Consider the following 57671-nt stretch of genomic DNA (forward strand, 5'->3'; position numbering starts at 1 on the left):
ACCCCCGAGGAAGCAATGGCCAAGGAATTGGAAACCGCTGGGTTAGCTCAACGTTGCACTTGACTCTTGAGACCGCCATCCATTCAATATGTGTGTTGCTCCGCGCCCGCCGCCATCTGCTATCCCCCGACGGCGCACACCACGGTCATAGAGCTCCTGCAGAGCATCGACAGCACGCCCGTGTCGAATCTTCTGCCCAAATCTATAGTGAGCGGCGATTGAGTCCCACCAAGAAAGGCAGGCATCTCTAAGAAGCGCTCGGCGTCGCGCCAACTCTTCGCCATACGTGCGTAGAAAATCGGAATCTCTAATCCCGAGACCAATAACCAATTTCGCGTCCATCTTTGAGCTTGTTGGTACGGCCTTTGGCTCCAGCTCCAGAAGTGTCTCCACTCGTCGCTCTTCGGTCCCCATGAGCGAACTCGGGATGCGAGGAAGGTGTACATCATGCGAAAAAGTAGCAAGCCTCTGACGAAGAAAGAGCAGAAACGGTTCGATCACTTTGTTCCAGCTCGTCACCCTGGTTCTTAGCGTGGCATCTGTGCGCCTCGTTGTCATTAGGTACCGATAGCTGTCCCTTATCGCACGATCCCATAAGCGATCCCCCCCAAGCAGCTCTTTGTATCCAGACTCGATTAGTGCCCTACCGAACTTGCACAATGTCGCGTAAATCCGTTGTTGCGACAACATTGCCTGTCCCTCTACAAATGCCGGAATATGCTCGTAGAGCAGTCGCCCACCGGCGACTGGGATAGCTAGACTCGTCACGTTGATCCGCACAGTTCGACCCAAGGCATCTGGCCCAATTCTCACCCAAGTCTGGGTATCACTCACGGCCCCTCCTCATGCCTCGCGACTGGCAAATGGAAACCTCGACGCAAAGAAATTTATACCAAATGCGAATTAATACAACTAAATAATTAAATCAAAAATAAATGCAAAAAAAGTTATTTTTTTGACACAACTGTAATGACCCAGCGGATCCTGCTCAGATTAAGCGGCTAACGCGAATGCCTCAGCCGGGGTCTTCATCCTGAGCGCTTGGTGTTGGCGTCGGTGGTTGTAGAAACGTCTCCAGTCACCGATCACGCGAGCGGCATGCTGGATCGTCTCGAACCGTTGCCGATGCACGCATTGCTCTTTCAAGGTACGGATCATGCGATCAAGCCGAGAGGGACAGCTGACACGTTGGGGCGCCTGAACCAGCGTCCTCAAGATACCCGTAGGGCGGGGACGCCCATATCACCGCGGGCGAACGACTCCGCCCCCCCCCATTATTCCCTCTCCTTCTGGATGCGTCACGGCGCAGCCGTCGAACTCGAGGCGTCGGATCGCAAAATCAACGCCCCGAGCCCCAAACGTCCTCCAGAGCCACGCCGCAGTACGGTTCTAACGAACTAGGGAGAGGATCATGCCATGTTCAGACAACCGGTTCACGAGCCGACCGCGGCGCTCACGATAATCTCCACCAGAACGTCCGGTGCTCCCATCTCGCATTGCGCAGTCGCGCGAGTCGATGCAGCGCCAGGTGTCAACCATGCATCCCAGATTTCATTCATGGCCGCGAAGTCTGCCTTGATGTCCTTGAGCCAGATTTGAGCGGTCAGAAGGCGGCTTTTGTCAGTGCCAACTTCGGCGAGAAACTTGTCGATACGCGCCAGCGTCTGACGCGTCTGACCGCGAATGTCCTGACTGCGGTCTTCGGCAGTCTGGCCGCCCAGGAATGCGATTCCGTTGTACACCACGGCACTGCTGCGTCGGGCGTTCGTGTTGATGCGAACGATGTCGCTCATACTTCTGTTCCTCTCAAAAGGGGTGAAACGGCGTTGAAACTGCAAAGATGTGTGGCTATTTAAGATCGCCGAGATGACTCGCTCCGGTTTCACGCCGTTGCATGCGATACGCTCGACCGACTTGTCGTTTCATCGACCAGCGGATAGAAGCAGGCCACCGACCGTGATGTGCCCGTCTGCGTTAACGGAGGCAACTGCGACGAGCATTCGGGCTTCGCCCTGGCGCATCGCGGATGAAAAGTACATCCGGACGGCAGATTTGTCGGCGCCGGAATCTCTCCTTGAATTTTGGTCAGAGTAATCCGGGCTTGCGGATCGGGCACTGGCGAGGAGTCTCGTAGAATGCGGCTATAGGGATGCAGCGGTTGCTCCAATACTTCACCCGCCGGCCCCTGCTCGATGATGCGTCCAAGGTACATCACGCATACCGTGTCGCAGAAGTGGCGAACGACCGCGAGGTCGTGAGAAACGAACACAAACGACAGCCCACGATCCCGCTTCAGCCTTTCGAGTAGCTGCAGTATCTGAGCCTGCACTGACACATCAAGCGCGGATACCGGTTCGTCCGCGACGATGATTTCCGGGTCCAGCACCAGCGCACGTGCAATACCAATGCGCTGACGTTGGCCACCCGAGAACTCGTGAGGGAAGCGATCGAGCGCGGATTGAGGAAGGCCAACCTCTTCTATGGCCTGCTCGACCTTTCTTGCGATCGTTTTGCCGTCGCCAGCCTTATGCACGACGAGCGGCTCCGTGAGCGCCTGGCGAACCGTTCGTCGCGGATTCAACGATGCATAAGGGTCCTGGAAGACAATCTGCATGCGCCTACGCAAAGCTCGCAGCCGCGATCCCGTCGCTTTCCGGATATCTTCGCCATCGAAAAGCAGACTGCCCTCGTTCGGTTCGATGAGCCGCAAAAGCATCCGTGCGACAGTCGATTTCCCGCATCCCGATTCGCCGACCAGCCCGATCGACTGTCCGCGTCCCACGCTGAAAGAGACGTCGTTCACGGCCCGAACGATCTGAGCCGGGCCACCCAACCAGCCGTCACCGCTTTCGAAGCGCTTGACCAGGTTCTTGACTTCCAGAAGCGTACTCATACGTTCTCCGTCATTTGTTCGACCCGCACGAGGCATCGGACCTGATGTCCGGCGCCGATGTCGGCAAGCGACGGCCGCTCGACTTCACAGCGCGGCTCCTTCAGCCGGCAACGTGGCGCGAACGCGCAACCGGCAGGCCGTGCCGTGATGGCTGGCACGCCACCCGGAATCGCCTCTAGGCTCTGATGGTCCACATCGACGCGCGGCATCGCGCGCAGAAGGGCCTCTGTGTAAGGGTGCGTCGGTGAGGCAAACAGCGTCTGCACGTCCGCTGCCTCCACGACTTCGCCGGCGTACATGACCGCGACCTTGTCGGCAATCTGTGCGACGACGCCCAGATTGTGCGTGATGAACACGACCGCCATGCCATACGCCGTCTTGAGATCGCTCAAGAGACTGAGAATCTGCGCCTGGATGGTCACATCGAGCGCGGTCGTCGGCTCATCGGCCAGCAGGACACGAGGCTTGCACACAAGCGCCATCGCGATCATGACGCGCTGGCGCATGCCGCCAGAAAATTGATGCGGATAGTGGCCGAAGCGCTCGTCGGCTGCCGGAATCCTCACCTCGTTGAGCACTTCGAGGGCGAGACGGCGTGCTTCCGTTTTGGAGACGCTCCGGTGCTGCCGGATCGCTTCGGCGATCTGCTCGCCCACGGTCATCGTGGGATTGAGCGAGGTCATGGGCTCCTGAAATATCATCGCGATCGAATTGCCGCGAAGCTTATTCATCTGCTTCTCGGGAAGCGATTCGAGATTCTGACCTTCGAACAGAATCTGCCCGCCACCGTGACGCGTCAAACCCTGCGGCAAGAGGCGCAGAACCGAGAGCGCCGTGACGCTCTTTCCGCTACCGGATTCACCGACGACCGCCAGCGTTTCGTTGCGCATGACTTTGAGCGAAACGTCATTGACCGCTGCGTGCCATGCCCCGCCTACTCGAAACTCCGTGCGCAGGTTGCGCAGCTCGAGCATGGGAACTTGAGGAGTGAATTCTGGTTTCATGACCGCTCCGAGCGCATTTTCGGATCAATTGCGTCGCGCAACGCGTCGCCGAGTAAGTTGAGCGCCAGGACCGTGAGCAGGATCGCAACGCTGGGAAAGACCGTGAGCCACCAGGCATCGAGAATATTCTCGAAGCCGTCACGAATCATGCTGCCCCACGTGGCCGTCGGCGGAGGCACGCCCATGCCGATGAAGCTCAGCGATGCTTCCGTGCGGATGGCGGTCGCCATCCACAGCGATCCGAGAACGACCACGTCGGAAATCATGTTCGGCAGGATATGAACCCACATCAGCCTGATATGTCCGAAGCCCAGCGCCCGCCCCGCTTCGACGAAATCCCGCTGCTTCAGCGCGATGGTCGGCGCACGCGCGACGCGAATGAACGGCGCGACTTCGGTGATCGCGATCGCGATGATCAGGTTTTCGAGGCTGGCCCCCAGCATCGCGGCCACCATGAGACCGAGCAACAGAGCCGGGAACGAGAGCAGCACATCGACCAAACCCGTGACGAACTGATCGACGATCCCGCCGAAATAGCCGGCGAGAATGCCGAGCGCCGAACCGACGGACATCGCGATCAGAATGGCGACGAAGCTGACCAGCAGCGAGATTCGCGCGCCGAAAATCAAACGCGAGAGCACGTCGCGGCCAAAGCTGTCCGTGCCGAGCCAGAATCGCGCCGACGGCGGATCGAGTCGGAAATTGATGTGCTGCTGCAAAGGATCGTATGGCGCGATCCAGGGCGCGAACACGGCGATGAAGACGATCAGCGCGAGGAGACCAATTCCGATCCACGACAGGCGATTCTTCCTGAGTGCCTGCCATACGGGGTTGGATTTGGCGGACAGCTTCGTCGCCATGGATGCCGCAACGTTATTCATTTGTATTTCACCCGAGGATCGATCAATCCATAGACAAGGTCGGTCAGCAGATTGACGACGACCACACAGGCCGCGAAGACGACCATCAAACCCTGAAGTAGCGTGTAATCGCGCGTATTCAGGGCGCTCAGAATGAGCTTGCCGAGTCCGGGCCGGTTGAAGATGATTTCAGTCAGCACCGAGTTTCCGATGAGCGTGCCGAAGTACAAGCCGACCACGGTCACGATGGGAATCAAGGCGTTGTGCAATCCGTGTCGCAAGACCAACCGCACCGTGCCCACACCCTTCGCACGCGCCGTGCGGATGAAGTCCTCGCTCATCACATTCAGCATTGAGGAGCGCGTGACACGCATAACATAGGCCGCCATGATGAGGCCAAGATTGAACGCGGGTAACGCGAGGTTGCGCAATTGGACGCCGACGCCCTGATCCATGCTCGTGATGACCGGCAGCCAGCGCAGATGAACCGCAAAGACGAGCAGGAGCAGGATCGCGGAAACGAACGAGGGGAACGACAGGCCGACGAGCGAGAGCAAGCGGCCGAGATAGTCCGGCCACGCATTGCGTCGCAGTGCCGCCCATATGCCGAGCGGAAGCCCGATGACGAGTCCGATGGCAATGGATGCAAGCGATAGCTGAAGTGTCCACGGCAAGACGAGCGCGACCTCTTGCAAGACGGTTCTGCCGCTCGCCATTGACGCGCCGAAGTTTCCGGACATCATGTCGCGCATGAAGTGCAGGTATTGCACGTAGACAGGCAAGTCGAGGCCCATCTGCTTGCGCAGCGCGTTGAGCGCCTGCGCGCTCGCCTGGTCGCCCAGCATCGCCGCGGCGGGGTCGCCGGGAACGAGCCGGACGAGTACGAATACCGCGGTTAGCATCGCCAGCAGCGTGGGAACTGCCAGCAAGAGGCGCTTGATCGCATAGCGGATCATTGGTGATGCTCCTTAAAATGCGCCGTTTTCAACGGACGTCGAGAAAGAGACGCCGTCGCCAAATATCGCGAGGTGCCGTGAAGCGTCTTCATTCGCCGCTCTCCGTTTCGAGCGAGGCGAGCTCTCCAAGCGTCACTGGCTTCAGCGGCGGTCTGATGCGGTAGAAGCCGACTTCCGTCACCGGACGCCCTTGCGCCGACGCGACGATGTGAGCCACCGTGTACCCGCATTGCCTGCCCTGACACGGCCCCATTCCTGCCCGCGTAAACGCCTTGAGCTGATTCGGCCCGGGCTGGCCGAGCGCGGCGGCTTTGCGAATGTCGCCAGCCGTGAGTTCTTCACAGCGACAGACGATAGTCTCGTCGCCCGGGACGAGGATGCTCGCGCGCGGCGGATACAGGGCATCGAGCATGGGCCGCAACTGGAGCAGGCTGTGAAGCTGCTTTCTCAACGGCGCAGCCTGAGACGATGCGGACGTTTCGGACAAGCGTGCTGCACGGAGCGCGACGCCAATCGCGGCCAACTCTCCACGAACGGCTGCCGCCTTCGCGCCTCCAATGCCCGCGCCATCGCCGGCAACGAAAATTCCCTTCTGGCTCGTCTCGCCCCATTCGTCGAGGTCTGGGACGAGGCACGACTGCTGAGAGCTCCACGTGTGGCGACAGTCAAGTGCACGCGTCATGTGGATGGAAGGCACCACGCCTTCATGCGAAAGAAGAACATGGGCTGATTCGCGTCGCGTTGTTCCGTCGCTCAGCGTGTACTCCACTTCCTCCAAGCGCCCATCGCCAAGCGCACGGATGTTCACCACGCCCCGCACATGCCTAACGCCGGCCTTCCTGAGTTCGCGCATCCACTGCAAGCCCTTGCGGATATCGCTCCAGCCCGCGAGCACGGCGCCAGTCCACGGCAGCGCGCGGCGGATTGCGCCCGGCGGCGCCGTATCCAGCCAGCCGGCGATCTTTCCGCCCGCTCGAATCAACTGAGCCATGTAAAGCAACGGCAATGGCCCGGCCCCTGCGACCCATACGGGATCCGAAGGGATCTGTCGCGAAGTCTTAAGCAGAATCTGTCCAGCACCGACAGTGAGTACGCCAGGCAGCGTCCAACCCGGGAAAGGCGTGGGACGTTCCTGGGCGCCCAGCGCGAGCACGACCTGCTTCGCACGCACCATCTCCGCGCGCCCTCCGCGCGTCATGTACACGCGCCAGCCGGCCTCGATCTGCCAGACCTGCGTCATCGGCTCATAGACCGCTCCGCTACGGCGGAAGGATTCAGCCAGACTCGCGCCCGCGCGGTATTCATCGCCCAGAATCTCGCCTACCGGGGTCAGCGCAACGGCTTCAACCGCGCGGTAGATCTGACCGCCGGGAGCCGGCTGCTCATCGACCACCAGGACCGAAACAGCGTTGCTTCGCAGGCGCACGGCCGCGCTCATGCCCGCCGGTCCCGCGCCTACGACTACTACATCGAAATCGCGAATCATTGCGTCACCTTCTTTCGGCCGAGTTGTCGCTCGACACGCATTCCTTCTTCCACTGTTACCAGACACGATTGCGTCGACGCTACTCCGTCGACGACGGCCAGACACTCGAAGCACACACCCATCATGCAGTACGGTGCGCGCGACGAGCCATGCACCGGCGTCGTCCGGCTCGCGGTCTTGCCTTCTCGCAGCAAGACCGCCGCAACGGTTTCCCCGCGCTCAGCTGCGACAGCGTGGCCGTCGATGTATATCGTTAGCGTAGGTGCGACGAGATCAGGCAACTTTTTGAATATCGAAACGGCCATGATGGAAAGCATCGAGAGTGTTTGATGACGTGCCCTTAGCGAGCGCACGCGCATAAGCGCCCGCGTGGAACGAAGCTAGCGTGACGCCCGAATGGCAGATCGCGATATCCGCGCCGAGATGTACCTGTGAGCTCGCATAGATCGGCGCGCCATCGGGCGTCATGATTCGCAGGCAGGACCACTGGCGCACTAGGCGCGCTTTCGCGAGGTCAGGAAGGATCTGCACGGCCTTGCGAGCCATGCGAACCGCCGCATCGGACGTGGTGTGAAGATCGAATCCGACTTCTTCCTGCGTCACGCCGATCATCACCGTGCCTTCGCCTGTTTGGCGAAGACCGCTTGCGGGCAATGGCAGCAATGGCGCGAGTCTTTCAGTGACGAGCAACTGTCCGCGCTGCGGACGGATAGGAACGTCGAGGCCAACCATCGGACCCAAAGTCTTCGAACCGAGACCGGCTGAAATAAGGACTCGCTCCGCTCGCGTCTTGTGTGCGCCGGCCGTTACCTCGAAGCCGCCGCCCGCCAGAGGTTTGATCGCTCTCACTGCCTGCCCGCTTCGCAACGTGCCGCCGCGTCGGACGAATGCGGCTTGCAGCGCGGCAAGCAGGCGCAAGGGGTTGACGTGTCCATCGAACGGTCCAAGGCTCGCACCGTACACATCCCTGCCAAGACGCACAGCTGGAAGCAGACGCTCGAGCTCGCTCCGATCGACCATGCGCGTAGACGGAGCGACGTCGCGAAGCTGGGCGCGCCACGCGTTCATACGCGCGGCACGCTCGGAGAACTCCTTTTCGCTCAGGCAAAAATGCAGTCCACCGTTCTGCTCGTAGACGACCGACATACCGCTCTCGTCTTCCAACTGCGAGGCGAAACCTGGCCAATCCGCGACCGCCTCCAAGGTCAGACGCTGGTATTGCGGCTGGCCTTGTCCCTTGCCGTGCGCCCACACCAGACCGAAGTTGGCCTTTGCCGCTCGATAGTCGGTGTCTTCTCCATCGAGCATCAACACGCGAAGACCTTCGCGCACCAGTCCATACCCGGCGGCGGCACCGACCATGCCGGCCCCGACTACGACGAAATCAAACGCTTGATCCATAACGGACATCCTTGCGAAAACACGTGAACGCATCGCGCTCTTCGATCGCTGGTCGCCGTCCAATTGAGCGCGCACCAGCGAGACAGGGCATCGGAAAAGGCGTTCCTCAGGGCTTGTCTCGCGACACGGTCGTAAGCTCGGTCACGGGCGGTTGCAGACTCAAGGCCCCCTTGAGCTGATAACCGAGATTGACATTTTTGCTGTGCACCCACACTTGCTTCAGACCGAAAAGAGGAACGGCGCATACATCGTCGTGAATTTTTTGTTGCGCCTGTTTCCAGAGGTCGATTTGCCGCTGCGCGTCGGGCTCAACGGCTGCAGCCCGAATCTCCTCGTCAGCGACAGAGCAATGCCCAAAATTCGACATAGCCCCCGGCGCACCGATCGATGCCGCCGAATCGTAGAATTCTCTCAGCCAGTTCCCCGCGGTCGGAAAACGGGCCGCTCCATAGAAGACGATCGCGCTCTGGTCCTTGCGGCTTTTCGCCTGATACGTGGCGTGATCCACCACTTCCATGTCGAGCGTGATGCCCACGTGCGCGAGCTGCGCCTGGATGATCTCCATGATTGGCTGCTGCGATGAGACGTTCGAAACGACCGAGTGGAGCGTCAGGCCGTTGGGAAATCCGGCCTCAGCCAAAAGCTGTCGGGCGCGGGCCGGATCGTAGGCATAAGCGCCGCTGCTGCAGTCCTCTCCGAGATAGCCATTCGGGACGACGGAACACCCCTTGTCCGCGACGTCCTTGCCGGCATAGCGAACGATTTCATCGACATTGATTGCTGCGGCAATCGCCTGGCGAACCTTCAGGTTATCCAGTGGTTTGATGTTGCGATTGATGAAGATGGTGCGAAACTCCGCGGGATCCATGATGTCCACGTTCATGCCGCGACTTCTCGCCCTTTCAACCCAGCGTTGTTCACGCTTTGCGGCCATCAGGTCGATCTCGTTCGTTGTGACGGCCAGTTCCCGTGCACTGTCCGACAGGATCATGCGATACATGATTCCGGAGAGCCTGGGCTTGCCCCTGAAATACGCATCATTGGCGACGAGCTTCACGTATTGTTGCGTCACGAGTTGCGTGAATACGAACGGGCCCGTTCCGATCGGCGCCTGACCGAATTTCTTGCCGAGCGCCTCAGCAGCGGCTTTGCTGAGGACGCTCCCACCATGGTAGTTGGCCACTAGTCCCAGAAACGCAGCGGACGGATGCTTGAGGGTGAAGCGCACCGTGTAGTCATCGAGCGCCTCGACCTTGTCGATGACCGCGAAGTCCGCGGCGAAGCTCGAGTGCTTTGGATCGGCCGCGCGCCGTACCGAATAGACGACGTCGTCCGCTTTCATTTCTCCATAGCCACCGTGGAACTGCACGCCCTTGCGCAGGTGAAAAATCCACACCGTCTTGTCGGCGGACGCTTGCCAGTCGGTGGCCAGATCGGGCTCGATCGCCTGCGGATCGGCGCTGCCGGGTGCGAATCGGACCAGTCCGTTGAAGATTTCCGACACGATGCCAAGATCGCCGAAGTTGGTGGCCCGGTCCGGGTCCAGCGTGGCTACGTCGGCGGAGCTTGCGCTAATCACGATCGTCGGACGCGCGTCGGCGGACGATGCCGCGGAGTGAGAGACACGATGCGCCCCCATAAGAAGCGCAAGAGCGACTGCTTTCACGGCAAGTTTCGAATGCTTCATTGGCCCTAATAACTCAGAAAAAATCGGATTCGCCCGGATCGAAGCATCCGGACTGTTTATAGGTCATATGCTAATCGCAAAAAATCCCGTATCTAACTGGGAAAAACCCGATTCAATGTTGTTTTACAATATACCAATGTAAATATCATAACATGCTGATTTTTATGACTTTTCTTTTAAAGAAATACGACGTATAATAGCCAAATACAATAGATCAATGTCTTTTTGCTATGGATAAAAAAATAACACTGCGACACCTGGAAGCATTCCGAGCAATCATGGTGAGAAAGTCCGTAACGGGCGCGGCCGAAATGCTCGAAGTCACGCAGCCGGTCGTGACCCGTCTCGTGGCCGATCTCGAAGAGCGCATCGGTCTTACGCTGTTCTCGCGCGAGAAAGGACGCCTGGTGCCCACGGCGGAAGCGGCGCTTCTGTTCACTGATGTGCATCAGTCTCTGGTCGGCATCGAACGCATCGCGAACGCCGCGAGCAACATCAAGACGCTAAAGCTCGGACACATCGAGATCGCCACCGCGCCTAACATGGCGCATTCGTTTCTGCCGCGAGCGATAGCGAGTTTCACGAAAGCCCATCCGGACGTGCTGATCACCATGCATATGCATAGCTCGGCGACGGTTCTCGACATGGTCGCGAGCGATCGTTGTGACCTCGGCTTCGCGATGGTGCCTCTGAAAGCGACGCGACATGGGAACAGCGAGATTCTGGTCTCGGCGAAGATGGTCGGCGTCGTGCCTGCGGCGCATCGTCTAGCGAACCGTCAGACGCTTCAGCCAGAGGATTTCGAAGGAGAGCGCTTCGTCTCTTTCTCGCCGCTGATGGAAGCGCGAACGCGGATCGATTCCATCATGATCTCTCATGGCGTGAGTCGACGAATCAACGTTGAAACGCAGGTTTCCTCGGTGATCATCAAACTGGTCGAGTCGGGTGCGGGACTCTCGATCATCGACCCCCTGACGGCCGCGGGATACACGGGGGGGCACTTAAGGTTCATTCCATTCGAACCCAAAGTCATAAGCGATTATTCGATCGTCATTTCACAGCGTAACTCGTCAACCCTTATCCTGAAGCCCTTCATTGATAACGCGCGCCGTGAGATCCGAGCAATGTTGTCACCGCACCTGATAGTCAAAAATTGAGCTCTAGGAGGCGACCGGAAACGACTTTTGCTACAACCGCCTCCTTGAAGCACTCGGCATCAGCCACTCTGCCTTTGATCCGACGCTTTGCGTCGCGCACTGCTAGGGAGCTGGCCGAGCGGCTAGATCGTCTTTTAGGAAATAAAGCAAGGAGGTAGCCGTACGGTTGCCACCGTCCGTCTCGGGCATGATGGCAGCAACCTCGACGCCTTCAATTGACTCGATATCGATAATCGTGAGAGCGTCTTCGTACATCCCAATTTGTGATGCGGCACTGATGCGAGAGACCACAGTTACGCCGAGTCCCGCACGCACAAGCTCGATCGCGGCCCATGCATCGCGCACTTCATAGTCGAAGACCCGGTGAAGACCGGCGGCAGTGAACCAACGCTCGAGAATGGGACGAATGACGCCGCCTGGCTTCATCGCGATCAGCGGTAGCGAGGCAAGGTCATCGGGTGTCACCGCAGCCCTATCGGCGAGCGGATGAGTGCGAGGCAAGACGCAGACCAACTCACTCGTGAAAAGCGGCTCGACGACGATTCGACTGACATTTACCGGAAGGGAGACAATCCCGACGTCTGCGAGGCCGTTGGCGACGTTGCGAACCACGGCAGGACGATGAGCCGCATCCAAATCAATACGGAGACCTGGATGGCTGGCTGCAAACCGCCCAATGGCTCCGACAATCAGGGTGTTTGAAAACGCCGATGTCAGCAGGACTCGCAAAATGGCGCGGTGATGTCCTGCAATTTCGACGGCGGCTGCTTCGATACCAGAGATCCCGTCGTACAGTCGGTCCACCTCAGCGAGCAACTGATACGCGTCTGCCGTCGGGGTAAGCTTCCCTTTCGCCCGATTGAAGAGCGCAAAGCCCACCGCAGTCTCAAGCGTCGAAATCTGATAGCTGACGGCTGGCTGACCGATGGAAAGAATCTCCGCGGCTGCAGTCATTGAGCCAGCACGCATCACTGCTCGAAACGCCTCAATCTGCCTAAGTTTGAGTCCCATGATGGACGCACCTTCGCCGTTGTTACGGTCATTCCCGGAACCATCAAACGAGAACGGGAAAGCAAATCGGGATTTGCCTTCCCGTAAGAACGTCTTTCTCAACGACCGCGCACGACTAGACTGCCCGAGCTTACGCGGCGACCGGACGTTCTCCTTCCACCGTCGTGCGATGCATCAGACGCGTCGTCGCCGGGTCGAACGAGTCACGATAGTGCATCAGGCAACGATTGTCCCACATCATCATGTCGCCCGGCTGCCACTGCTGAATCCAGACGTGATGCTTGTCCGTCGCGCGTTCCCAAAGGTCGGCGAGCAGCTCCTTCGCTTCGGCTTGCGGCATTCCCACAATCGCTTGGCGGTGCGGTTCACCGCCGAGATAGATACACGGCTTCTTCGAATCACCGTGCAGACGAACGATAGGATGGTCGACACCCGACCACGTCGCATAGTCTTCATTGTCCGGCTTCGTCTTATTCAGACGCACCTCACCACGACCATCGATGACGTTCTGGTGATGAATTTCCAGTCCCTTCAGGCGTTGCTTCAACGCTTCCGGCAGTGCAGCGTACGCCGAGTACATGTTCGCAAAATACGTATTACCCCCTTCCGGAGGAATCTCGATCGAACGCAGGATGGCAGCCGAAGGCGGACGCTCAACAAACCACGTATCGGTGTGCCAGTTCACTTCACCGTCGCCCAAGTCGCCTGCTGCCGTACCGTCTACCTTCTTCTTGTTGCTGATGACCAGGATTTCGGGAAACTCCGCGTTCTTACCCTGTTGCAGCTGGCGCGGATGAATGACCGGCGGGCCGAGACGCTTGCTGAACGCCACCTGCGTTGCATCGTCAATTTTCACGTTACGGAAGCGGATGAGCGGATACTGTTTCCAGACGGAACGAAACTGCTCGATGGTCTCGTCATCGAGGGACTCGAAAGGAAAGTCGGGAATCTCGGCGACGAAGTCTTCCACGAGCGGCGTGACGGTGAATTTCATGTCGGGGCCTCTTCAATGTTTGATATGGACAACGCAGGCTTCGTTAGCGCTGCATCGTAAAACTATTGTGTCGCGGCAAAACGCTCTTGCCCAATAGAGCTTGAGGCATGCCCTATCGAAAAATTTGATACCCAGCCCTCCGTGCGCGTTCGAAAAGCCGAATAGCTCGATAGGGTGAACTGAAATTCGACAAGCCGGATGGACTCTTGGCTCGTCTGTAATGCGTGCATCAAAAGTCGGTTACTCCGACGCCAATTTGTCCACCATGATCCGCTGTGACAACCTCCTTGATGACAAGTTAGTCGCGGACGATGTCGGCGAGGACCGCATTTCCGAGCTGCGAGCCGAGACCGGCAAGCTCGAACATGTCGATGCTCAATCCCGCGAGCGCATTGACAAGAGACGACCTACGGACCGTCCGGTATCAGCACTCGATAATGTTGACCGCTAAACCTCCGCGCGAAGTCTCCTTGTACTTCGTCTTCATATCCGCGCCCGTCTGCATCATTGTCTTGATGACAGAGTCAAGCGACACGTAGTGGCTGCCGTCTCCGTTCAGCGCCATGCGTGCTGCATTGACTGCTTTGACTGCACCCATTGCGTTTCTCTCGATGCATGGGATTTGCACCATCCCCCCGACGGGGTCGCACGTCAGACCGAGGTTGTGCTCCATGCCAATCTCAGCTGCGTGTTCAACTTGTTCCGGCGTCCCTCCCATCGCAGCACACAATCCACCAGCTGCCATCGAGCAAGCCACTCCGACTTCGCCCTGGCATCCGACCTCTGCGCCAGAGATCGATGCGTTCAACTTGTACAGAGTGCCGATGGCTGCAGAGGTCAGCAGGAAGGCGAAAATGCCTTTCTCGTCAGCCTCGTAGATAAACTTCATGTAGTAATGCATTACTGCCGGGATGATGCCGGCCGCACCGTTGGTCGGTGCCGTCACCACTCGTCCGCCGCTGGCATTCTCCTCGTTCACTGCAAGCGCAAAGAGGTTGAGCCAATCCATCGCCGCCAAAGACCAGTCGCCTCGACCATCCTTGCGCAACAGCTGTTGATGCAGCGCCTTTGCTCGTCGCTTGACCCGCAATGGACCCGCGAGGTTTCCTTCAGTCCTGCAGCCGCGGTCCACACATGCTTGCATGACCGCCCAAATGCGGCGAAGTCCCTCGACTATCTCAGCGTCGGCCCGCCACACGAGTTCGTTCTGCATCATGAGTTCAGCAATCGACAGCTCGTTCTCGCTGCACAGCTGCAGAAGCTCCTTGCCGCTCGAGAATCGGTAAGGCAACTGGAGTGGCGCATCGAGCATCCGCGAATTGTCTGCGCCAGCGGTCACCACGAAGCCTCCACCGACGGATAAGTACGTAGACTCACGAACAATGCTTCCGTCCTCTCGGTACGCCAAAAGCTTTAACCCGTTGGGGTGTTCCGGAAGTGCTTGCCGATAGAAGGCCACATCGCGACCGGCACTAAACGGGACGTGGTGACTACCGGCAAGAGTGAGTTGACCGGAAGTAATCACTTCCAGAAGACGTGACTCAATAGTGTCTGCGTCGATGGTGTCGGGTGCCTCTCCGAGCAGCCCGAGGATCACACCTTTGTCGGTCCCGTGCCCCTTTCCGGTGGCCCCCAAAGACCCGTAAAGCTCGGCACGGACTCGCGCTACAAATGTCAACATCTCGGAACTTTCCAAGCCTCGCACAAACATCAGTGCTGCGCGCATTGGGCCAACTGTGTGTGAGCTTGACGGGCCGATGCCAATCTTAAAGAGGTCAAACACGCTCACTGCCATTGGATTTTCCTCTTTCACATTAGGAAAAAGCGGGCACCTAACGGTGCCCGCGCAAGACCTACCCCACTCATGGAGAACCTAAATTAGTGGGCGTTGGATTGAATTGCACTGCGGCGCCAAACTGGCAGCGTGCAAATCACAAGACCGGAGATGACTGCTGCCGGAACAATCAACAGCGACGGTGCCGCAGACATATGCAGAGTTGAAATGAGCCACGTCGACACGAGCGGCGAGAATCCGCCGAAAATCGATACAGAGAGGGTGAAGCCCACGCTCATCCACGTCGTACGAAGCTTCGTTGGGAAAATTTCGCAAATCGCAGCAGGCGCCGGCCCCGAGAACAGAGCGAACAGTGCACCGAAGCAGCACTGCAACAGCAGCACCTGCTGGAAGCTAGCGCCGCTCGACATCGCGCGCAGAATCGGATACGCGACGATTGCCGTGAGAATGCAGCTCGACAAAAGCAGCGGCTTACGGCCAACGCGATCCGAGATAGCACCTGCAACGGGAAGCAGCAATGTCTGAACAAGCAGCGCGATATTGCTCGCCAGAAGCGCCTGTTCTCGCGCCAAGCCAGCCTCGCGCTGGGTGTAGGTCACCATGTACGCGTTCACGAGATACGACAGCACGGTCCAGAAAATCGTGAAGCCAAACGCCTTCAGGCCAAGCTTGAACGCAGCGCTGCCTGCAACGGGAATCGTCAGCACTTCCTTCTTGCTTTTCTCGTACTCCGGCGTCTCTTCAGTCTTGGCTCGCAGGAAAATGCTGAACAGCGAAATGGCAATGCCGCCAGCTACGAACGGCACGCGCCATGCCCATGCATGCACGACGTCTGCGGGCACAAGCGACAGCAACGAAGCAACAATCGAAGCCAGCAGCGCGGCACACGAAGCACTTACAGTCTGGAAACTACCGAAAAATCCACGGTGTTCCGGCGGAGAGGACTCGACGATGAAGGCGGTCGACGTACCATATTCGCCCCCCGCTGCGAAGCCTTGTAGTGCGCGCAATGAAACCAAGAGAATCGGAGCCGCAACACCAATCGACTCATAGCTCGGCACCACACCGACCCCGATGCTGCCAATTGCCATACACGTCACGGTCAAAAGCATCGCCGGCTTGCGACCTTTGATGTCGCCAATGCGGCCGATAACAAGGCTTCCGACGGGGCGCGCAACGAAGCCAATTCCGTAGGCTGCGAAGGTTTCCATCAGCGACACTACCGGGTCCTGATTCGGAAAAAACAGCTTTGCGATTGTCGCGACAAAGTACGCGTATACCGCAAAGTCGTAGAATTCGAGGAGGTTTCCGCTTGCGGCTGCAATCACGGCAATCCACGTCTTCCGATTTGAATTATAAGTTTTCATACTTAGTCTCCGTATGTCTCTCTACCGAAGCCGTCGCGTCAAGCGGCGACTATCGCACCTGCTTCGGTCTTGTTGAGTTCTGGCGCAGCGAAGCGCCGGTTTGCGAGAACCGGCAGGACCGTCCGAGCGTGGTCGATGCGAGCAGGGTCGATCTCAGCGTAGAGAAGCGTCTCCGCTTCTCCCGCGCGGGCGATTGCCACGCCGAGTGGGTCGACAACGACGCTTGCTCCGATGTTGCGCGGGCCGCATTCGCCACTTGCAATCACATAGCAAGTGTTGTCTAGAGCGCGTGCCGTCGTGAGAACTTCCCAGTGCCATTCTTTCATCGGTCCCCTGACCCAGGCTGCTGGGAGCACAAGAGCGTCGGCGCCATCGAGTGCCAATCGGCGTGCAAGTTCCGGGAAGCGAACGTCGTAACAAGTCATCATGCCAAAACGCAGTCCGTCCACCTCGACAAGCGGGGGGACTTCATTACCGGGTGCGACGCGGACCGACTCCTGCATCGAGAATGCGTCGTAAAGATGCAGCTTTTCGTATTTGGCAATCACCTCGCCATTACGAATAGCCACGAAGACGTTTTTGACTCGTTCAGCGCCAGTGTTGACGTGTATGGTCAGCATCGTGGTCATGTCGTTGCCCTTGCTCTTTTCGAGCAAAGCCGTCATGAACGGACCGTCGAGCGGCTGGGCAGCACTCAAAACAAGGTCCGGGTCGGCGATGTCGCGCGCCAGAATGCCCTCAGGAAGGACGAAGAGCCGAACGCCGGCATTGGCGGCGGTGTGCATCAGCTCGACGCATTTCTGCTGATTTCTTTCGAATTCACGGTCTACAGCGATTTGTCCGATTGCGATTTTCATTGAAGCTCCTGGCATCACCCAGAGATGATTCAGATCCGAAAGAGCGTCTTCGCGTCGAGGCGCGTCTCAATAATGCGCTGCTCGTAAAGCTCGACTGCGAAGTCGTCAATCATCTTTTCATTGCTTGCGAAGCCGTTGGAGTTCCAAGTCGCCGGCAGGTCGCGGGTGGCTCGCGCAATGTCGTCGAGCAACCAGGGGGTTGTGTCTTGATACTTGGCTCGCTTTTCCGACCAGACACGCGACGATTCGTCGATAATTCCGCCAATTTCGCCCGCTAGCCAGGGATATTGTTTGCAGAGGTCAGGCTTGACACCGAGGATGTGAATTCCGGGGACGTATCCAACCTCCCTGAAATACCGCACCTCTTCGGCTCGAAAATCCGAAAGTAAGAACCGAAGTCCGGAGTGGTCGCTAAAGAACGCAGGCGGAAGAAACGGCGAGAACAACGCATCGAGCTCGCCGCCTTTGACCATATCGACAAGCGGCTTCTCGTTCGGCGTCGCGTCAATGCGACCGGGTCGTGCAAATCGGCCTAGGCGGTCAATGATTGGATCAGATTCCGTTAAACGCCCGGCGTACCACCGCACGTCCTCAATTCCGATTCCCGCTCGGCGCAGCAGAGTCCGAGTCCACGTGTTGCCTGAGTCGGACCAGCCGGTTACGCCGATACGCTTTCCGGCAAGGTCTTCGACTCGGGTAATGTCGCTGCCGGTGCTCGTGAGGATGCACCGCTGGCGAAAGCCTCTCATCAGGAAATGGGGCAGGCACCAAAGCGGATAGTCTCCACCAGTCGCCATACCCTGCACGTACTTACTGAAGGACACTTCTCCCGCGTCGTAGTCGTTTTCCTGAGTCCAGTCCTGGACGGCTTGGACGCGATGCACGTCAATGTCCAACTTACTCGACTTGACGTCGCCCAATGCCAGCGGGGTCAGATAGTCCCAGTCCCGCACTGCCAACTTCACCTTCAACTTCATGTCGTTCCTCACTTTGTAGCGCTGTCGTGAGCGCGTCGGCTCAGCGACAAATTCAGTGTATGAATACGTCAAAAAATGTACAATGTGTTTTTTGTACTTGCACAAAAATTACTTATATGCATGACGACGACCGCATCGCTGAGCTTGTCTGTCTTATCCAGAACCGCAGTCCGGCCGGTATTGCGGTCGAAATCGCCAACCTCATCCGCAGCGGCAAGTTGCCCATTGGCACGCAACTGCCCCCCGTCCGCGACCTCGCCGCCGCACTTGGTGTTAGTCCTTCGACGGTCTCAAGCGCATGGCGACAGTTGCGTTTGCACCGAATGGTTTCCGGCTCACGTCGCAATGGCGTCTGGGTTCAAGGAGACCAAACATCGCTTCGCCCTGTTCGTTATGAGGGACGAGGTAACTTTGGTCCCTTCGCTGTCACCGACTTGCGCCTCGCGACCCCCGACGCCGCACTGCTTCCCGACTTGTCACAGGCTCTGGCGCACGCGACCAACGCAAAAAACCTAAACAGCTACATGAGAGAGGTCATCACCCTCTCATTGCGCGAGGCCGTTATGCCTGCATGGCCCTACGAAGCGCCAGCCTTCATCGCGACAAATGGCGGATACGATGCTCTTTACTTAGCCTTGGTCTCGTCCGTCCTTCCGGGTGCGTATGTCGCCGTCGAGACTCCCGCAACGATTCGGATTCTCGACATCGTCGACAAGGTTGGGGCTTGCTCACTCCCCATCGAATGCGACGACGAAGGCCCACTACCTGAATCGCTTGCCACTGCTTTGAAACGGAAGCCCTCCGCGTTTCTCTTCCAGCCCGGCTCGCACGCAGCTACGGGGCGTGTACTGAGTAAAAAGCGCATTGCCGCGCTCACCAGCCTGCTCAAGAAGAGCGACACGCTCATCATTGAAGACGACGGACTTGGCTTTATCTCTCCGGAGCCAGCGGCAAGCTTTGGCAAGTCGTTCCCGGAGCGCACTGTCCACATCAAATCCTTCTCCAAATCACATGGTCCGGACTTACGCCTTGCCGTTATGTCTGGCTCTGCAAATTTCATTGACCAGGTTCGTGGGTATCGAAACTTCCGCGAAGGCTGGACCACGCGAATCCTTCAAGAGGCCGTCGCATGGCTCCTGAAAGACAAAGAGTCCATCGCTTGCGTCGAGCGTGCGCGAGCGATATATGCGGAGAGAAACGCCGCCTTCTCCCGTGCCCTCACTGAGCGCAACATTCCCCACAGCGCCGGCGGACTCGTGGCCTGGGTTGCCGTTCCATCGGAGCAACATGCCTTGGTCACGCTAGCCTCTCGTGGCATCGCGGTGAATCCTGGTAGCTCGTCTGGACTGACCAAAACGTCACACTTGCGCATCGCGACTGGTCAACTGGCCGACGACTATGAACGAGTCGCCGACGCGGTTCTTGCCGGCCTTCACGACCCCGGCCTCCAAGGACCCGCTGAAGCCTACTACTGAAAGCGGCGGTGCTCGCGGCACCGCTTGCATCAGAATTTGTGGTTGATACCCAACGTCGCCACGAGCTGATGATTCGTCGAAGACGGCGTTGCTAGATTGATGGCCGCGACCGCTTTGTTGCCGAGCGAGTTGGTACCGCTGGCTGTTTGATACAGGCCAACCAAGTAGAGAGTCGTGCGTTTGGAGAGCGAGTAAAGCGCACCTAAGTCGTATTGGTTGTAGTGCGCGCCGGAGTCGCTTGTTGCACCGCTATCGCGCGTGTAGCTGTAGGCGAGGCCCAGCAATAGAGAAGGTGTTACGTTGTACTTAACGCTCACTTCACCAATGTTGAAAGTCGCGGAGCCACGATATGCACTCGTTACTGGGCTCAGCCCGGCAACCGGCGTCGCACCAAGGCCGAAAAACTTCACGTTGCTGTAAACCACGCCCAGCGTTGCCGCGCCAAGTTTGTATGCAGCGCCTGCAGTCACGATCTGTTGCGAGCCCGCCGAGGCGTATCCAGCAACAGCCGGGCTGGTGATGTTAACGCCGGTCGTGCTGTCGTCGGCTCGGTTGCCGTAGAACGAGAAGTTCGGATTCTTCGCATACAGGTAGGCGACCGCTGCCGAGAACGGGCCGTTCGCGTATGCGACATCGAGATCGTAGATGTTGTTCTGCGCAAAATTGCCGGCCCGGCCGCCGAAGCTATAAAGGCCGCCGAAGGTCACGCCGTGATAGTCGACGCTCTGGAACTTCACAGCGTTGTTGATGCGCCAAGAACTATCGAGGTTATCAACGTCACCAACGTGAGCGCCGTATGCCGCACCGCCAGCTGCCCAGCTCGCTGCCTGGAACGGTCCAACTTTCACCGACACATCCGAATACTGGCGGCCCAGCGTAAAAGTGCCATATTGATTTGCTAGACCGACGTAGGCTTGACGGCCAAACTCAGTGCCGTTCTGGCCTATCGTGCCGTTTGTCACGCTGTATCCGGCCTCCAACTGGAAGATCGCCTTCAATCCTCCGCCAAGATCCTCAGCACCTGTCAGGCCCCAACGAGCGCCATTCATGTTGCCCGAAGTCATCGCAGTCTGATGTTTGCCGCCCGCATTCGAGTTGAAGCTCATGCCTGCATCCACGAGGCCGTAGAGCGTCACGCTGCTTTGAGCACTTGCCGCGCTGGAGAAGACCATAAGCGCTGCGGCGGTAGTGACCGTCAAGGTGAGAGAAAGGCCCCGGCCTTTGTCCGCACGAGTTCTCGAATTCATCGTTTACGCCTTTATCTAGTTTGAAATGGGCAATAGCGCACACGTGGTCCTTGATGGCCGTGGTGCATCGGTTGAAGGTTTGCAGCGGGGTTTGCCGACCGCCTTCAATCCAATGAAACGGAGAATAATGAAGAACAAAAAGTTGCACAACAATGTTTATGTACTTGCACAAAAATTTTTTGCTTTCTAGGGTTTGCCCTAAGCCATTGGTTCCAATGGGTTTTTCAATGCCTGCTGGTCAATGCACTCGGACTAGCATGGAGTGGGTCGAGCGACAGAGCGGCCCGCTCGCCGACCGGGTTGAGGTCATTTTGGCGCGACGGCACTCCAACGTCGTGGTCTGTTTTCTCGCGAACAAGTTGGCTCGCACCGCTTGGGCACTGGCAACTCGCAACAGCACCTTCGATTAGGGATCGGCCGCCATGCCTGTTTAACCAGTCGATCCCATTTAGCGCTTCATCGAAGTCAGGTGGCGCGCCCGAGCATGTCAAGACGCAGCAATCCCATTACTGGATATTGGGGTTCGGTGGCAGGGCGGATTTCCGCATTGGCACGACCGCTTCGTGTAGCGTCATACCGTCCGTATTTTCGCGTCCGCGAAAGCACACCCTCGCCCAGCAGAGCATCGCCCCGCGCCCCACCGGGTCCGCACCGGCCGACCGGGACCGCTGCGCGCCCTTGGCATTGGGAGGAGCTGATTTCGCTCCGGACCTAGCAGACGAGCCTTTGCAGCAATCGGCGTCGCACCTACGTGAGCGAGATTCTACGGTGCATATTTCGGACGCTAATGGTAGCCGTACACAGTGGCAACGGACCGCTCGTTTCTAGTCCAGCTGACCGTCAGGATCTGCGGCTAGGGACGCACGCCCTCATGCGCACCTCAATCGCCCGGTAGAAAGATCTTGTTTGGACATTTCATCCCAAACAGTTTCGAATCGCGCTTGTTCTTCCATTTGCGAATCCGATTGCGGATCGGATCGTTAAGCGTAGTACCGAAGCGCTTAATGAGTGGACTGGGCGTGTCGCCTTCCACTGCGGACCACTTAAAGCGACCATCGACGATTTTCGAAAGGAGAACTGCGTAGCGCCACAAGTCCACGGGATTGGTCGCCGTGCACACCTGGGCAGCCCAGTGGCGAGACCACTGATGCCGTTCCATTGCATATTTGGCACCCCCATACGCCCGCAGCAGAAACCCATGCTCATCCTTCAGCATTTCGGCAGTCTCGATCGCACAGGTCTCATCGGGTGACAGACCGGCCACCATGGCGGCGCGGGCGCGATGCACGGGATCGGTCCGGCGTCGACGATCGACGACATAGTCGCGCAAGACATTGAGGCGCTCTGCCCTGATGGCTGCCAGAATCTCCATGGCGAGTTCATAATCGTTGCCGATTCGGTCGAGGCGCGCGAGGTGGAGTTCTTTCATTTCGTTGCCGTCGGCCGCACCCCATATAGAGACGTCATCGAGGGCAATCTTATCCCGACCGAACGTGACGCGCATATGAGCGGCGATGTTCTTGGACCCAAGTTGAGTGGGGATGACGATGCGGAGGGAGCAAGGTAATTTCCAAGCTTTGGAAAAAGTCGACTCCGTGCTAAATCTTTGTAGCTATTTGTCACACCAGCGATGAATGACAGGACTTCGTCATGGTCGTCGGTGCCAGGAGAGAATATCCAGTGTTCTCCCTGATCCCAGCAGTACTCTCGCCCAACAACGCAAAGTGCCGCCAATGCGGGTGATTCATGTTTGCGACTATAGATTTTTTCGTAGCGGTAGCATTCTCGTAGAGCCTCGCCGGACAGATCTGCCCCCAGGGCAAATACGACACTGCGTACCCGCTCAATGTTGTGATGCTGAACGGTGCCATCGTAATTTTCCAAGCCAGGCAGGTACCCGAATGCTCGGAGAGCATTGGCACTATCATGAGCTATTGAGAGCTCCTTTGCCGTTAAAGTGGCTTTGACCTCGATCGCATATAAGACAGCCTCGATCGGAAAGATTCCGGTACTATCGTCGTAGATAGATTTGTCGTACAGAATAATATCGATCTGAGTTGACATACTTCCATGTATTTTATCGATTATCTGACCGCTGCCTATTCCAATATCGCTCGGTAACAGAGGGCGAAATAGTCTCGCGACCAAGATCTCGAGGACCGTTCCTTTAACACCTTGGTGTTTGATGGAGCTTGCCGCCCGGGCTTCTGCAATTGCGCCGCTGATTTTTGCGCGTAGGAATGCTTGATATTGATTCTTGTTGGGCATTGCGAGATAGTCGTCGATTGATCGAAAATTCTAAATAGTAATTCGTTCCAATGAGGGGGCTTCGATCGTCCGCGTGTTTTTCTTGGTGGAGATCGTCTTGGGCGGAGCATGTTGTAGCGCACGAGCGTGAACGGACGAACGTATTTTTGAAGCGGAAATATACGATCGATGGCCGCCTACAGATCATCGACAACTCGAATTGTGCGACTGGGCCATTAAATTGGTTTGTCGCGTACGAAACGACACAGCGCCCTGCGAAGCGGTGCGACGGAGGAGGGCGGGGTGATTCGCAAGATCAAGATTCGAGGTTACCGTATTCATAAGGATTTGACCGTTGAGCCGAATCCAAAATTCAATCTTATCGTTGGCCCTAACGAATCTGGCAAGTCAACGCTCATGGAGGCGATCACCCTCGCGCTAACCGGCCGAATAAACGGCCGCAGTGTGTCCGAGGAGCTTAATCCGCATTGGTTCAATACGTCGGTCGTCAACGAATTCATCAGCAAAAGAGCCAGCGGAGTCTCGGTCGGATTCCCTGAGATCCTTATTGAACTGTCGTTCGAGGATCTTCCAGAACTGCAAAGCCTCTGCGGTGCGGTTAACTCCCACGTGCCGACCTTCGCGTGCCCAGGTGTGATCTTGAAGATTTCCGCAAATCCGGAGTACTCCGTGGAGCTGGAGGAGTGGGCAAAGTCCCCGACCTCGCTTCTGCCGGTCGAGTACTACCGTTGTGAATGGCGATCTTTTGCGGACAGAGAATTGACGTCGCGGCCCAAGGTATTGGCCGCCGCTGTTATCAATTCGCAGACTGTACGAACGTCCTCAGGGATCGACTATCACCTGCGCCAAATCCTTGGTGACCAACTTGAGCCCGATGAGCGGGCACAGATATCGCTCGAATATCGCCGCGTAAAGGCCTCGATGTCCCAGACCGCGCTGAATGCCGTCAACACCAGAATGAGCTCAGTGCACGCGACCTTGCACAGTCGGCCAATAGCACTCGCAATGGACCAAAGTGCGAGAGCGTCTTGGGAAGGTGTCGTCACTCCACTGGTCGACGATGTACCGTTCAGCATGTCCGGCCAAGGGCAGCAGTCGGCGATCAAGATCTCACTCGCGATGAACCGTCATGCCGGGCGTGCTAAGTTCGTCATGATTGAAGAGCCAGAGAATCACTTGACTCACACAAGCCTCGCTACGCTACTGTCAAGAATCGAGTCTCTTGCCGGGGAACAGCAACAACTCTTCGTCACAACACACAGCTCGTTTGTCCTCAATCGATTGGGGCTGGATGCTCTCGTGCTGATGGGAAATAATGTTGCGGCCAAGCTATCGACACTAGATCCCGAGACTGTTAGCTACTTCAAAAAGCTTCCCGGGTACGACACCCTCCGAATTGTTCTCGCGAACAAAATCGTGCTGGTCGAAGGCCCATCTGACGAGATCGTATTCGAGAGAATTTTCCAAGATATTCACGGGAAGCGGCCCATGCAATGTGGGATCGACGTCCTGAGTATGCGGGGACTATCACTCGCACGTGGCCTAGAACTATGCGCCGTACTTAACAAACCGGTAACTGCCCTCCGAGATAACGACGGAGTCGATCCGAGCGAACATCGAGCCCCCGTAGAGGGATGGCTAAAGACGGGAGAACGCGAACTCTTCATTGGCGACACCGCGCATGGCGCAACCCTAGAGCCTCAGCTAATACATCACAGTGGTGAGGCGTTGCTGCGTGACATTCTTGGCATTGCTCCGCACGCAGATTTGCTGAAATGGATGAGCAGGGAGAAAACCGAGGCAGCCCTTCGGATCGGCACTGCAAGCACGAGAATCGTTCCGCCAACCTACATGCTCGAAGCGGTCAGGTTCGCCCATGGCTAACCGTCTGACACTCGCTGTCGCAGGTTCGCGGAAGACGCAAGGCCTCGTCGAGCACTGCGCGTCACTATCGCGCGAGCGTCGCGTGCTGGTACTCACGTACACACAGGCCAACCAGCAAGAGTTAATCAATCGCTTGAACCATTACGCAGGGCAACATCACCATATCGAGGTGATGGGCTGGTTCACTTTCTTACTTCGGCATTTCGCAAAGCCTTTTTTGCCGTTCAAGTTTGCTGGGCAGAGAGTTCTTGGGTTTAACTTCGATGGGCGCCCCTCCCGCTTCGCGAAAGGCATCCACCGGTTTCTCGATGCCAATGGAGCCGCATACGGATGCGAACTGGGGCGCCTAGCTCATGAACTGGTTGCGGAAAGCAAGGGGGCACTCCTGAGGAGGCTGGAGTGTATTTGCGATGAGATTCTGATCGACGAGATTCAGGATCTCAGCGCGCACGACTGGGAGATTATCGATGTACTGCTGCATTCATCGATTGATATCCGCATGGTAGGTGATATCCGGCAGTCGGTGCTGGCGACAAATCCGCGCAGTTCCAAGAATGCAAAGTACTCGTATACCGGCGCTATCAAATGGGCCAGAGCTCGCCAATCTATGGGCCTGCTTGAGATCTTGGAGAGCGTGACAACCTGGCGGTGTCATCCTTTGGTCGCGAAATTCTCCGACAGTATCTTCGATCCATCTTGGAAGTTTCCCGAAACGCAATCCAGGAACGAGGCAGTGACCGAGCACGATGGCGTGTTCCTAGTTTCGACAAAGCACGTCGACGAGTACGTTCGGCGCTTTCGGCCTCAGTGTCTGCGGCACAGCGTCAGCTCAGGCAAGGCGTTCGATCTTGACTACGTCAATTTTAAGATATCAAAAGGCATGACATATGAGCGCGTTCTGATAGTCCCGACCGCGCCCATCACGAAATTCATCAAGTCAGGCCTCTATTTGGAGCCCGGCTCCGCTTCAAGCTTCTACGTTGCAGTTACGAGGGCGAGGCAGAGCGTGGCAATCGTTCTGAACGATGCAGGCATATCTTCGCTGCCCTTCTGGGAGCCAGAATCAGTGGATACAAATAATGCACGCTCAAGGGTTCGCTAAGTGTGGTGAGCGACCGGTTGCACCAGCGAGCGGTTCGGCTTGTCCCGCGCGCTAGTCAGTGGCTGTCCGCGGGACGGTTCGGTGGGGCCTTATGTTTTTCGCTCGAAGTTGATCGCAATACCCATCAACGAGCCGTGGTCCGTTCGACTACTCAGATTGAGTAATCGCTCTTGTCCGCCGGATTCGAGCGATATCCTTGGATGTACCGAAGTGGTTCTCAAGGATGGTCAGATCGTCGTCCGAGAACTGCTCAAGCTCGACGCCTTTTAGTGCTCCCTTGCCCGCAAGCTTTGCACTGTAGGCGGCGACTCGAGATTTGATTGTGTTTGTTTTTATCTCACTCCATTCAGCAATCAAATTCCGAGCGAGCTTTGCCCTTTGATCATCTCCTTGGAGCTGGGATGTAATGACTTCCTCGTTGTCAAAAACGAGTTCCGACGTGCGTGGAATATCGGCTTGCCTCACCACGCTCGGCAGGATGTCCATGAAAAACGCCGGAGCCAATGTATCGGCCCGACGGATCACTTGTTGCCACAGTCTCGCCTTATGCTCATCACTCACTTCGTTACGCGGAAGAAGCGAACGAAGCGTCAAATCGCCTTCGTCAGGCTGGACGTCCAACCAGGCTACGATAGCGATGTCCGCTACGGTCTCGACGTTGCGAGGTCCGCTCACGAGAAGCAGTCGCGTAACCTCACTTCTTGAATCGTCCGGCATTGCCTTCGCGACTGAGGACCAAACGCTCCTGATCGTGGTGACGGCTTCCGCATCTCCCCAGTCGATCGATTCGGCCAGCCCTGCAGTTTGCTGAGCGGAAAGATCGGGGTTGAACTGAAACGTTGTGACCGCGTCTTTATACGAATTCTTCCAGACGACGCATGCAGCCTGCGCGAGCTTGGACTTACGGTCCGCAGGCGCAATTCCCTTGGCTATCATTTCGCGCATTGAGAAGAGCAAGCCCGACTTCGCGTCGGCAGGGTGATTGTTTGCGAAGGTGTGTCCATCGTCGAAAATCGCGACGGGATTGTAGGGGGTCAACTCGCTGCTTGGCGCTGGCCAATACCTTGCCATCCAAGAGTGTAACCAGGAGTAATTGGCAGGTGTGGCCTTGGCCTGCTCAAAAAGTTGATGCAGCGAGTTGCCCAGAACGTTCCGTGAAGCGTGCGAAAAAATCTTAGATGTTGCAGGAACGACTCGCATCAAATACCTGTTTGCGTTATTCGACCGCGCCGCAATTTGCGGAAGCAATTGATTCAGGAACGGCTGGAGCGGATTATTATCCCAACTCGCTCGGGGAACGGCGTCTACGAAATCCGTGAGACGTTTTGCAACGCCCTCCTCGTGCAGATCCTTGCTAATCAAGATGTTTAGTGTCTTCACTACAGCACTCTTGGTCGAATCCGGCAATTCAGGGTACAGATTCCCTAAAAGGGCGACGCAGTCGAGTGGTAGATCGGACAGAAGGCGCTCAGCCCATTCTCCCAAAGGTTTCCATGCTTCGTCCGAGTTTGCTGCATGCAGCCTACGGACAAGCTCGCAACTGAACTGTGATGTACTGGCTTCCTTGCTAAGCGCATTTGCCAGATCTGCAAGCGAAACCGGAGCGTCGCCGGATAGCCTATATAGGCATGCTGAGGTAATCGCAAGTAGTTGCTCGACGAGCGATCTATACTCGTCGTTTTCCGTGATTCCCTCATTTTTAGCGGGCGTCATTCTTACTGCAAAAGCCTCGATGAATGCGGACGCTTCCATGTCGGTTGCCTTGTCGATGCTTGCGAGCGATACCTGCGCCGCCATTGGCATGGAAAGTTTGCTGTCTAGCGCGATGAATCTTTCCAGGAGGCTCCAAAGAACATGCCGTGTCTCTTGTCCGAGTGACATTCGGCTCGTAAATATGCTCGACGCTCGTGCCATTGCACTTTTTAGATTGAACTCTGGGGTCGCGTCCTTCTCAAGCTCCACAACTAGAGCTTCGAGGTACTGCTCTCCGAGATCCGCGAAAAGTGGTTCAGGGGATCCCTCGATCCAATTCTCAAGGTTACCAAACGGCAACTGAGTCTCATCGGAATTTACGGACACGGTTCGATCGACAAGCCATGACAGTAGGGAAGCGTCGGCTCTTGATTCAATTCCGTACGCGGCTCGAACGTTGAGAATGACCGGCGTCAGCTGTTCGACCATCGCCACGGCTTCCCCGAGATTCGGTGTCTGCAACGATTCGAGCTGTAATTTCACACCCGACGCCCCGCCTAGCACGTCGTCGACAAGGCGCGAAGCGACTGCCGTCTGATCAGCATCCGGTGATCGGGCAACGAGCTTCGCCAGACGCGTTGGTCCCAGATGCGAGCGGAGGTCTCTTGACTCCGAAACCTCCCGACATAGGGCGCTAAGGAGTTGAAGTGCTGTCGGGTTAGGGAGGCGATCGATAATATCTGCAATGACTCTCGCCGCGTTTACTCTTCGCGACGAAGACTCATGTCGCAGGTCCTCAAACATCTGGTATATGTTGCGGGCCTGCTCCTGACTCAAAGGAGCTGTATTGATGTGCCTTCCCATCGCTTCCAGAAAGCCCTTGGTATCACCAGAGACGAACGCGTCATAAACCTCTGTCACCTTCGAACCCAATCGGCGCGTAATTGGATCCTCAGACAAAAGCAGCAAACTCTGGAGAGGCTCGGCCCAGCGCAACCCAATCAGGCTCGCGAGAAACTGTCGAAGCGGGCGATGCTCTGGACGAAGTGCTGGCTTACCGCTATTGCCTGCGGGCGTGAAGTACTTTTCATTGAACAACTGTATTGTTGATTCAGGCAGTCCCTCAAAGGGCTGACCATTCACTGCGACATCGGTGAGTCGCTTGAGCAATCCTGGGTCGTCCTGAACTTCGCGGTAGAAGTCCGGAAAGCTGACCTTCAGCGCACATAGTGCGCCGAGTGAGATGGGATGATTGGTAATCGCGCCTTCGTGCAATCCTCCGGGGCGATCCGTTCCGACGCCTTCAAGCTCTCGAACTTTTCCTATCCACCACGCCTGCGAAAACGCGTTCACCACCTGCAGCGCGTTTCTCGGATCCTGAATCCCGACGTGGATCATTCGGTCAATCAAGGCATCTATCTCTACACCGCGCGACTCAAGGTCTTGGGCGACGTCGGGAAGGCGTTGGAGGTGTGCCTTAGCAAACGCGCGCATGTCGTGTCGGGGTGGCGGTGAGATGTCGAGTCGAAACTGAAAAATTCGATCAAGATACCTGCGGGCATCAAAGTGGGTGAACACTGCGGCAGGAAGATCTGCGTTTCTACGTCCTTTAGAGAGCGCGTCAGCAATCTTCCCTTCATCGCACGATATAACGAACACCAATCCAATCCCTTCGGGAAGGCTTGACTTCGGAATTTCCATGAACGTTCGGACGCCGTCGAGGCCGAGAACCATCTCCTCCGACGACAATCGATCGAGATCGTCAACGAACACAACAATGCGATCGCAGCTTTTTCCGGATCGACCATCCTTAGATTTGGATGCGCCGCTTTTGAATTTCCGGATCTGCCCCAAGAGCATATCCTCGTACTGTTCCACCGTGGTAGTGGGCAGAGTGACCTTTGTGATGGAGCGCGCATTTGAGAGCACCGCGGGCTTCAGGTTCTTTAGTATGTAACCGACGGCTGCTGTCGTCGTGGCAAAGATAGCGCTTCGGGCGTAGGAGCCTTCAACCCCAAACGCCCATATCGCCAACCAAGTGGCGACAAAAATCAGAAGCAGGGCGATTCCAGCGGCTGGTAGCGGAACCGCCCAAGACTTCAACGTCTCTTTGGTTTGCGCCCAGTATGACTTGTCGTCCGACGTCGTCTCGCTGATTTGGCGGAAGAGCTTGTCCTGCAAACTCTCCTCCGTCCCTCCCAACTCGAGAAACACGTGACGCAACAAAGCACGCTTGATGTCCTGGTCCTTGCCGCCAAAGCGCCAAGCATTGAATGTGATGCAGCGAATGCGTTGATTACGCGTCAGACCATTTTGCTTCGAAGCGTCGTCCTGCAGGTCCGCTACGTACAGCTCCTTGATACTGCTTTTGCCGGTGCCCCACCCTCCGAGTACCCCGATGCTGAAGGGAGTGGTGTTGCTGCTTGATTCGATGAGACTTCTCAGAGCTCGAGCATAATGCCTGTGGCCAAATGCATCTTGCTCGGGCCTTGAGATTTCGCGATCAAGCATTGCCGGCATTTCGCTGTTGCTCGATTTCCCGTTGGTCATATCTTTTTCTTGGTTAGCTGAAACGTCTCGATGCTTTCAAAAACCGGAAACTCTCGGTCACGTCGGGTGAACGATAGGCCATTGGGACTAGGTCTATAGATCACGGGGCCCAGGGGGCGACCAGAAAGTGGAGGCAATCTCAAAACTGGTGGATATGCAAGGGACTCGCCGAGATGGCCGGACCTATCCCTGCGAAGCACCAAATACGAGCCGCTCGGCGGCTCTAAAAGTCAAAAAACTGTGCCCCAAAATCGGGGGGGCGATGGTGACTCATCTGTGCGCCCTGAAGGCGGCGCAGGTGGTTCATATGGCGGCAATTCTATGCCAGGCTTGCTCTATCATATTTTAATCGTCCAGACTCAGTACCCAGACCTCTTTGAAGCCCCTCGAGTTCGGCATCAGAGACGGTGTTGCTGAGTCATTGATTTCCGGAGGTACCCCGGATCTAGCCACAAATCCGAGCGGCTCTCGTCGCCGATAAGCGAGCTGGCGACCCTATCGTAAGCATCGCACATAATTCCACAGATACTCTTCATACACCTTCGCTTGTCATGATGACGCACAGAAGTGCGTTGGTATTTTAGGGGAGACACCGCTCGAAATCATCTTAGGGCATTTTCAGCGAGGTCTGGGCAATCAGCCTTATCGAAGCCACATCGCCAGTCCGACGACAAGGGCGATAACAAGGATGCATGCGATAAGCAAATTTCGCCCATCTGCAGCTTATGGTGATATCAAGTGGCGCACTTCTGTGTATTACGTAGTTCCTTGGGCCCCAGCCCAGCCACAGTGAGGACCCGTACTGGGTATGGCTTGGATCAGTCGAATCGACTGAAACGTCACCAGATTCATAATTGCGACCATATATTCACCACAATCATAACGACCACAGTAAACCAGAGGAATTTGTTACTCGGATCAATTTTTGCTAGTGCTCTTGCAAACCGTATGGGGAGCATAACCACAAAAACCGAAACGAGAAAGACGGGGGCAGCAGCGATCCATGCAATCGAATAATATATGCAAAAGAATGACAAGAACATAAAGGAAATGACGCCACCGATCGCAAGGGGATTCGATATTCCCTCCGTACTGATGTGAAGGATTTTTGCGGCATGCTGGAACGGGGAAAACAATATCGGGGTGAATTTCGTGTGAAGAACAATGTCACAAAATCCCATGAGGAGAGGGCCAAGTATCATCAGCGCATTTCCTTTGGACAAAAATTCGCCGACCGTTTTCCTGTGATCGATAACCCATTTTATTGAAAACCACCCCATGAAAGTTAGCATAAATAACCAGAAGGAGAGCAAAAATCTGCTTGAATCTGGCGGAAGGAATCGCTGTAGCATAAAAGCAAAAATTAAAGAAAAAGCGCTTATCCAACCATATATTCGACGAAGAAATCGCAAGCCACTGAGAATGGTGGCATCCTCAAGTCTGAGGCTGAGTGTGGAGTAGTGCCCTTCGATTGCGGACAGAAATTCATCAATCTTTTGGTTTCTCCTTATTTTTTCTCCAATCCAGTAAATTCCAATTAATACAGTTATTATATTTAGTATAATTTTTTCCATTTTGTAAATTGTTGAATTTTAGGCAAACCACCTCAATTCTTCCCTCTTGTGAACTTTGGTTGGCGGATTTTATAAATATACGACATCACGCCGACCAGTAAAAGCCCAGGAAGATCATTACTTCGGCGACTTTTTGTTCGCAATCTTTATGTGTTGGTTTTCGCTGATAAGCTTCCGCACTGTGATGTCTGCTTTGAATGTGCGGCTAGTAACATTTACGAGTTTATTCTGATTACTCAAGGGGATCGAAGGCATGCATGAAATCATCTGCCCGCACTGTGGGAAGGCGTTCAAGATTGATGAGGCGGGATACGCGGACATCTTGAAGCAGGTCCGAGACAGCGACTTCGAGAAACAACTGCATGAGCGGCTCGAATTAGCTGAGAGGGACAAGCGGAATGCAGTTGAGTTGGCGCAGGCCAAGGTTGCCGGTGAGTCGCAGAAGGCTGCGGCGGCAAAAGACGCCGAGATCCAAGTGCTCAGGCTCAGGCTGGAAGCGGGCGAGGTTGCGCGACAACTAGCTGTTGCCGAAGCCCTTAGCTCCATAGAGAAGGATCGTGACGCCCTTGCGAATGAACTTGAACGAGCGAAGCAGGCCCAGCAAGCGGCCTCCGAGCTGGCGGAAGCGCGGCTTCTGGGCGAACTGCAGCAGGCCGGGGCGACGAAGGACGCCGAGATTCAGAGTCTCAAAGCTAAGCTTGATGCGATCGAGGTCGCCCAGAAGCTTGCTATTGCGGAAGCCGTCACTATCGTGGAGAGAGAGCGTGACGATCTGAAGACCGGACTCGTGCGGGCGACGTTGGAGAAGCAGCTTGCTGAGCAGTCACTAAAAGACAAATACGAGACACAGATCAAGGACCGCGACGACGCGATCGAACGCCTTCGTGACATGAAGGCTCGCCTATCGACAAAAATGGTGGGCGAGACTCTCGAGCAACATTGTGAGACCGAGTTCAATCGCATTCGTGCGACCGCCTTTCCGCGAGCGTACTTTGAGAAAGACAACGACGCACGTACGGGAAGCAAAGGCGATTATATTTTCCGTGACTCGGACGAGGCAGGCACGGAGATTGTGTCGATTATGTTCGAAATGAAGAACGAGAGCGATCGCACTGCGACGAAAAGCCGGAACGAAGATTTCCTGAAAGAGCTGGACAAGGATCGCGCCGAGAAAGGCTGCGAATATGCAGTCTTGGTGTCTCTTCTTGAACCTGATAGCGAGCTCTATAACTCCGGAATCGTCGATGTTTTTCACCGCTATCCGAAGATGTATGTGGTTCGGCCACAGTTCTTCATTCCCATCATCACTTTGTTGCGAAACGCTGCGATGAACTCGCTCAAGTACAAGTCGGAGCTAGCACTCGTGAAGGCACAGAACATCGATATCACGAACTTCGAAACGGAGCTTGAGTCGTTCAAGACCGCATTCGGAAAGAACTATGATCTCGCGTCTCGGCGCTTTCAGACGGCGATCGATGAGATCGACAAGTCTATCGATCATTTGCAGAAGACCAAGGAAGCGCTGCTCGGAACAGATCGGAATCTACGTCTGGCCAACGATAAGGCCCAGGATGTGACCATCAAGCGGCTGACTCGCGGCAACCCTACGATGGCGGCCAAATTTGCCGAACTCAAAGACCACGACTCCGAGACGTCGGATTAAGCGAACAGTCGCCCGGATTCTGGGTACCGGGAAGGTGAATCTCAGTGACGTTGCCGCGTGCCAGTGTAGCTCGTTCGCGGGATATGAAACCCTTGGTGGTCAATGTCCTGATGATGGACGGCCCGCCTTTCCCCCACCGTCCGGTGACGCCGAGTCGTCCCACGGTTCGCGTTAGTTCTTTGCTCTTTGTGCCCAAAACTGGTTGGAAGCTGTACGCCCATAAAGTATGCTTAAATATACTTTATGGATATTTTTTTATTAAAAGTATGTTATGGAATACTTTGCGAGTGCCGTACTTCCGACGCAATTTGGGGCTCAATTTCGTCGCGAACGTAAGAGCAAGGGGTTGACTCAAAAAGAGGTCGCGATGCGTGCGGGTGTCTCTCGGCTGACCGTTATCCAGTTGGAGCAGGGAGAGAACGTGGGGCTGCATGCCATCATGGCGGCGATCGGTGCTCTTGATATGGGTTTGCGCATCGATACGATTCGGATCAACTATGACGACATCGGCCGATTTGGTGACGACGCTTAACCGACAGCGAGACGAGCTGGATGTATCGACGCCGGAGGGGCATGCGGGCTTACTGAGCAACCGTACACGGACGCGCCACGTTTTCAACTACTCAAAGGCGGCAAAGGCGGCCATCTCACTCGTGATGCCCATTCGAGACGAGAGCTACGCCTCCGACATGTTGCCAAGCTATTTCGCCATGAACCTCCCAGAGGGCAGACTACTTCAGACCATACGAAGTCGACTGCAACGGGATGTGCACATAGACCAGATGGCGCTCCTCGCGCTCACAGGTCGAAATCAAATTGGTCGGGTCACTTTCGGCGACTCGCGTGCGCCAGACGGTTCTGCTGCGCCTATATGGGAACTCGGCGAGATACTTGAATCTTCTAGCCGGAAGCTGTTTGCCAGGCTTCTAGCATCCAACTATGCATCGGGTATTTCGGGCTTCCAGCCAAAGGCGCTTGTCACGGCGTCGGTCGGCACGCCATCAGTGCATTTTCAGACCGCCCCGTGTCCCTCAGTCACTAAGGTGCTCGATCTGATTGTGAAATCGTCCGATGATGATCAACCGTTACTTCCCCAGAATGAATATCTCTGTATGACCGCCGCTAGCGCCGCAGGCATTCGAGTCCCCAATGTTTGGTTAGCGAGGGACGGCGGGCTACTTGTCATCCAGCGTTTCGACCGTGACGAACAGACGCGTTCGCCCTTGGGGTTTGAAGACATGGCCACGCTGATGAAAAGGCCGCTACAGTCACGGTATGCTGGTTCGTACGAGAGCATCGCCCACGTTATCGGTGTTTTATGTGGAAAATTTCGAGCGGAAAGTCTGTATCGGCTCTTCGAGTATGTCACCTACTGTTCGCTGACAAGAAACGGGGACGCGCATCTTAAGAATTTCGGGTTGGTCTACAGCGGGCCGGAAAGTGAGGACATCTCGCTCGCTCCCTTATTCGATGCAACGACAACGTCAATCGCCGATCTCGCATCTCCCCCCGGAACGAATGCGTCAAACGATGAGACCCTAGCGTTGACCTTAAATGGCTCACGCGAATTTCCATCTCGGAAATCCTTACTTAAATTTGGGCGAACGGTATGTGGAGTAGCACATCCGGAGCGAGTGATTGACCGCATTGCCGAGGCTATGATGAGCACGCTCTCGACTCACGCGCATTGCGTCGACGAACGCTTGCTTAACGCCATGCGACATCACTGGGAAATCGGTCTCACCTCAATGCGCAAAGAGCAGTCCTGAACGTCGTTCCGTCGATCTTGCAGCTCGTTTCTGAGCGTGCGCTGACCTGAAAATACAATCCTTCACACACGCCCCAGTAAAGAACCTACGCTCGCTGTGCAAATCGGGGGCGGTTCGTGAGTTAATTTTTTGGGGTCTGTCCATGTGGACAACCAACGTGTGGTTTCTCCATACCTGTAACTAATCTGTAGCGTGGAAGGATTTCATCTGTTGGATGACCGATATCGCTCGTGAACGCCTAGTTGACCTGGAAAAAAGAGCTTACGAGGGAGAACACATCGGATTGCTATGAGCCAAAACGCGCATTGCTCCCCCTATGAACTAGCGCCTCACGTGGGCGCTTTTCTCATCCGACCAAGCGCCGCAGCGGCCTACTGACGCGGGCAGATGAGATGAGAGCTTGGCACACAGGCTACACGGTGCCCCAAATGCTAACAATTCGCACATGTCCGGAAAACGGTCAATCTGGCGCCGGCCGATTTACCCAAAGCGTCTGGCTGCTTCGATCTACCGATTGCGCTTGGCATCCTCGCGGCCAGCGGGCAGCTCCCCGACGCCGGATTGCGCTCGCACGAGTTCGCGGGTGAGTTGTCGCTCACCGGCGAGTTGCGCCCGGTTCGCGGGGCATTGGCGATGGCGAGCGCCATGCTGGCCGAACCGTCGGCGCGTGCGCTCGTGCTGCCTGCGGGTAGCGCACAGGAAGCGGCATTGGTGGAGGGCGCCACCGTCTATGGTGCGCGCACCTTGCTCGACGTCTGCGCACATCTCGCCGAGCCCGACGTGGCGACGCCGCTGCCGCGCGCCGTCGTCCCGCTGGCGCTGGGGGCATCGGCCGACAGCGAAGTCACTCAGGCAAGCGAGCGCCCCGACCTGGGCGATATCAAGGGACAGGAGCACGCCAAGCGCGCGCTGGAAGTTGCGGCCGCTGGCGGACATCACATCCTGTTCTACGGTCCACCGGGCACCGGCAAGTCGATGTTGGCGACGCGACTCGTGGGGCTACTCCCGGCGCTGAGCAAGGCGCAGGCCGTAGAAGCCGCCACGCTGGCCAGCCTGAGCGCACATGGATTCGATTTGCGTCACTGGGGCCGGCGACCGTTTCGCGCGCCGCATCATACGGCGTCGGCCGCGGCGCTGGTGGGCGGAGGTAGCGCGCCGCGCCCCGGTGAAATCAGCCTCGCCCATCGCGGGGTGCTCTTTCTCGACGAACTACCGGAATTTCAGCGCCGCGTGCTCGAAGTCCTGCGCGAACCGCTGGAGTTGGGCCATGTGACGATCTCCCGCGCGGGCGGACACGCCACGTTCCCTGCCGCGTTTCAACTCGTAGCCGCGATGAACCCATGCCCGTGCGGCGACCTGGGACATCCGTCGCGCAGTTGCCGCTGTACGAGCGAGGCCGTGGCGCGATATCGCAATCGTCTCTCGGGCCCGCTGCTCGATCGCATCGACCTGCACGTCGAAGTGCCGGCGCTGAGCGCCGAAACGTTCGCCGCGCCGGCCCGCGGCGAGCGCAGCGAGGTCGTGGCGACGCGCGTCAGGCAGGCGCGGGAGCGCCAGCTATCACGCCAAGGCCAATTGAACAGCGGCCTGTCGAGCCGTGCGCTGGAGGCGCAGTGCGCCCTGCAGCCGAACGCACAGGACGTTCTGCACCGCGCGGTGACGCAACACCATTGGTCGGCACGCACCTATCACCGCGTGCTGCGCGTGGCGCGCACGGTCGCCGATCTCGCAGGCATTGGCGATATCGATGCCCACCATGTCGCGGAGGCCGTGCAATATCGCGAAGCCCCGTCATCGTGACGGGGGCGCGGCGAAGCGAGGATCACTCCAGTGTGAAGGAATCGAGAAACTGATCGACCTGGTCCTTCGCGGGCGCCTTCGTCGCCAGTACGACGACCTGATAGACGTGATTGCCGCGTCCGACGAAACGGGCCGCAACGTAACGCTCCGTCTTGTCGCTGGCCTTGCCTTGCGCGGATACGCCCAGTCCGGGAATCGCGGGCGCGTCGCCAGCCTGACGCACCATGACCTGCACCGGCGCGGCGGCCCCGTCGTTCACGTTCGCGAGCAAGCCATGCTGCAACTCGGCAAGGACCGCTTGACGTAGCGTTGCGTCGTCCTTGGGCAGCGTCACCACGCCTACGGCGAAGAGTGCCGCATCGACCCGGGCGGCTTGCATGCGCATGGGCAATGCGCCGGAGGCGAACTTCACTTCGCGCGCGTCCTGCGTCGGTTTGGCGGGATAAGTGGCGGCATACGCGCCGTCTTTGTCGTGCACCTCGCGCCAATCGTAGCGAGGGGAACAGGCGGCAAGCACCATCGTCGCGGCAAGCATGACGTAGACACGGGCAACGCGATTCATAGACAGGAGGATGAGCCGGAAGGAAAGGAGATCGCCATTATCCGCCATGTGTTGCGACACGAAAAACGCGTCGTTGCAGATCCCGGTATCATCGGCGGCATGAAACGCACCACGGCCGACTCATCCCGCCCATTGCCTCCCGGCATTTGCGACAAACGCGGGACATTTGCGTCCGCGACATCCGCGCTCGCGCGCATACGCGCGCGTCATGCCGCGGCGCCCCTGCCAAGGCCCGGCAACCTTGCGAGGGGGCTGACGGTGCTGACGACGGTCTTCGCCATTGGCGCGGCTGCCGCGGCGCCGGCATCGAACGGTAACCAGCCCCCTGCCGCAGGGAATCACGCATCAGCGCAAACCGCGGGCGTCACGTCACCACCTGACGGCGCCGGTGGGTCGGCAACGCCCGCGCGGAACGACGGCGCGCATCCTGCACAAGCACAGGCCACCTTGCCGCTGGCGACCGACTTCGCCGCTCACGCCCGCCGCGCCGCGTCGCTCGACGCCCCGCTGATCGTGTTGGTATCGCTGCGAGACTGCGTCTATTGCGGCCCGATCCGTCAGCGCGAACTTGCGCCGCTCGTGCGCAGTGGCAAATACGAGGTGCGCGAGATCGGCATGGACAGCACGGCGCCCGTGCGCGAGTTCGACGGCTCGACGACGACCGGCGTTGCCTGGGCACGCAACCACGGCGTCAAGGTATCGCCGACGGTTTTGTTCCTCGATACGAGCGGACGCCCGGTCGCCGACCCGCTGATCGGCGCAGGACTGCCTGACTTCTACGGCGCGTATCTCGACGATGCCATCGCGCGCGGACGTGCCCAGTTGCGCGCCGGGCGCGACGGCTCGACACGCTGAGCCATGCCGAAAAAGCGGGCAACAGCGACGACGCGTCGGGTTTGGAAATCAGAGTAGAATCGTCGTCATCCTTTGAACAACACTCCCCACACGGCTGTGTCATGAGCGCTACGACCACCCGCAAGTCTCCCCTGAGCAAGCTCATCGCCATTGCGATCATCGCGGTCGTGGCGATCGCTGGGTATTTCACGTTCGCCGGACCGAAGCGTGCGCCCGAGGCCACATTCACACTGCTCTCGGGACAAAAGCTCGGCACCGAACAACTCAAGGGCAAGGTTTATCTCGTCAACTTCTGGGCGACGAGCTGCACAACGTGCATGAAGGAAATGCCGACGATGGTGCAGACGTACGAGAAATACAAAGGCCGTGGACTGGAATTCGTGGCGGTCGCCATGAGCTACGACCCGCCGATGTATGTGGTGAACTATGCGCAGTCGCGTCAACTGCCGTTCAAGGTGGCGATGGATTCCGACGGCAGCGTGGCCAAGCAGTACGGCAACGTCCAGCTCACGCCGACGACCTTCGTCGTGGATCGCAATGGCAAGGTGCTCAAGCAATACGTGGGCGAGCCGGAATATGCGGAACTCGACAAACTCATCGAGACGGCACTGGGCAAGCAGGCTTGACGCCGGCACGCCCGGCCGCGTCACCTTACCTTATCGCCTGACCGCTCCGTCCTCGCCGCAACGCAAGCGCCCCTCGGGGCGCTTTTGTTTTGTCGCCGAATTCGGCGTCCTGCATCACCGAGTCCCCTCAACGCCCACCCTCGCCGCCGTCGCCTTGACCGCGCGTGTGAAGACCGTAACGCTTGAGCTTTTCATACAGCGTCGCCTTGGGCACATGCAGCGCCTCGGCCGTCGCCGCCACGTTGCCCTTGCTGTGCTCCAGCGCCTCTTGCAGCACGGCGCGCTCGAAGCGATCCACCTGTTCCTTGAGCGGCAGCGGCGCAAGCGAGTCGCCCTCGGGCGCACTCGCCACACCGAGCACCAGACGATCCGCCGCATTGCGAAGCTCTCGCACGTTGCCCGGCCAGTCCGCCTGCATCAGCTCCTGACGCATCCGATCCGAGACCACGGGCGCCGGACGTCCATAACGCACGGCGGCGTCCAGCATGAAGTGTTCGAACAGCGGCAGGATATCCTCGCGACGCTCGCGCAGCGGCGGCAACGCCAGCGTCACCACGTTCAGGCGGTAGTACAGATCGCGACGGAACGTGCCCTCGCGCACCAGCGCTTCCATATCGCCCTTCGCAGCAGCGACCACACGGCAGTCGACACGAACCGACTGATTCGAGCCCAACCGTTCCAGCACACCTTCCTGCAAAACGCGCAGCAGCTTGACCTGCAACGCGAGCGGCATGCTCTCGATCTCGTCGAGAAACAGCGTACCGCCCGACGCATGCTCGAGCTTTCCGATGCGACGTTTGGCCGCGCCGGTAAACGCGCCAACCTCGTGACCGAACATCTCGCTCTCGAAAATCGCCTCGGGCAACGCACCGCAATTCAGCGCGACGAATGGCGCTTCGCGGCGGCGCGACAACTCATGCAGACTGCGCGCCACCAGCTCCTTGCCTGTGCCCGTGTCGCCGTTGATGAGCACCGGCGCATCGGTCATCGCCACGTTGGCAATGAGCGTGCGCAGCGTCTCCATTGCCGGACTGCGCCCGATGATGCGCGAGGCGCGCCCGCCCTGTTCCGCCAGTTCGCGGCGCAGGGCCTGGTTCTCCAGCATGAGCTTGCGTGTTTCCAACGCACGCTTGGCCGATTCGATCAGCCGGTCCGGCGCGAACGGCTTCTCGATGAAGTCGTAGGCACCGTCGCGAATCGCCTGAACGGCCATCGAAATATCGCCATGACCGGTCACGAGGATCACCGGCACCTCGGGCGCATGCTGGCGCAGATGCGCCAGCAGTTCGAGCCCGCTCATGCCGATCAGGCGAATGTCCGACACGACGATGCCGGCGAAATCCGGTGCGATGCGCTCGCGCGCGGCTTCGGCCGAGGCGAGCCCGAAGGCGTCGAGTCCGGCGAGTTGCAGGCTCTGCAGCGTGGCACGCCGCACGAGTTCGTCGTCTTCGACAAATAAGATCTGAAGGTTTTTGTACATCATGCGATTGTCGCGCCGGTGCGCTGCACGCGGCGCAGCGTCACGAGAAATTCTGCGCCACCGCCGGGAACGTTGCGTGCGACCAACTGGCCGCCGTTCTCCTGGGCGATGGATGACGAGATGGCGAGTCCGAGCCCCATGCCCTGACCACCCTCCTTGGTACTGAAAAACGGCTCGAACAGTCGCGGCATATGTGCCTCCGAAATGCCCGGCCCGTTGTCGCGCACGTAAATGCGCACCCACAGGTCGTCGGCCTCCACATCGATCCAGATCGACGGCGGTGCGTGCGGGCTGGAAACGCTTCCCACCGCGTCGATAGCGTTACCCACCAGATTGATCAGCACCTGTTCGAGACGCAGTCCTTCGCAGGCGACGTACACGTCGTCCAGTCCGTCAGCGAACGTCGTCGTCAATGGGATGTCCGCCAGACGCCCGCGCAGCAGCGTCACCGTATTGTCGAGCGCGCGGCGCACCGACGCCTCCATGTCGCCACGGCGCGCTCGGCCCGCGAAGAGCCTCAGTTGCCCGGTGATCTTGCCCATGCGATCGGTGAGCGACGCGATGGCCTCCAGGTTCTCCTGCGCCGCCCCGTAGTCGGCACGTTCGAGCAACACGCGCGTGTTGTCGGAAAAGCTGCGCAGCGCCGAGAGCGGCTGATTGAGTTCGTGCGTGATGCCGGCGGCCATCTGCCCCAGCGCCACGAGTTTGGACGCCTGCACGAGTTCGCTCTGCGCCTCGCGCAGTTCGTGCTCGGTGCGCGAGCGCTCCTGCACCTCTGTCTGCAAGCGTTCATTGGCCGACTGCAGATCGGCGGTGCGCTCGGCCACGCGCTCGCCCAGTTCCGCGTACGCCGATTGCAACAGCTCACGGCTCTTGAGCATGTCGCGTACGCGCTGACGCCGCTGGTTCCACGCCACCCCCAGCAAGCAAGTAAACGCCGCGAGACAGCCTGCCGCCACCGCCGCGATCCGGGCGTTGGCGATCACCTGATCGAGCGGCGCGAAGTACATCAGCGTCCAGTTCGGCTCGCCCAGTCTGCGCTGCACAGCAAGAAAGCGGCGCATCTTGCCGGCGCCGCGTCCGTCGCGCACGGTCACGACCTCGCCGTCGGCGTCGAGCCGCTCGTCCTCGCTCCAGGCGAGCGGCGTGATGTGCTGGTTGTAGTACTGACGCGAGCTGTCGAGCGCCGCCTTCACCGCGGGGGTGAGCGGTGCGAGCGCCCGATACTGCCAGCGCGGCTCGGACGACAGGAATATCACGCCGTGATCGTCGGCCACGACGACGGGCTCGGAGGCGTCGGCCCCGGCACGCTGGAACCACTCCAGGTTGAGCTTGAGGACCACTACGCCGCGAACCTGGCCATCCACCACAATCGGCTGCGAGACGAAGTACCCTGGCTCGCCCGACGTCGTACCCACGCCATAGAAACGGCCCAACGCGCCCCGGATCGCATCGATGAAGTACGGGCGGAAACGATATTGCTGCCCCACGAACGTGGCCTTCTCGCGCCAGTTACTCGCGGCCAGCGCGATCCCGTTCGCGTCGATCACATAGGCGGCCGATGCCTTGGCGCGCTGGTTCACGTCGAACAGATAATCGTTGGCGCGCTGAACGACCGCGGGATCGTTCGGATGCAGCAACAGATCGCGCACATCCGGATGCAGCGAAAGCAAATACGGCAGGAATTCGTAGCGGTCGACCGTGCTGCGCAGACTGCCCGCGTAGCGCTCGACCCGCGCGCCGGCGTTCACGCGCAGTTCGGCCACGCCGCGCTGCCAGCTCAGGGCGTACGTCAACCAGCAGAACAGAACGCTCGCCAACAGCATGACGGCGATCCACGACCAACGGCGCATCGGCACGGTCCTCTCGAAAGCGATGGGGACTTCGTCGCGCCGGGGGGGGCGAAGCGTCCGTACGTGAAGCGGAGGCACCTACCGGTGCCTGGCGCTCGCGTGGGCGAATCGGGTTGTCGTGCTGAGTGGCCATTGGGTCGCAGCGTACGCCTTTGTCGACGTCGATGACGGCCGGTTCTGGCGATGGCGGCAGGCGGCGCGGTCGTGCCGCCTGTCGTCATCGCAAAACCAGGAGAAACCAAAGGACCACCGGGCGGCGAAGCTCAGGCGCTATTGTGCCTGTGCCGCGCCGCCCGGTGGCAAATCTTGCGTTGGCGGGGGGCCGATGGCGTCACGCGAAACGACTCACGTGACGCGCCTGCACCCGCCGCCGCCGGCCGTCAGGCCAGCTCAGGTTCGCGGTTCTTGGACATGGCCTGCGCGAGCTTGTTGCGGTCCAGTTCCTTTTCCCAGGCCGACACGACGATGGTCGCCACGCCATTGCCGACGAGGTTCGTCAGCGCACGGCACTCGCTCATGAAGCGGTCGATACCGAGGATCAGTACCATCCCGGCCACCGGGATCGTCGGGATCACGGCGAGCGTGGCGGCCAGCGTGATGAAGCCGGCGCCGGTCACGCCCGAAGCGCCCTTCGAGGTCAGCATCGCCACGGCGAGCAGCGTGAGCTGCTGGCCCCAGGTCAGGTCGATGTTGGTCGCCTGCGCAATGAACAGCACGGCCATCGTCATGTAGATGTTGGTGCCGTCGAGGTTGAACGAGTAACCGGTCGGAATCACCAGACCCACCACCGACTTCGAGCAACCGGCCTTCTCCATCTTCTCCATCAGGTGCGGCAGTGCCGCTTCCGACGAGCTGGTGCCCAGCACGATCAGCAGCTCTTCCTTGATGTAGGCGAGGAAACGGAAGATCGAGAAGCCCGTGAACTTGGCGATCAGACCCAGCACGACGATCACGAACAGGAACGACGTCAGGTAGAACGTGCCCATGAGCTTGGCGAGCGGCACCAGCGAGGCGATGCCGTACTTGCCGATCGTGAAGGCCATTGCACCGAAAGCGCCCAGCGGCGCGACCTTGGTGATGATGTGCACCACGCGGAAGAGCACGCCCGAGACGCTGTCGATCCAGTTCGTCACCACGCGGCCACGCTCACCGATCATGCCCAGGGCGGCGCCGAACAGAATGGCAATCACGAGGATCTGCAGAATCTCGCCCCTGGCGAACGCGTCGGTGATCGTGCTCGGGATCAAGTGCATCAGGAAGTCGACGAACGTCTCGCCGTGGGCGGCCTTCGCGGCATAACCGGAAATCGCCTTCGGATCGAGTGCGTTGATGTCGACGTTGAACCCGGCACCCGGCTTCAGGATGTGGGTCGCGGCCAGACCGATGATCAGCGCGAGCGTCGAGACGATTTCGAAGTACAGAATCGCCTTGCCGCCAACGCGGCCGACCTTCTTCATGTCTTCCATGCCGGCAATACCGGTCACGACGGTACAGAAGATCACCGGGCCGATGATCATCTTGATCAGCTTGATGAACGCGTCGCCGAGCGGCTTCATCTGCACGGCCAGATCGGGCTTTAAGTGACCGAGCACGATGCCGATGACGATGGCGATCAGCACCTGTACATACAGGATGCGGTAGAAGGGTTTTTTGGTCTGAGTTTGCATGTTGTTTCCTCTTCAGGCGGCGGGGCAAGCCACCGCCCTTGTTATCAATCCGCGGTGACGCCGCGAATTTCGCTTTGCGCAAAGCGCATTTGCTCCTCCATCACCATCTGGGCCAGCGTCTTCTTCAATTCATTGAATTCGCTGCCCGCCGTGTCACGCGGACGGGGCAGGTCGATGACCATGTCTCGCTTGACCGTGCCCGGCCGGTACGTCATGACGACGACCCGGTCGGCCAGATAGATTGACTCCTCGATGCTGTGTGTGACGAAAATGATCGTCTTCTTGAACTCCTCCCAGATGCGCAGCAGCTCGTCCTGCAACGTGCGTCGCGTGAGCGCGTCGAGCGCGCCGAACGGCTCGTCCATGAGCAGGATCGGGCTGTCGAGCGCAAGCACGCGGGCAATCGCCACGCGCTGACGCATGCCGCCCGACAGATCGCGCGGAAACCGGTCGCGAAACTCACGCAGGTTGAGCTTGCCGAGCAGCAGGTCCACGCGCTCGTTGATCTCGGCGCGGCGCATCCCCTTGATTTCCAGCCCGAACGCAATGTTCTGCGCCACCGTCATCCACGGAAACAGCGCGTATTCCTGGAACACCATGCCGCGATCCGGCCCGGGCTCGGCGGCCGCATGCGCACGACCGTCGATACGGATGGCGCCCGAGGTCGGTTGCACGAAGCCCGCAAGCGCGTTGAGCAGCGTCGACTTGCCGCAACCCGACGGTCCCAGCAGGCAGACGAACTCCCCCGCGCCGATGGTCAGGTCGATGTCCTTGAGCGCGTCGACGACGCCGCCCGGAATCGGGAACTGCTTACCCACATGTTCGATTTCGATCAGCATGTCGCTCGCCTCACTTGGTTTCGAGACCACGGTGCCACTTGAGCAGGTGGTTGTTGAGACGATCCATGCCGAGGTCGATCACCAGGCCGAGCAGACCGATGGTCAGCATGCCGGCGATGATCTTGTCGGACCACATGTATTCGCGCGCTTCCAGAATGCGGTAGCCGAGACCGTTGTTCACGGCAATCATCTCGGCCACGATCACAACGATGAACGCCGTGCCGATGCCGATGCGAATGCCCGACAGGATGTACGGCGTCGCCGCCGGCATGATGACGCGACGAAAGATCGTGAACTGGCTCGCCCCGAGGTTGCGGGCCGCGCGCAGATAGATGCCGTCGACGTGGCGCACGCCCGCGATGGTATTCATCAGCACGGGGAAAAATGCCCCGAGCGCGATCAGGAAGAACGCCGGCGGATTGCCCAGGCCGAACCAGAGAATGGCCAGCGGAATGTAGGCGATCGGGGGAATCGGGCGCACCACCTGCACCAGCGGATTGAACAGCCCGTAAATGCGGCTGCTGGTGCCCATGAGCAGGCCGAGCGGCAACGCGATCACCGCGCCCACGAGGAAGCCCATGACCACGCGATACAGGCTGTTGGCGGCGTCCATGAGCAATTCGCTCGAATTCAGCCACGCGCCGACGCCGTCGGCCATCGTCACGGTCGGTTTGAGGTATTGCCACCACTTGGCGACAACCGCCAGCGGTGACGGAAGAATGATCGGGTTGATCCACCCGAGACCCGTGACGATCTGCCAGATCACCACGACCGCGAGCGGAATCAACACACCGCGCATCATGCGCGCGGTGCGCGTAGCGCCCGAAGAAGCAAGGACAGCGGCCATCCGTTCGCCTCGCTTTACTTGATGTTCAGCTTGGTCTTCGCCTTGGCGAGCAGGTCGAGCTTGACCCAGTCGTCCGCCTTCGGCACCGGATCCTGCAGCCGGCCCACGCCATACTGTTTCATCAGGTCGGTCGTAAGCTGTACGTGCGAGGTGCTCAGGTCGTAGCTATACGGCGAGTTGCCGATGGCATCCGAGAAGTCCTGCGGCGTGATCTGGTTCTTGAACATGTCCTCGCGCACGAACTTTTCAGCCGCTTGCGGATGCTGGATGAAGAAGTTGGTGGCTTCGACGAACGCATACATCAGGCGCTGCGCCACGTCCGGCTTTTCCTTGTAGAGCTTCTCGGTGATCACGAGGGCCCGCACCGGTTCGCCGAGCGGCGTGTCGTACGGCTTGAGCACTTCCACGCCGAAGCCCTTGTTGATGGCCTGCGACGCCTGCGGCTCCGACTGGCACATCGCATCGATGCTGCCGGCGGCCAGCGCCTGGTTCAGATCGGCGTACGCCATGAAGAGGATCTGCACGTCCTTGCCCGGCTTGTCCGACCACGTCAGGCCGGCCTTGGCCAACTCGGCGTACAGAATCAACTCCTGGGCACCGCCACGGGCCACGCCCACTTTCTTTCCCTTGAGGTCGGCCACCTTGGTGATCGGCAAGCCCTTCTTCGCCACGAGGCGCACACCGCCCTTCGCGAAACCGGCGACCGCGTAGATCGGCGCCCCCTGCGCGCGCCCCGCAATCGCCGCGTCAAGCGCGCTTGCCGAGACGTCGATCTGCCCCGCCACGATCGCCGGCATGATGTCCACCCCCTTGGCGAACATCCGCTCCTCGATCTTCAGGCCGTATTTCGGCCCGATGACCTTCATGTACGACACCGCGCCATAGTGGGCGAACTTCAGATTTCCCAGACGCACGACGTCGTCGGCAAACGCGTGTAGCGAAGCTGCGCACAGTGCCGCAGCGGCAAGACATTGCTTGAACATAAGGTCTCCTCTCTTATTGGGACGGCTTGCCTGGCCCGTCTGGATTCCCGTAGGGACACCAGATCATGCGGCAGCACGCACCCTACAAAAGCAATACCCATGCCAACAACGCAAGTCTTTGATTTTAATGATGGAAGCTGTGGAAAACCCGAAGGTCGGCAATACGGAAACCTGGAAAACGTGGTCGTGGGCCTTCTGGATTTCCGGAAAATCCATGCGGTCATGACGTGTCGCCCAAGGCCCGGGGCGAATTCCGAGGCCGCGGCGACGACACGGCCCGACTACAGGCTCAGGCGGACAGCGCTTCCGGCAACGGCGTCTGATAGCCCAGTGCCGCGGAGATCTCGGCGGCACAGGTCGACAGGCGCGACGAGATGTCGGGCAGCAGGGCCCGCGTCATGCGCGACGACGGACCGGACGCCGACAGCGACGCGATCACTTCGCCGGAGGCATCGCGCACGGGCACCGCGACCGATACGGCCTCGGGCGCGAGTTCGCCGAAGCTCACCGCGCAGTCCTGACGGCGCACGTTGAGTAGCTCGGCGGACAGTTCGTCGCGCTCGATGAGCGTGCCTGCGGTGTAGCGTTTGCGCGGACGGCCCAGCACCTGTGCGCGAACGTCGTCGGACGCGAATGCCAGCAACACGCGGCCAGATGCGCCGACATACAGCGGACGACGATTGCCGACCACCCCGTGCACGCGCAACTCATGGGTCGACTCGACGCGCGCCACGCACAGCGACTCGAGCCCGTCGCGTACGCGAAGCTGGATATTCTCGTTCAGCGCGCGATTGAGCACCTGAAGATGGCGATGGGCGACCTTCACGAGATTGACCTGCTCATGCCCCGCCACGCCCAACACCAGCGCCTGCGCGCCCAGCACATAGGTGACCGGACTGCCTTCGCGCACCACCCAGCGGTGCTGTTCGAGCGTTGCCAGCAGACGAAAAGCGCGCGACTTGTTCAGGCCGGCGCGATGCGCCAGTTCCGTCACACCCAGGCCGGGACACTCCCCGACCAGCGACAGCAGCGTAAGCGCCGTATCGACCGAAGCGACCGTATAGTCCATCAAACTTCCTCGCTATGTTGTTCGGCGTAGGCGGCGAGCGCCGCCGCGAATTGGCCAAGTTGCGATTGCAGCGTCGAAAAGCCGTCATGCTTCTCGACGCGCGACTCATTCAGATAAAGCGCCTGATTCAGCTCGATCTGCACACTGTGGCGCCGCGCCTCGGGGCGTCCGAAGTGACGCACCAGATCGCCGCCGCCGCCCTCACCGCACGGTGTGTTGTACGCGACGCGATAGCCCAGTCGTGCGAACTCGGCGATGATCCAGCGCGAGAAGGCCGGATCGGCCGTCGTGCCGTCGCCGTCGCTCACGTGCACGTCGGCACGCGACATGCCGGCATCGACATCGAGCGCCCCGCCGCGCGAACGCATCGAATGACAGTTCAGGTGCCAGACCACACCGTGACGCTGCCAGGCCGCATCGAGCACATCGCGCAGGGCGTGACGGTATGGCAGGTAATAGTCGTGAATGCGGCGCTCGACTTCGGCCACCGACAAGCGCCGGTCGTAGAGCGGCACGTTCGGTGCGGCAAACCGATGCAGCAGGCCGACACCGCGCTCGCTATAGGCTTGCGGACGCGCGTCGTGCGGCCACAGGCTCGCGAGCAATTCGGGATCGATGTCGTGCTCCGCGCGGTTCGCGTCGATGTAGGCGCGCGGGAAAAGCGCGGCAACGAGCGTCGCGCCGTGATGCGTGGACACGGACCACAGTTCGTCGACATAGGCATCGCCGCACGCGAGAATCGCGGCCGTCGGCGCAATGGTGTCGAAATCGGGGGGAAACACGTGACCGCTGTGCGGTGCGTCGATCACCAGAGGCAAACGCCTCCCCAGGCCCCCTTGTGGCGCTTCCACAAAATATCGGCCCTCGGTGACCTGACGGGACATGCAGTCTCCTCGCGGGCGTCCGGAACGTCTGTCCGCGAATTCCCATGACAGTCGAATCGTTTTGCTAAGCAAAACAAGGTTTCAATATTCTGAAACAATGCCGGGGAACCGACAAGGCAAGGGTTGTTACAGCATATTTCGTGGCGAGATGATGCGCGGCTGGCGGGTGAGGCGCTCCATTCGACGACGTTCACCGCAGATCGCAACACATTTGGTGCGACTTGGTCGGCATGCGCCCACTTGTGCGCGCGTATTGCGTATTGAACCGAGCCCCTCCTGTGACGCCTCGTAATCGAAAGGCAAACAAAAACGCGGACCGTCTTTCGACGGCCCGCGTTCTGTGTCTGACGACGACGTGTCGCTTGCGAGAATCAGATGGCGTCGGCCACACCCGCTTCATGCGCCTGAACGTCGGCGTGATAGCTCGAGCGCACCATCGCGCCCACGGCCGCATGCGTGAAGCCCATCTTGTAGGCCTCTTCCTCGAACATCTTGAACGTGTCCGGCGTGACGTAACGACGCACCGCCAGATGGTGCTCCGACGGCTGGAGGTACTGGCCGATCGTGAGCATGTCGACGTTGTGGGCGCGAAGATCGCGCATCACTTCCAGGATTTCTTCGTCCGTCTCGCCCAGACCGACCATCAGGCCCGACTTCGTGGACACCTCCGGATGCTTCGCCTTGAACTCCTTCAGGAGCGTGAGCGAATGCTGGTAGTCCGAGCCCGGACGTGCTTCCTTGTACAGGCGCGGCACCGTTTCGAGGTTGTGGTTCATCACGTCGGGCGGCGCCGCATTCAGAATGCCCAGCGCGCGATCGAGACGCGCGCGGAAGTCCGGCGTAAGGATTTCGATGCGGGTCTGCGGCGACAGCTCGCGCACGTGGCGGATGCAGTCGACGAAGTGCTGAGCCCCGCCGTCGCGCAGGTCGTCGCGGTCCACACTCGTGATCACCACGTACTTCAGACGCATCGCGGCAATGGTCTTCGCGAGATTGAGCGGCTCGTCGACGTCGAGCGGATCCGGGCGGCCGTGGCCGACGTCGCAGAACGGGCAGCGGCGCGTGCACTTGTCGCCCATGATCATGAACGTGGCCGTGCCCTTGCCGAAGCACTCGCCAATGTTCGGGCAACTCGCCTCTTCACACACCGTGTGCAGGTTGTGCTCGCGCAGGATCTGCTTGATCTCGTAGAAACGCGACGTATGGGTCGCCGCCTTCACGCGGATCCAGTCCGGCTTCTTCAGACGCTCGATCGGCACGACCTTGATCGGGATGCGGGCCGTCTTGGCTTGCGACTTTTGCTTGGCGGTGGCGTCGTAGTCGCCGTCGATCGTGCGAACTTCCTTGTTCGCGGTGTCGTTCTGAGTCACGGTGGTGGTCATGTTGGGGGCTTTCCAGACGTCCAATCAGGCGACGGCGTTTGCGCTGGGGGCCGGGTCGGCCTGCGGCGCGGCTTCGGCCGACGCGGTGTGCTGTTCGAGATGATGACCGAGTTGCTGCGCCAGTCGCGCGGCCACTTCGTCCCAGCGGGGGGCCACGCCGAGCGTGGCCATGTCTACGGTTTGCAGGCCGGCATAGCCGCACGGATTGATCCAGTCGAACGGCCGCAGATCCATCGCAACGTTCAACGACACGCCGTGATAACTGCATCCGTTGCGGATCTTCAACCCGAGCGCGGCGATTTTCGCACCGGCATGCGCCGTGGCGCCGTCGCCTGGGCTCACATAGATCCCCGGTGCGCCGGCCCGGCGCTCAACGTCGAGATTATACGCGCCCAGGGTGTCGATCACCGCCTGCTCGATCAAACGCACCATTTCGCGCACGCCGAGCTTGCGTCGGCGCAGATCCACGAGCAGGTAAATCACGACCTGTCCTGGGCCGTGATACGTGATCTGGCCGCCGCGGTCGACCTTGACGAGCGGAATACCGGTATTGGAAACGAGCAAGTGAGCCGGGTCGCCGGCCAGTCCAAGCGTGTAGACGGGCGGATGCTGAACGATCCAAAGCTGGTCGGGGCCGTGCGGGCCACGCGTGTCGGTGTACGCGCGCATGGCGTCGAACGATGCGGCGTAGTCTTCGGTGCCGCGCCAGCACACTTCGATCGGGGAGGTCATGCCCGCAATTTTAGCGAAACCGGCGCAGTCTTGCTCGAAGCCGCGCCCCCGGGCGTGCGATAGCGACTTTCCCGGTGTCGCTACGCCCCTCGGGCTTTCGGCGTGCCGCGCAGATTGTTGTGAATTCCATTGACACATCGACGGCGTCGACGTCAACCTGTGGAATCAAATGCGCGCCCGCTGGCACACAAGGCCAAGGGGCGCGCGATGTCGATGCCCCCCGCGCGCCGAACTTGCGCGCCGGAGCCGCGACCGGCGTACGTCAGGCGGCGGCCGCGCAAGCGTTCGCTGCGCGCGACGCCCTGCGCCCGGCGAGCCACCGGCGCAGCACACGAGCCAGTGAGAAACGGTGTGCCACTTCGCGCTGCAGCTCGGCTTCCGCCACCCCGTCGGACGACACCCAGTAACGGCGGCCGGGTTCAACGGCGAGGCGCTGACCGGGCGTGAGCCAGTAATCGCGCGGATCGCCCGCACGCGTGACCCAAACCGCCGCGCCACGCGCCACCAGCGTATGCTCGTGGTGCAGGTCAAGGCTGATCACTTCTCCCGGGCGGATACCGTAGAAGTACTGCACCTTTGTTAAATTGTTTTGCATTTTACGACCCCCACTCAGTGCGAGACAATGACTGAATCATAGGGACTGGCGGGCGCTGCACCAAACGACATATTTTCACGGCGTTGCTAATAAAACTCACATGGATATTCGGAGACTTCCCAACCTGAGCGCCCTGCGCGCGTTCGAGGCGGCGGCCCGCCTCGAAAGCTTTTCGCGCGCGGCGGAAGAGTTGTTCGTCACGCACGGCGCCATCAGCCATCAGATTCGCGCGCTGGAGCAGGAGTTGGGGACGACGCTTTTCGCGCGCAATGGCAAACGCATCAGCATTACTCCGGCGGGGCGCCAGTACGCGGCATCGATCCGCACCGCGCTCGGCGATATCGCGCAGGCGACGCGAAAGTTGCAAGCGGGCACGCGCAGCGAGCGGCGGCTGGTGCTGACCACCATGCCGTCATTTGCGAGCCGGTGGCTCACGCCACGCATCGGGCGCTTCATTGACCGGCATCCGGAGCTGGAAGTGGAGTTGCGGTGCAGCGCCCAGTTGATCGACTTCGAGCGCGAGGATGTGGACGTCGCCCTGCGCATGGGCAAGGGCAACTGGCCCGGGCTGCACATCGAGAAAGTGCTCGACGACGTATTTTTCCCGGCCTGTAGCCCGTCATACAACCAGGGGCATCTGCCGCAAACGGCGGAGGAATTCCGCCGCAGCACGTTGCTGCGCTCGGAAGGCGAGCCGTGGGCGCCGTGGTTCGCGGCGGCGGGCTTCGATCTGCCCGAGCCGACGCAAGGCATGATGTACGAAGATTCCGGCATGCTGTCGCAAGCGGCCATCGTCGGCCAGGGGCTCGCGCTCGTGCGCCGCTCGCTGGCCGTGGGCGACATCATGGCAGGACGCCTCGTGCGGCTATCCGACGTCGATACGCCGTGTGACTGGGATTATTACTTCGTGTGTCCGCCCGCCGTGCTGGAAACGCAGCGTGTTCAGGCGTTCAGAACGTGGTTTCTGGAAGAATTGAAGGCGTTCGAGTCGGTGAAGGACATGCAGCGCCGCCCGGCGCGCCCGACGTCTGTCGACTGGGGGGCCGACATGGTCACCACTGCGGGTGAGACCGCACCGGGCATCCAACCGGGGCTCACGGCCTCATCGCCACCCGACGACGGCGCACCGACACACGCGTGATGCGCGCACCGCAATCGCGTTCGTGAGGCGCATGCGTGCATCGCCTGCGCCTCACACGCGGTGCACGCTTACAGCACCACCTTGACCATCGGATGCCCGGTCAGCGCGCGATAGATATCGTCGAGATGGGCTTTCGAGTGGGCGCGCACCGTGACGGTCAGGCCGAGATATTTGCCCGTGCTGGACGGGCGCATCTCCACGGTCGCCGCGTCGAATTCGGCATCGAACTCGCGCAGCAATGCCACGATGGCGTCGGCGAAACCGTCCTGCGTCGCCCCCATCACCTTGATGGGAAAGTCGCACGGAAACTCAAGCACGTTTTCCTTCTTTTCCGTGGTCATCATGCCTCCTTGGCGCGTTGATATGCGGCATACAACGCCTGGAAGACAGGGCCCGGCTTGCCATCGCCCACGGGCTTGCCGTCAAGCGTGACGACCGCCAGCACTTCCTTGGTGGCCGACGTGATGAGCAGCTCGTCGGCGTTGCGCACGTCCGCTTCGCTGACCGGGCACTCATGAAACGGGATGCCGCATTCGCGTGCAAGACCTTCGAGCACGCCGTAGCGAATCCCTTCCAGAATACGATTGTCGCGCGGCGGCGCAAACATTTCACCGCCCTTGACGACCCACACGTTGCTCGACGACGCCTCGGTCAGATTCCCGTCACGGAACTGGATCGTTTCCTGAACGTCGTGATCGGCGGCGTACTGTGCCATCAGCACGTTGCCCAGCAGCGACGTCGACTTGATATGGCAATTCAGCCAGCGTCGATCCTCATGCGTGACCGCGCCCACGCCCTGCGCCACTTTGTCGCCGCTGGGCAGCGTGAGCGGGGTTGCGATGCCGAACACCGTAGGCACGATGTCCTTCGGGAACGTGTGCTGACGCGGCGCCACGCCGCGCGTGACCTGCACGTAGACGCTGTGCGGATCGGCCGAACACGTGGCCGACAGGCGCGCGAAGAGCGCCTCCCATTCGGCGCGCGTGTATGGGTTCGCGATGCGGATCTCGGCGAGGCTGCGCTCGAGCCGGTCCAGATGCTGCGCAAGCCGGAAAGGCTTGCCGCGATAGACCGGCACGACTTCATAGATGCCGTCGCCGAACAGGAAACCCCGATCGAGGACGGAGATTTTCGCGTCGCCGAGCGGGATCAGGTCGCCATTGAGCCAGACGGTGGGGTTATCCATGTTTACTTCTTCACGAACATCAGGCGCAGTGCGTCCCATGCGCGGCCGACGAAGCTGGCCTGCGCAACGTCGGCGAGGGCCACGACCGGGAATTCGGCCAGCGACTTGCCGTCGGCCATGACCTTGACGGTACCGACCGGCGCACCGTTGGCGATCGGCGCGATCAGCGGCTCACGCAGTTCGAGTTGCGGCTTGATCTTGTCGGCGGTGCCCTTCGGCACGGTGATGAAGGTGTCCTTCTTCACGCCGATCTTCAGCTCGCTGTCCTTGCCCTTCCAGACCTTGGGCGTGGCCACGACCTGATTGGCACCGTACACGCGAAGCGTGTCGAAGTTCTGATAGCCGTAGTTCAGCGCCGAGAGGCTGTCTTGCACGCGCGCGCGCTCGGTCGGCTCGCCCACGACCACGGACAGCACGCGGCGGTTGACGCCCGCCGCCCCCGGCATCGGACGCGACGCCGTCGCCACGAGGCAGTAACCCGCTTCCTTCGTGTGGCCGGTCTTCAGGCCGTCGACCGTCGGATCGAGGTACAGCAGACGATTACGGTTCGGCTGGCGAATGTTGTTGTACGTGAAGCTCTTCTCCGCGTAAATCTTGTAGTACTCGGGGAAGTCCTGAATCAGGTGTGTTGATGCCGCCGCGATATCCGCCACGGTCGTGTAATGCTGCGGATCGGTCAGCCCGTCGACGTTCGCGTAATGGGTGTGCTTCAGCCCCATGCGCTGCGCCGCGCGGTTCATCAGTTCGACGAAGCCCTGTTGCGAGCCGCCGACGAGTTCGGCCAGCGCAATCGACGCGTCGTTACCCGACTGGACGATCATGCCGTAAATCAGATCGTGCACCGACACCGGCTTGCCCGCCTCGATGAACGTGCGCGACTCGTCGCGACCCACCTTGCGAACCGAATCGCTCGGAATGACAGTCTGCTCCATCGAAATGCGCTTGTCGCGCAGGGCTTCGAAGATCACATAGGACGTCATGATCTTCGTGAGCGACGCGGGCTCCACGCGCGTATCCGCGTTACCGGCGGCCAGCACCTGACCACTGTTGACGTCGACAATCGTCCACGCCGTGGCCGACATCGGCGGCGGCGGAATCTGTTGGGCACGAGCGGGAAGCGAGGCAAGCGAGCCGCAAGCGACGAGCGCCGCGGCAGCGGCGGCACGGGACAGCGAAGCGTTGAATTTCATGGGCGATGAGGAAAACGATGGGAGGCTCAGGGGCATCTGCGCTTGAAGTAGCGCCGTGCCGCCGACACGTTGACGAGCGCGCGGCACGGCGAAGAAGACGGCGGCACCGGAGCGCCGGGGCCATGCCTGTCGGAAGCATAGACCCGACGCGGCATGACAAGGTTCAGGGTCGAATTATACCCGTCGTGATTTCACGCCCCCAGCATGGCGGGCCTGGGCGGTCGAAATCGGCCGAAATTCGCCCCGGGTGTATCAATGACGCCACGCGTCGACCACGAGCTGTTTCAGCAGGGGTAACAGGCCGTGGAAAAAGTGTTCGCCGCCGGGAACGACCACCACGGGCAACGTCTGGGGACGCGCCCAGTCCAGCACCGATTGCAGCGGCACCGTATCGTCGAGTTCGCCGTGAATGACCAGCGTGTCGGCCGGTACGGTCGCCACCTCCCAATTGCTCGCCGCCGTGCCCACGAATACCAGACGCTGCGCGGCGGTCCCCGCCGCCTCCAGCGTCTTCGCGACATGCGAGAGCACGAAGGTGCCGAACGAGAATCCGGCGAGTGCGAGCGGCAATGTCTCCCAGCCCGGTTGCTGGCGCATCCAGTCGATCACGGCGAGCAAGTCGTCGCGCTCGCCGATGCCGTTATCGTGCTCGCCCGCCGACTTGCCGACGCCACGAAAATTCGGGCGCACCACGGCGTAGCCGAGCTGAACGAATGCCCGGGCGAGCGTCTGGGCGACCTTGTTGTCGAGCGTGCCGCCGAACAACGGGTGCGGATGGGCGACGAGCGTGATGCCGCGCGGCGCGCCGGCCGGACGGTCGATAGCGATTTCGATGGCGCCGACCGGGCCGTCGATAGTGAAGCGTTCAGTCTGGGCGTTCATGAGCGATGGTGGGCTGAAGTACGGCGAGGGCCGTGCGCTGCGCGCCGGGCCACGCGTGTGTCGCAGGCATCAGTCGATCAGCAGACGCTCGACGATCTCGCCTTGCGCCAGATGCTTTTCGACGATCTCGTCGATATCGGATTCGTCGATATACGTGTACCAGGTGCCTTCGGGATAGATCACCACGACAGGCCCTTGCTCGCAGCGATCGAGGCACCCTGCCTTGTTGACCCGCACCTTGCCGGGGCCGGCGAGGCCGAGTTGCTTGACCTTCGCCTTGGCGTACTCCTGCATCGCTTGCGCGTTGCAGTTGGCACAGGACGGGCGATCGGCGCCGGGTTCGCGCTGATTCAGGCAGAAAAACACGTGATGCTGGTAGTACTGCGGCTGGGTGGCCATGTCGGGGCTTTGGCGGAGTGGCAACGTATTGCGGGCCATTCTAACCGACCTGCCCGGGCATTGCGGGACGGCCCGCGTGCGCTCACGAAGCACCGCATGGCGGGACCTCAGGAAATGCGATATCCGGGACGTCCGGCGCCGCGCAAGGCGGCGCGTGCCGTACGCCTAGCGCAGGCGTCGCTGCACGGCCATGAAGACGGCGCAAAGCGCCGCCAGACACGCGAAGCCGAAGAACACATTCACGCAGGCAAGCACGAGCGCCTGTTGCGACGCGAGGCCGCCCACCCAGGCCGACGCCATGTGCGCGGCGGTCGCCGCATCGACACTGGCGCCGAACGCCTGTTGCGCTTGTGAGACGGCCGCGTTGTACGCCGGGTTGAGCGGCGTCATCGACGGCGTGAGTTGATGCATGAAGACCGCCTGCCGGTCCTGCATCAGCACGGCCATCACCGACACCGACATCGAGCTCACCAACTGTCGCACGATGTTCTTCGTCTGATAGCCGTGCTGGAAGACGTACTCGTCCATGCCGCGAAACGTCAACTCGGCAATGGGAATCATGGCGAACACGCCGCCGAGCCCGCTCAACACCATCGGCAGGATCAGCCACTGACTCGACACGCCCTGATAACTTTGCGAGAGCAGGAAGGCATAGCCGAGAAGGCACAAGTAACCAAGCAGCACAAACGGCTTGAGCTGCACGAACGTCGGACGCGCGAGGGTGTATATCACGGCGACGACGAGGCTCGTCACCGACGCCACGGCCTGCAGATAGCCGGTGTGCTCCACGCTCCAATTCAGCCCTTGCTGCATGTAGATCGGGAACAGATACGACGTCGAATACGAAAAGAAGTAGTACACGGCATAGCCGCCCAGCCCCAGCACATAGGCCGGATTGCGCACCAGCACGCGAAAATCGATCAGCGGCTTGTGATGCGAATACTGATGCCACATGTAGCCCATCGCGCAGATCGCCCCCACCAGGCAGAGTTCGAGCAGATGCAGCGGATCGGAGAAGAAGTCGAAGCGC

General features: G+C 59.4%; 49 protein-coding genes and 2 pseudogenes (1 of these 51 running past the window's edge). 12 read left to right on the forward strand and 39 right to left on the reverse strand.

From position 1 onward, the window contains the following. Positions 1 to 993 precede the first annotated feature (993 nt). The 10 genes from PSO31014_RS06510 to PSO31014_RS06555 form a co-directional block, all read right to left on the reverse strand. Positions 994 to 1158: an integrase core domain-containing protein gene (locus PSO31014_RS06510; protein WP_246176424.1), complete on the reverse strand. Its 165-nt coding sequence runs from the start codon at positions 1156 to 1158 to the stop codon at positions 994 to 996. 275 nt (positions 1159 to 1433) lie between these two features. Next, on the reverse strand, positions 1434 to 1793 hold the full coding sequence (locus PSO31014_RS06515) for a RidA family protein (protein ID WP_063598859.1): 360 nt from the start codon (positions 1791 to 1793) through the stop codon (positions 1434 to 1436). Positions 1794 to 1882: 89 nt separating this feature from the next. Then, a complete protein-coding gene (locus tag PSO31014_RS06520) occupies positions 1883 to 2893 on the reverse strand; it encodes an ABC transporter ATP-binding protein (protein ID WP_174976424.1) in 1011 nt (336 codons plus the stop codon). After that, positions 2890 to 3897: an ABC transporter ATP-binding protein gene (locus PSO31014_RS06525; RefSeq protein ID WP_063598857.1), complete on the reverse strand. Its 1008-nt coding sequence runs from the start codon at positions 3895 to 3897 to the stop codon at positions 2890 to 2892. Before PSO31014_RS06525 ends, PSO31014_RS06520 begins: the two co-directional genes overlap by 4 nt. Further along, entirely contained in the window at positions 3894 to 4778 is an 885-nt protein-coding gene (locus PSO31014_RS06530) for an ABC transporter permease (RefSeq protein WP_231113165.1), read from the reverse strand. The genes PSO31014_RS06525 and PSO31014_RS06530 overlap by 4 nt, the downstream gene beginning before the upstream one ends. Next, positions 4775 to 5713 (reverse strand): ABC transporter permease, encoded by a 939-nt coding sequence (locus tag PSO31014_RS06535; RefSeq protein WP_063598856.1) that lies wholly within the window; start codon positions 5711 to 5713, stop codon positions 4775 to 4777. The genes PSO31014_RS06530 and PSO31014_RS06535 overlap by 4 nt, the downstream gene beginning before the upstream one ends. 88 nt (positions 5714 to 5801) lie before the next feature. Continuing rightward, positions 5802 to 7199 (reverse strand): NAD(P)/FAD-dependent oxidoreductase, encoded by a 1398-nt coding sequence (locus PSO31014_RS06540; protein ID WP_063598855.1) that lies wholly within the window; start codon positions 7197 to 7199, stop codon positions 5802 to 5804. Further along, the gene (locus PSO31014_RS06545) at positions 7196 to 7504 is read right to left on the reverse strand and encodes a (2Fe-2S)-binding protein (protein ID WP_174976448.1); all 309 of its coding nucleotides are present in this window, start codon (positions 7502 to 7504) and stop codon (positions 7196 to 7198) included. Before PSO31014_RS06545 ends, PSO31014_RS06540 begins: the two co-directional genes overlap by 4 nt. Beyond that, positions 7473 to 8600: an NAD(P)/FAD-dependent oxidoreductase gene (locus tag PSO31014_RS06550; protein WP_150550878.1), complete on the reverse strand. Its 1128-nt coding sequence runs from the start codon at positions 8598 to 8600 to the stop codon at positions 7473 to 7475. The genes PSO31014_RS06545 and PSO31014_RS06550 overlap by 32 nt, the downstream gene beginning before the upstream one ends. Positions 8601 to 8706: 106 nt before the next feature. Continuing rightward, on the reverse strand, positions 8707 to 10287 hold the full coding sequence (locus PSO31014_RS06555; RefSeq protein WP_150550879.1) for an ABC transporter substrate-binding protein: 1581 nt from the start codon (positions 10285 to 10287) through the stop codon (positions 8707 to 8709). A gap of 230 nt (positions 10288 to 10517) precedes the next feature. Here PSO31014_RS06555 and PSO31014_RS06560 point away from each other — a divergent pair, with 230 nt between their 5' ends. Beyond that, positions 10518 to 11444 carry a LysR substrate-binding domain-containing protein gene (locus tag PSO31014_RS06560; protein WP_063598852.1) on the forward strand — a complete coding sequence of 309 codons (927 nt, stop codon included), beginning with the start codon at positions 10518 to 10520 and terminating at the stop codon, positions 11442 to 11444. Between the two features lie 102 nt (positions 11445 to 11546). Here the strand turns inward: PSO31014_RS06560 and PSO31014_RS06565 are convergent, their stop codons facing one another. From PSO31014_RS06565 to PSO31014_RS06590, 6 genes are all read right to left on the reverse strand, one after another. Next, complete coding sequence (locus PSO31014_RS06565) at positions 11547 to 12557, reverse strand: LysR family transcriptional regulator (protein WP_150550880.1); 1011 nt, start codon at positions 12555 to 12557, stop codon at positions 11547 to 11549. A gap of 28 nt (positions 12558 to 12585) precedes the next feature. Continuing rightward, on the reverse strand, positions 12586 to 13449 hold the full coding sequence (locus tag PSO31014_RS06570; RefSeq protein WP_063598850.1) for a TauD/TfdA dioxygenase family protein: 864 nt from the start codon (positions 13447 to 13449) through the stop codon (positions 12586 to 12588). A 424-nt stretch (positions 13450 to 13873) separates the two neighbouring features. Next, positions 13874 to 15244: an L-serine ammonia-lyase gene (locus tag PSO31014_RS06575; RefSeq protein ID WP_150550881.1), complete on the reverse strand. Its 1371-nt coding sequence runs from the start codon at positions 15242 to 15244 to the stop codon at positions 13874 to 13876. Between the two features lie 83 nt (positions 15245 to 15327). Further along, on the reverse strand, positions 15328 to 16611 hold the full coding sequence (locus PSO31014_RS06580) for an MFS transporter (RefSeq protein WP_150550882.1): 1284 nt from the start codon (positions 16609 to 16611) through the stop codon (positions 15328 to 15330). Between the two features lie 38 nt (positions 16612 to 16649). Continuing rightward, complete coding sequence (locus tag PSO31014_RS06585; RefSeq protein WP_063598847.1) at positions 16650 to 17468, reverse strand: deaminated glutathione amidase; 819 nt, start codon at positions 17466 to 17468, stop codon at positions 16650 to 16652. Positions 17469 to 17497: 29 nt separating this feature from the next. Continuing rightward, positions 17498 to 18445, reverse strand: a complete 948-nt coding sequence (locus PSO31014_RS06590; RefSeq protein WP_150550883.1) for an ABC transporter substrate-binding protein — start codon at positions 18443 to 18445, stop codon at positions 17498 to 17500. A 59-nt stretch (positions 18446 to 18504) separates the two neighbouring features. Between PSO31014_RS06590 and PSO31014_RS06595 the strand changes: the two genes are divergently transcribed. Continuing rightward, positions 18505 to 19920, forward strand: coding sequence for an aminotransferase class I/II-fold pyridoxal phosphate-dependent enzyme (locus tag PSO31014_RS06595; protein ID WP_231113159.1), 1416 nt, complete (start codon positions 18505 to 18507; stop codon positions 19918 to 19920). A 29-nt stretch (positions 19921 to 19949) separates the two neighbouring features. On the opposite strand, the gene PSO31014_RS06600 is transcribed toward PSO31014_RS06595, so the two are convergent. Next, a complete protein-coding gene (locus tag PSO31014_RS06600) occupies positions 19950 to 21092 on the reverse strand; it encodes a porin (protein WP_484555844.1) in 1143 nt (380 codons plus the stop codon). A 314-nt stretch (positions 21093 to 21406) separates the two neighbouring features. Between PSO31014_RS06600 and PSO31014_RS22615 the strand changes: the two are divergent. Next, positions 21407 to 21577: pseudogene (locus tag PSO31014_RS22615) on the forward strand (IS110 family transposase); the annotation flags it as partial. 470 nt (positions 21578 to 22047) lie between these two features. Here the strand turns inward: PSO31014_RS22615 and PSO31014_RS06610 are convergent. Together PSO31014_RS06610 and PSO31014_RS06615 are read right to left on the reverse strand one after the other, a co-directional pair. Further along, a complete protein-coding gene (locus PSO31014_RS06610) occupies positions 22048 to 22596 on the reverse strand; it encodes a hypothetical protein (RefSeq protein WP_150550885.1) in 549 nt (182 codons plus the stop codon). Next, a complete protein-coding gene (locus PSO31014_RS06615; RefSeq protein ID WP_150550886.1) occupies positions 22593 to 23435 on the reverse strand; it encodes a DUF6602 domain-containing protein in 843 nt (280 codons plus the stop codon). Before PSO31014_RS06615 ends, PSO31014_RS06610 begins: the two co-directional genes overlap by 4 nt. Before the next feature lie 282 nt (positions 23436 to 23717). On the opposite strand from PSO31014_RS06615, the gene PSO31014_RS06620 reads away from it, so the two are divergent. Both PSO31014_RS06620 and PSO31014_RS06625 read left to right on the forward strand, forming a co-directional pair. Next, positions 23718 to 25319 (forward strand): ATP-dependent nuclease, encoded by a 1602-nt coding sequence (locus PSO31014_RS06620; RefSeq protein WP_063599563.1) that lies wholly within the window; start codon positions 23718 to 23720, stop codon positions 25317 to 25319. Beyond that, positions 25312 to 26421: a UvrD-helicase domain-containing protein gene (locus PSO31014_RS06625; protein ID WP_150550887.1), complete on the forward strand. Its 1110-nt coding sequence runs from the start codon at positions 25312 to 25314 to the stop codon at positions 26419 to 26421. The genes PSO31014_RS06620 and PSO31014_RS06625 overlap by 8 nt, the downstream gene beginning before the upstream one ends. A 147-nt stretch (positions 26422 to 26568) precedes the next feature. Here the strand turns inward: PSO31014_RS06625 and PSO31014_RS06630 are convergent, their stop codons facing one another. Further along, positions 26569 to 30663 (reverse strand): KAP family P-loop NTPase fold protein, encoded by a 4095-nt coding sequence (locus PSO31014_RS06630; protein ID WP_150550888.1) that lies wholly within the window; start codon positions 30661 to 30663, stop codon positions 26569 to 26571. An 848-nt stretch (positions 30664 to 31511) separates the two neighbouring features. Continuing rightward, positions 31512 to 32237, reverse strand: a complete 726-nt coding sequence (locus PSO31014_RS06635) for a hypothetical protein (protein ID WP_150550889.1) — start codon at positions 32235 to 32237, stop codon at positions 31512 to 31514. A gap of 253 nt (positions 32238 to 32490) precedes the next feature. Between PSO31014_RS06635 and PSO31014_RS06640 the strand changes: the two genes are divergently transcribed. The 4 genes and pseudogenes from PSO31014_RS06640 to PSO31014_RS06655 all read left to right on the forward strand — a co-directional run. Beyond that, positions 32491 to 33900, forward strand: coding sequence for a DUF2130 domain-containing protein (locus tag PSO31014_RS06640; protein ID WP_150550890.1), 1410 nt, complete (start codon positions 32491 to 32493; stop codon positions 33898 to 33900). A gap of 271 nt (positions 33901 to 34171) precedes the next feature. Then, positions 34172 to 34432 (forward strand): helix-turn-helix domain-containing protein, encoded by a 261-nt coding sequence (locus tag PSO31014_RS06645; RefSeq protein WP_063598838.1) that lies wholly within the window; start codon positions 34172 to 34174, stop codon positions 34430 to 34432. After that, complete coding sequence (locus PSO31014_RS06650) at positions 34398 to 35669, forward strand: type II toxin-antitoxin system HipA family toxin (protein WP_174976426.1); 1272 nt, start codon at positions 34398 to 34400, stop codon at positions 35667 to 35669. The genes PSO31014_RS06645 and PSO31014_RS06650 overlap by 35 nt, the downstream gene beginning before the upstream one ends. A gap of 435 nt (positions 35670 to 36104) precedes the next feature. Beyond that, positions 36105 to 37469: pseudogene (locus tag PSO31014_RS06655) on the forward strand (YifB family Mg chelatase-like AAA ATPase); the annotation flags it as partial. Between the two features lie 22 nt (positions 37470 to 37491). Here the strand turns inward: PSO31014_RS06655 and PSO31014_RS06660 are convergent. Beyond that, positions 37492 to 38031 (reverse strand): hypothetical protein, encoded by a 540-nt coding sequence (locus PSO31014_RS06660; RefSeq protein WP_150550893.1) that lies wholly within the window; start codon positions 38029 to 38031, stop codon positions 37492 to 37494. 258 nt (positions 38032 to 38289) lie between these two features. Here PSO31014_RS06660 and PSO31014_RS06665 point away from each other — a divergent pair, with 258 nt between their 5' ends. Next, positions 38290 to 38886, forward strand: coding sequence for a thioredoxin domain-containing protein (locus PSO31014_RS06665; protein WP_246176428.1), 597 nt, complete (start codon positions 38290 to 38292; stop codon positions 38884 to 38886). 101 nt (positions 38887 to 38987) lie between these two features. Then, positions 38988 to 39512, forward strand: coding sequence for a TlpA disulfide reductase family protein (locus tag PSO31014_RS06670; RefSeq protein ID WP_150550894.1), 525 nt, complete (start codon positions 38988 to 38990; stop codon positions 39510 to 39512). Positions 39513 to 39639: 127 nt separating this feature from the next. On the opposite strand, the gene PSO31014_RS06675 is transcribed toward PSO31014_RS06670, so the two are convergent. The 11 genes from PSO31014_RS06675 to PSO31014_RS06725 form a co-directional block, all read right to left on the reverse strand. Next, the gene (locus tag PSO31014_RS06675; RefSeq protein WP_150551211.1) at positions 39640 to 40992 is read right to left on the reverse strand and encodes a sigma-54-dependent transcriptional regulator; all 1353 of its coding nucleotides are present in this window, start codon (positions 40990 to 40992) and stop codon (positions 39640 to 39642) included. Continuing rightward, positions 40992 to 42845, reverse strand: a complete 1854-nt coding sequence (locus PSO31014_RS06680) for a sensor histidine kinase (protein WP_150550895.1) — start codon at positions 42843 to 42845, stop codon at positions 40992 to 40994. Before PSO31014_RS06680 ends, PSO31014_RS06675 begins: the two co-directional genes overlap by 1 nt. 380 nt (positions 42846 to 43225) lie before the next feature. Further along, positions 43226 to 44512: a dicarboxylate/amino acid:cation symporter gene (locus PSO31014_RS06685; protein ID WP_150550896.1), complete on the reverse strand. Its 1287-nt coding sequence runs from the start codon at positions 44510 to 44512 to the stop codon at positions 43226 to 43228. 44 nt (positions 44513 to 44556) lie between these two features. After that, positions 44557 to 45351: an ABC transporter ATP-binding protein gene (locus PSO31014_RS06690; protein WP_150550897.1), complete on the reverse strand. Its 795-nt coding sequence runs from the start codon at positions 45349 to 45351 to the stop codon at positions 44557 to 44559. A gap of 10 nt (positions 45352 to 45361) precedes the next feature. Continuing rightward, entirely contained in the window at positions 45362 to 46198 is an 837-nt protein-coding gene (locus PSO31014_RS06695) for an ABC transporter permease (protein WP_017235607.1), read from the reverse strand. A gap of 14 nt (positions 46199 to 46212) precedes the next feature. Beyond that, positions 46213 to 47181, reverse strand: a complete 969-nt coding sequence (locus tag PSO31014_RS06700) for an ABC transporter substrate-binding protein (RefSeq protein WP_150550898.1) — start codon at positions 47179 to 47181, stop codon at positions 46213 to 46215. 289 nt (positions 47182 to 47470) lie between these two features. Next, positions 47471 to 48250, reverse strand: coding sequence for an IclR family transcriptional regulator (locus PSO31014_RS06705; RefSeq protein ID WP_150550899.1), 780 nt, complete (start codon positions 48248 to 48250; stop codon positions 47471 to 47473). Beyond that, on the reverse strand, positions 48250 to 49134 hold the full coding sequence (locus PSO31014_RS06710; protein ID WP_150550900.1) for an N-formylglutamate amidohydrolase: 885 nt from the start codon (positions 49132 to 49134) through the stop codon (positions 48250 to 48252). Before PSO31014_RS06710 ends, PSO31014_RS06705 begins: the two co-directional genes overlap by 1 nt. Positions 49135 to 49505: 371 nt before the next feature. Beyond that, positions 49506 to 50516 (reverse strand): lipoyl synthase, encoded by a 1011-nt coding sequence (gene lipA, locus PSO31014_RS06715; protein ID WP_246176435.1) that lies wholly within the window; start codon positions 50514 to 50516, stop codon positions 49506 to 49508. Positions 50517 to 50540: 24 nt separating this feature from the next. Next, positions 50541 to 51248, reverse strand: a complete 708-nt coding sequence (gene lipB / locus PSO31014_RS06720) for a lipoyl(octanoyl) transferase LipB (protein ID WP_150550901.1) — start codon at positions 51246 to 51248, stop codon at positions 50541 to 50543. Between the two features lie 262 nt (positions 51249 to 51510). Then, positions 51511 to 51843 (reverse strand): DUF2917 domain-containing protein, encoded by a 333-nt coding sequence (locus tag PSO31014_RS06725; protein WP_150550902.1) that lies wholly within the window; start codon positions 51841 to 51843, stop codon positions 51511 to 51513. Positions 51844 to 51943: 100 nt separating this feature from the next. Here PSO31014_RS06725 and PSO31014_RS06730 point away from each other — a divergent pair, with 100 nt between their 5' ends. After that, positions 51944 to 52984, forward strand: a complete 1041-nt coding sequence (locus PSO31014_RS06730) for a transcriptional regulator GcvA (protein WP_150550903.1) — start codon at positions 51944 to 51946, stop codon at positions 52982 to 52984. A gap of 68 nt (positions 52985 to 53052) precedes the next feature. Here PSO31014_RS06730 and PSO31014_RS06735 read toward each other — a convergent pair whose 3' ends face one another. The 6 genes from PSO31014_RS06735 to PSO31014_RS06760 all read right to left on the reverse strand — a co-directional run. Then, positions 53053 to 53325, reverse strand: coding sequence for a DUF493 family protein (locus tag PSO31014_RS06735; RefSeq protein ID WP_150551213.1), 273 nt, complete (start codon positions 53323 to 53325; stop codon positions 53053 to 53055). Further along, positions 53325 to 54170, reverse strand: a complete 846-nt coding sequence (locus PSO31014_RS06740; RefSeq protein WP_150550904.1) for a D-amino acid aminotransferase — start codon at positions 54168 to 54170, stop codon at positions 53325 to 53327. Before PSO31014_RS06740 ends, PSO31014_RS06735 begins: the two co-directional genes overlap by 1 nt. Positions 54171 to 54172: 2 nt before the next feature. Further along, positions 54173 to 55360 carry a D-alanyl-D-alanine carboxypeptidase family protein gene (locus PSO31014_RS06745; protein WP_150550905.1) on the reverse strand — a complete coding sequence of 396 codons (1188 nt, stop codon included), beginning with the start codon at positions 55358 to 55360 and terminating at the stop codon, positions 54173 to 54175. 252 nt (positions 55361 to 55612) lie between these two features. Beyond that, positions 55613 to 56242: an alpha/beta hydrolase gene (locus PSO31014_RS06750; RefSeq protein ID WP_150550906.1), complete on the reverse strand. Its 630-nt coding sequence runs from the start codon at positions 56240 to 56242 to the stop codon at positions 55613 to 55615. A 69-nt stretch (positions 56243 to 56311) separates the two neighbouring features. Then, positions 56312 to 56641 (reverse strand): (2Fe-2S) ferredoxin domain-containing protein, encoded by a 330-nt coding sequence (locus PSO31014_RS06755; protein WP_150550907.1) that lies wholly within the window; start codon positions 56639 to 56641, stop codon positions 56312 to 56314. A 165-nt stretch (positions 56642 to 56806) separates the two neighbouring features. Further along, positions 56807 to 57671, reverse strand: the 3' portion of a protein-coding gene (locus PSO31014_RS06760; RefSeq protein WP_150550908.1) for an MFS transporter. The gene runs 677 nt beyond the window's last position; the window shows 865 of its 1542 coding nt (coding positions 678-1542); its start codon lies off the right edge, out of view; the stop codon is at positions 56807 to 56809.

The sequence above is a fragment of the Pandoraea soli genome (assembly GCF_902459595.1).
GTDB lineage: Bacteria > Pseudomonadota > Gammaproteobacteria > Burkholderiales > Burkholderiaceae > Pandoraea > Pandoraea cepalis.

Bases quoted from the DNA above. Each gene is read 5' to 3' on its own strand.
- PSO31014_RS06700 (WP_150550898.1), bottom strand. From the start codon at position 47,181: ATGTTCAAGCAATGTCTTGCCGCTGCGGCACTGTGCGCAGCTTCGCTA.
- PSO31014_RS06575 (WP_150550881.1), bottom strand. From the start codon at position 15,244: ATGGCAGTGAGCGTGTTTGACCTCTTTAAGATTGGCATCGGCCCGTCA.
- PSO31014_RS06630 (WP_150550888.1), bottom strand. From the start codon at position 30,663: ATGACCAACGGGAAATCGAGCAACAGCGAAATGCCGGCAATGCTTGAT.
- PSO31014_RS06705 (WP_150550899.1), bottom strand. From the start codon at position 48,250: ATGGACTATACGGTCGCTTCGGTCGATACGGCGCTTACGCTGCTGTCG.
- PSO31014_RS06550 (WP_150550878.1), bottom strand. From the start codon at position 8,600: ATGGATCAAGCGTTTGATTTCGTCGTAGTCGGGGCCGGCATGGTCGGT.
- PSO31014_RS06510 (WP_246176424.1), bottom strand. From the start codon at position 1,158: ATGATCCGTACCTTGAAAGAGCAATGCGTGCATCGGCAACGGTTCGAG.
- PSO31014_RS06530 (WP_231113165.1), bottom strand. From the start codon at position 4,778: ATGAATAACGTTGCGGCATCCATGGCGACGAAGCTGTCCGCCAAATCC.
- PSO31014_RS06625 (WP_150550887.1), top strand. From the start codon at position 25,312: ATGGCTAACCGTCTGACACTCGCTGTCGCAGGTTCGCGGAAGACGCAA.
- PSO31014_RS06515 (WP_063598859.1), bottom strand. From the start codon at position 1,793: ATGAGCGACATCGTTCGCATCAACACGAACGCCCGACGCAGCAGTGCC.
- PSO31014_RS06675 (WP_150551211.1), bottom strand. From the start codon at position 40,992: ATGTACAAAAACCTTCAGATCTTATTTGTCGAAGACGACGAACTCGTG.
- PSO31014_RS06730 (WP_150550903.1), top strand. From the start codon at position 51,944: ATGGATATTCGGAGACTTCCCAACCTGAGCGCCCTGCGCGCGTTCGAG.
- PSO31014_RS06640 (WP_150550890.1), top strand. From the start codon at position 32,491: ATGCATGAAATCATCTGCCCGCACTGTGGGAAGGCGTTCAAGATTGAT.
- PSO31014_RS06600 (WP_484555844.1), bottom strand. From the start codon at position 21,092: ATGGTCTTCTCCAGCGCGGCAAGTGCTCAAAGCAGCGTGACGCTCTAC.
- PSO31014_RS06570 (WP_063598850.1), bottom strand. From the start codon at position 13,449: ATGAAATTCACCGTCACGCCGCTCGTGGAAGACTTCGTCGCCGAGATT.
- PSO31014_RS06645 (WP_063598838.1), top strand. From the start codon at position 34,172: ATGGAATACTTTGCGAGTGCCGTACTTCCGACGCAATTTGGGGCTCAA.
- PSO31014_RS06750 (WP_150550906.1), bottom strand. From the start codon at position 56,242: ATGAACGCCCAGACTGAACGCTTCACTATCGACGGCCCGGTCGGCGCC.
- PSO31014_RS06710 (WP_150550900.1), bottom strand. From the start codon at position 49,134: ATGTCCCGTCAGGTCACCGAGGGCCGATATTTTGTGGAAGCGCCACAA.
- PSO31014_RS06545 (WP_174976448.1), bottom strand. From the start codon at position 7,504: ATGGCCGTTTCGATATTCAAAAAGTTGCCTGATCTCGTCGCACCTACG.
- PSO31014_RS06740 (WP_150550904.1), bottom strand. From the start codon at position 54,170: ATGGATAACCCCACCGTCTGGCTCAATGGCGACCTGATCCCGCTCGGC.
- PSO31014_RS06595 (WP_231113159.1), top strand. From the start codon at position 18,505: ATGAATACGTCAAAAAATGTACAATGTGTTTTTTGTACTTGCACAAAA.
- PSO31014_RS06745 (WP_150550905.1), bottom strand. From the start codon at position 55,360: ATGAAATTCAACGCTTCGCTGTCCCGTGCCGCCGCTGCCGCGGCGCTC.
- PSO31014_RS06555 (WP_150550879.1), bottom strand. From the start codon at position 10,287: ATGAAGCATTCGAAACTTGCCGTGAAAGCAGTCGCTCTTGCGCTTCTT.
- lipA (WP_246176435.1), bottom strand. From the start codon at position 50,516: ATGACCACCACCGTGACTCAGAACGACACCGCGAACAAGGAAGTTCGC.
- PSO31014_RS06520 (WP_174976424.1), bottom strand. From the start codon at position 2,893: ATGAGTACGCTTCTGGAAGTCAAGAACCTGGTCAAGCGCTTCGAAAGC.
- PSO31014_RS06680 (WP_150550895.1), bottom strand. From the start codon at position 42,845: ATGCGCCGTTGGTCGTGGATCGCCGTCATGCTGTTGGCGAGCGTTCTG.
- PSO31014_RS06560 (WP_063598852.1), top strand. From the start codon at position 10,518: ATGGATAAAAAAATAACACTGCGACACCTGGAAGCATTCCGAGCAATC.
- PSO31014_RS06615 (WP_150550886.1), bottom strand. From the start codon at position 23,435: ATGCCCAACAAGAATCAATATCAAGCATTCCTACGCGCAAAAATCAGC.
- PSO31014_RS06755 (WP_150550907.1), bottom strand. From the start codon at position 56,641: ATGGCCACCCAGCCGCAGTACTACCAGCATCACGTGTTTTTCTGCCTG.
- PSO31014_RS06585 (WP_063598847.1), bottom strand. From the start codon at position 17,468: ATGAAAATCGCAATCGGACAAATCGCTGTAGACCGTGAATTCGAAAGA.
- PSO31014_RS06690 (WP_150550897.1), bottom strand. From the start codon at position 45,351: ATGCTGATCGAAATCGAACATGTGGGTAAGCAGTTCCCGATTCCGGGC.
- PSO31014_RS06660 (WP_150550893.1), bottom strand. From the start codon at position 38,031: ATGAATCGCGTTGCCCGTGTCTACGTCATGCTTGCCGCGACGATGGTG.
- PSO31014_RS06735 (WP_150551213.1), bottom strand. From the start codon at position 53,325: ATGACCACGGAAAAGAAGGAAAACGTGCTTGAGTTTCCGTGCGACTTT.
- PSO31014_RS06580 (WP_150550882.1), bottom strand. From the start codon at position 16,611: ATGAAAACTTATAATTCAAATCGGAAGACGTGGATTGCCGTGATTGCA.
- PSO31014_RS06540 (WP_063598855.1), bottom strand. From the start codon at position 7,199: ATGATTCGCGATTTCGATGTAGTAGTCGTAGGCGCGGGACCGGCGGGC.
- lipB (WP_150550901.1), bottom strand. From the start codon at position 51,248: ATGACCTCCCCGATCGAAGTGTGCTGGCGCGGCACCGAAGACTACGCC.
- PSO31014_RS06590 (WP_150550883.1), bottom strand. From the start codon at position 18,445: ATGAAGTTGAAGGTGAAGTTGGCAGTGCGGGACTGGGACTATCTGACC.
- PSO31014_RS06610 (WP_150550885.1), bottom strand. From the start codon at position 22,596: ATGAAAGAACTCCACCTCGCGCGCCTCGACCGAATCGGCAACGATTAT.
- PSO31014_RS06725 (WP_150550902.1), bottom strand. From the start codon at position 51,843: ATGCAAAACAATTTAACAAAGGTGCAGTACTTCTACGGTATCCGCCCG.
- PSO31014_RS06525 (WP_063598857.1), bottom strand. From the start codon at position 3,897: ATGAAACCAGAATTCACTCCTCAAGTTCCCATGCTCGAGCTGCGCAAC.
- PSO31014_RS06685 (WP_150550896.1), bottom strand. From the start codon at position 44,512: ATGCAAACTCAGACCAAAAAACCCTTCTACCGCATCCTGTATGTACAG.
- PSO31014_RS06695 (WP_017235607.1), bottom strand. From the start codon at position 46,198: ATGGCCGCTGTCCTTGCTTCTTCGGGCGCTACGCGCACCGCGCGCATG.
- PSO31014_RS06650 (WP_174976426.1), top strand. From the start codon at position 34,398: ATGACGACATCGGCCGATTTGGTGACGACGCTTAACCGACAGCGAGAC.
- PSO31014_RS06635 (WP_150550889.1), bottom strand. From the start codon at position 32,237: ATGGAAAAAATTATACTAAATATAATAACTGTATTAATTGGAATTTAC.
- PSO31014_RS06535 (WP_063598856.1), bottom strand. From the start codon at position 5,713: ATGATCCGCTATGCGATCAAGCGCCTCTTGCTGGCAGTTCCCACGCTG.
- PSO31014_RS06670 (WP_150550894.1), top strand. From the start codon at position 38,988: ATGAGCGCTACGACCACCCGCAAGTCTCCCCTGAGCAAGCTCATCGCC.